This window comes from Mesorhizobium sp. WSM4828 (genome assembly GCF_055811175.1).
This window is the reverse complement of the sequence record NZ_JBVVQK010000005.1, coordinates 1-57422: the sequence shown is the minus strand read 5'-3', so window position 1 is coordinate 57422 and position 57422 is coordinate 1. Positions and strand designations below refer to the sequence as shown.

Below are 57422 nucleotides of genomic sequence, written 5' to 3'. Positions count from 1 at the left end.
CCATTTGCGACCGATGTCGCAAATAAAGTCTTTCCGTTGCCATCTAGCCAATTGACAGGAAACGTTTTTCCTGATGTCGCTATGCTGATCGCGACATCCTGTTCGCGCCATTGCAGCGTGAGGATCTACCCGTGAACGTCGTAAAGCACCCGATCCGGCGATCGTTCGTATTCTTCCTGGTCCCCGATTTCACCATGATCGCCTTCGCGACGGCGCTCGATCCGTTGCGTTCGGCCAACCGCATGCTCGGCTATGAAGCCTATCGCTGGCGGCTCGCCAGCATCGACGGCAAGCCGGTTCGGGCCTCGAACGGCGTCGAATGCGCCGTCAACACCTCGCTGGAGGAAGAGCGCAAGAAAATGTCCGGACCGGACCGGCCGAACATGGCCATCGTCTGCAGCGGCATCAATGTCGAGCGCTATCAGAACAAATCGGCCTTTGCCTGGCTGCGCGAGGAGTACAATCGCGGCGTTGCCGTCGGCGGCCTGTGCACCGGCGCGCATATCCTGGCCGCCGCCGGCCTGCTGTCCAACAAGCGCTGCGCCATCCATTGGGAGAACCTGCCGGGCTTTTCCGAGGCGTTCCCCAAGGCCAATGTCTTCGCCGATCTCTTCGAGATCGACCAGAACATCTACACCTGCGCCGGCGGCACCGCCGCGCTCGACATGATGCTGAAGCTGATCGGCGACGATTTCGACGAAAGCCTCGTCAACCGCGTCTGCGAGCAGGTGCTGACCGATCGCGTGCGCAGCCCGACCGACCGCCAGCGCCTGCCGCTGCGCGCCCGCCTTGGCGTACAGAATTCCAAGGTGCTGACCATTATCGAGCTGATGGAGGCCAATCTCTCCGAGCCGCTCTCGCTGATCGAGATCGCCGACCATGTCGACCTGTCGCGCCGGCAGATCGAGCGCCTGTTCCGCACCGAGATGGGGCGCTCCCCTGCCCGTTACTATCTGGAGATCCGCCTCGACCGCGCTCGGCACCTGCTGATCCAGTCGTCGTTGCCGGTGGTCGAAGTGGCGGTCGCCTGCGGCTTTGTTTCCGCCTCGCATTTCTCCAAATGCTATCGCGAACTCTATGCCCGCTCGCCGCAACAAGAACGCGTCGACCGCAAACAGCTTCTGGCGGCTTGATCCGGCACGTTTCGCGGGCGCAGCCGAAAATTGTCATGACATTGTCTGGCGAAATGTGGTATCCTTCCATCGAGAGGTACCAATGACGACCAGAACCATCAGATCGGAAAAACTGGACTTGCGCCTTAGCCCCCAGGCAAAGCGTACACTCGCAAGCGCCGCCGCGACTGAACGCCGTTCGCTCAGCGATTTCGTGCTTGAAAGCGCGCTTGCGCGAGCCGAAGAAACATTAGCCGACCGGCGCAGCTTCCATCTCGACGCCGAAAAATGGGTCGCGTTCATGGCAGCGCTCGACGCGCCAACGCGTGATCTCCCCCGCCTCAAGCGCCTATTGAATGAACCAAGCATCTTTTCCCGTCGCGATCCGGCGTGAGCGAATTCCAGATCGAGAAACTGGCCCGCAAGCATGTGGTGGATATGTTCGACTGCGGTGAAGAACCGCTCAATCGCTTTCTCGTCCGCTATGCATTCCAAAACCAGCAAGCCAATGCTTCGCAAACCTACATTGGTCTCTCTGGCGAAGACGTGATCGGCTTTTATACCCTGGTCGTTGGTGAAGTCGCATATGAGGGTGCGCCCGAGCGATTGACGAAAGGTCTCGCACGCCATCCGGTGCCTGTAATGCTGCTGGCGCGTCTTGCGGTCAGTCTGGACTGGCAAGGCAAAGGCGTCGGCGGCGGACTGTTGCGCGATGCCGTCCTGCGCAGTTTGCAGGCGGCCGATATTGCAGGTATCCGCGCGGTCGTCGTCCACGCCAAGAACGACGGCGCCCGCACGTTTTACGAGCGCTACGGATTCGCGCAATCGCCGACAGACCCGCTGCATCTTTACGTGCTTATCAAGGACTTACGAAGTCTCTGAGCCGTTCAGGCGCCTTGCTGACCCGACCATATCTGCGCCGTGCGCATCGCCTCGACGCGGATGTCTTCCGTCAACCGCGCCTTCAGTGCCGAAAACTCCGGGCTGGTCTTCAGCGTGTAGTGGCGCGGATGCGGCAGGTCGACGGCAACGTCCGATTTGATGCGGCCGGGCCGCGCCGTCATCATCACGACGCGCGACGCCATGAAGATAGCCTCCTCGATGTCGTGGGTGACGAATAGCACCGTCTTTTGCCGGCGCTCCCAGATGCCGAGGAGCAGTTCCTGCATCAGCCCGCGGGTCTGGTTGTCGAGTGCGCCGAATGGCTCGTCGAGCAGCAGGATCTCCGGATCGTTGGCCAGTGCTCTGGCGATCGCGGTGCGCTGCTGCATGCCGCCTGAAAGTTGCTTCGGCCAATGGTTCTCGAAGCCCTTCAGCCCGACGAGATCGACATAGGACGCGACGATGTCGCTGCGCTCGCGCTCTGCCATGCCCCGTTCGCGCAGGCCGAAGGCGATGTTCTCGGCGACCGTCAGCCACGGAAACAGCGTATAGGACTGGAAAACCATGCCGCGGTCTGGACCCGGCCGGTCCACCACCCTGCCGTCGAGCAGAACACGTCCCCCACTCGGCGCTTCGAGGCCGGCGACGATCCGGAGCAGCGTCGACTTTCCACAGCCGGATGGCCCCAGGATGGTGATGAAGTCGTTGGCGGCAACCGCCAGATCGATCGGCATCAGCGCCTTGACCGGCTGCCCGCCGCCGACACCGGCGAAGGTGCGCGAGACGCCTTCGATGAGAAGCTTGCTCACGCCAGGCTCCACGGAAACAGCCAGCGGTTGAGCGCCCTGAAGGCGAAATCGGACAGCAGCCCGATCAGGCCGATGACGATGATGCCGAAGATGATCTGCCCCGTCGCCAGCCGCGATTGGCTGTTGATGATCATATAGCCGATGCCCGACGACGAGCCGATCAGTTCGGCGACGATGACGTAAGTCCAGGCCCAGCCGAGCACCAGCCGCAGCGTCTCTGCAATCTCCGGCGCATTCGCCGGCATGATCACGCGCCGTACGATGCCGTTGTCGGACGAGCCAAGCGTGTAGGCCGCCTCGACCAGGTCGCGCCGTGTGCCGCCGACCTTGACCGCGATGATCAGGATGATCTGGAACACCGAGCCGACGAAGATCACCAGCAGTTTTTCGAGCTCGCCAACGCCCGCCCACAGGATGAGCAGCGGGATGAAGGCCGATGCCGGCAGATAGCGGGCGAAGGAGACGAACGGCTCCAGGAACGCCTCCACCGGCTTCCAGGCGCCCATCACGATGCCGAGCGGCACGGCAACGATGGCCGCCATCAGAAACCCGCCGAAGACCCGCCAGATGGTGATGAGGATGTCGAGCCAGAAGCGGTCCTCGACCAGCAGCCGCCAGCCGTCTCTCACCATCGACAGCGGATCGGCAAGGAAAATGCGATTGACGTGGCCGCCAAGCGTGATCCACGCCCAGAACGCCACGAACAGCACGAAGAACGAGATGCCGAGCACGGTTCGAATGCCCGGCGAGACCGGATGCAAGGGGCGCGGCATCTTCGACCGTCCTCTGAACTGAATGAAAAAGCGGCGGCGCACGCGCCGCCGCCGGGCGACAATCCTGCCGGTTAGTCGGCGACGGCGCTGGTGTCGGCCAATGTCGAGACGTCGGGCGCTTCCTTGATCAAGCCCATCTGCAGCAGAAGCTCGCCGGCGGTCTTGGAAAAGTCCTGGAATTCCTTGGTGAAGAACTGCTTGTTCTCGGCCTTGTCGGCCCATTTCAGGTATTTGGCCGACTCTTCGAACTCCTTGGCCGACTGCTTCACGTCGGCGCCCATCGTCTCATAGGATTTCGCGGGATCGCTCTTGATCAGGTCGAGTGCCTCGAAATAGCTGTCGGCGAGCGCCTTGGCCGCATCCGGATTGGCCTTGAGGAACTCCGGCGTGCAGCCGACCGTGTCGAGCACCATCGGATAGTCGAGAGTGGTCACAAGGATATGGCCCTGGTCGGACTTTTCGCGCACCGCCGAGATGAACGGCTCATAGGTCACCGCCGCATCGTTCTGTCCGGCTAGAAACGCCTGCGCCGCCGCGTCCGGCTCCAGGTTGACGACCGTCACGTCCTTGGTCGACATGCCGTTCTTGTTGAGCACCCAGGCCAGCATGAAATAGGGCGACGTGCCCGGCGCCGAGGACGCGACCGACTTACCCTTGAGATCGGCGACAGTCTTGATGTCGTTGCGGGCGACGATACCGTCGGCGCCGTAGGATTTGTCGAGCTGGAATATCTGCTTGGTCGTCACGCCGTTAGCGTTCCAGACCAGCCAGGTCTCGACCGTGGTGGCGGCGCATTGCAGGTCGCCGCTGGCGATGGCGAGCGGCCGGCTGGCTTGCGGCACCTTCTTCAAGGTGACGTCGAGCCCGTGCTTTTCGAAGATGCCGGCTTGCTTGGCGAGCGTCAGCGGCGCAAAGCCGGTCCATCCACTGATGCCGATGCTGACCGATGTGGCAGCCATCGCCGGCGCGCACAATCCAACGGCAAGCGTCAAGCTTGCTGCAAGAATTCCGATCCTATTCATGTCGGTTCCCCTTTTATGTGTTCGGATGGGGGAATTGTGTCACAGACGCCCACAGGCTTGTCAATGAAGCATATGCTGCACTGCGGTATGTCATCGCGGACAGGCGAGTTCGGCATTAGCGGCTGTTGTACATCCAGCTGCGGTCGCGCCACATTTTTTCGCCCACCAGACAGTCGGTGACGGGGCTGTCTTGTGCCAGCACCAATGGCGGATGGGCCGCCTCTTCCGCCGCTCGCTGCGGCGAGGCCGGACCGGCAAGCTCCAGCACCAGCTTACGGCGGATGGCCTCCGGAAACTGCGTCCAGTCATTGACCGGGATCATGAAGGAGCCCGGCCCGCCGATGACGCAGTCGCTGTAGTAACGGTCGAGATTGTTGACATCGTACGCGCTGCTGAACCCGCCCCTGGTCATCAGCGGCAGGCCGTTGACGGTGATGCCCTGCTTGATCACGGCATCGCGGGTGATATCGACAGGTGCGCCCTGGTTGTTGGGGCCGTCGCCCGAAATGTCGATCACCCGCTTGACGCCCTGGAAGCCGCTTTCGGCAAAGAGATCGCTGGCGAATTCCAGCGCGCCGGAGATAGAGGTGCGCCTGGCACTGGCCGGCGGATGCGCGGAAAGCTGCGCTGCCAGCCGCTCGGCGTCGGCACGATTGGCGATCACCGTCCACGGAACGACGACCTGCTGCCAGGTCGCGCCAGCCCATTCGACATAGGTGACGGCAATCTTGCCGTGAGCGCCTTCGCCGATTGCCTGCAGCACATCGTCATGCGTCAGCGCCGCCGCATAGCCGTGACGCTGGATTTCGAGCTCGTCGGGCGACATGGAAAGCGAAACGTCGACTGCCAGCACCAGTTCGATGTCGACGGGTTCGGCAGCTCGGGATATCGCCGTCGGCCATAGCACCGAGGCCAGCGCGGCGGCACCCGAGACGAGATGTCTTGCACAGGCAAAACCAGACATGCCGCACGGTAAGCGAAAATAGTCGATCGACAAAGAGAAAAGCCCCGCCGAGAGCGCGGCTGTTCCAGTCACGTTTTTGCGAGCGCGTCTCTAACGCTCAGCTGCGCGGATTGAGGTTCTCCGGGTCGTAGAGCGGCCTGTAACCGACGGCAGCCACTTCGACCGGGTATTTCTCGCCGAAATATTCGACGCTCAGCTTACGGCCCTCCTGACAATAAGCCCAGGGCAGGTAGGCGAGCGCGATATTCTTGCCGATGGTCGGACCGTAGGCCACCGAGGTCGTGAAGGACCGGCGGCCGAGCTCGTCGACCAGCGTCTCACCGGTTTGCGGGTCCATCACCGGCATCGTGCCGACCGGATAGCGGGGAACGCCGTCGGAATCGGTATTGTCGGTCATGATAAGCGTGCAAAGCATGGCCGGCTGATGCGCCCGGGCGCGATATTCCAGATGCTTTGCCTTGCCGCAGAAATCGGCCTCCTTGACCTTCGGGCGGGCAAGATCGGCTTCCAGCAGATTGTATTCGGTCAACAGATCCGCGTTCTGCAGGCGCAGGCTCTTCTCCATGCGGCGGCTGTTGGCATAGGTCTCGACGCCAAAGGCCATCACGCCGGTCGAGCGCAGCGCGTCCCAGACGGCCAGGCCGTCCTCGTAGCGCATGTGCAGCTCCCAGCCTTGCTCGCCGACATAGGAGATGCGGAAGGCGGTCACGTCCTTGCCGCCGATCCTGACGGGCTTGATCGCGGCAAAGGGAAAATTCTCCGGCGTCAGCCCGTCGGGGTTTTCCACGCACTTGCTCAATGTCGCTCGCGCGTTCGGACCCCAGATGCCGACGGTCACGTACTTCTCGGTCACGTCGGTGACGGTAACGTCGAAGCCTTTGTCTTCTGCCGTCCGGCGCATGTACTGGAAGTCGCGCGGTCCGGCATCGGCGCCGTCGATGACGCGGCAGCGGTCGGCCATGCGGATGACGGTCAGGTCGGCGCGCACCATGCCTTGCTCGTCGAGGAAATGGGTGTAAATGCCCTTGCCGATATTGCCGTCGCCGCCGATCTTTGCCGCGCACAGCCATTCCATCAGCGCGACATGATCGGGACCTTCGACGTCGTACATGGCGAAATGCGAGAGGTTGACGATGCCGCAATTCTCGCTCATCGCGAGATGCTCGGCGTTCGAGACGCGCCAGAAGTGGCGGTTGTCCCATTCGTTTTGGCGCACCGGCACCCGGTTGCCGTATTTCTCGAGCAGATGCTCGTTGGCGGCGTAGCCATGGGCGCGCTCCCAGCCGCCGAGCTCCATGAAATAGCCGCCGAGTTCCTTCTCGCGCTCCCAGAAGGGCGAACGGCGGACATTGCGGGCCTTGGAGAAGGGTTCGCGCGGATGGACAGCCGGGTTGTAGACCTTCATCGCGGTTTCGGTGCAGCGGTCCCAGATGAACTGCTCTTTCGTCTGGTGCGGATAGAAGCGCGAATAGTCGATGGCGTGGTGGTCGATCGCCGTGCGGCCGTCCGTCATCCAGTCGGCGATGAGCTTGCCCATGCCGGGGCCGTCCTTGACCCAGATCGCCACGGCATACCAGAGGCCCCTCACCTTCTGGCTTTCGCCCATCGAGGGGCCGCCGTCCGCCGTCACCTGCAGCAGGCCGTTGAAGGAATGGCTCTCATTGTAGCCCAGCTCGCCCAGGATCGGCGTCAGTTCCATGGCGCGCTCGAGCGGCGCCAGGATCTGCTCCATGTCGAGATCGCGTTGCGACGGCGAAAGCCGTGCCTCGTTTTTCTCGAGAATATCGCGCGGATGGCAAAGGCGGGGATTGGTCTCTTCGTAATAACCCCATTCGATCTGCCCGCCTTCGGCGGTCTTGGGGTCGCCGGTGTCGCGCATGTAAGCCGAGTTGCCCTGGTCGCGCAGCAGCGGCCAGCCGATCTCCTTGCCGGTGCCGGCGAACTCAGTGTACGGACCGAAGAAGGTAAGCGGATGGTCGATCGGCATGACCGGCAGGTCCTCGCCCGCCATTTCCGCAATCAGCCGTCCCCAGATGCCGGTGCAGACCACGACATAGTCGGCCTCGATGGTGCCGCGGTCGGTCACCACGCCCTTGATGCGGCCGTTTTCGATGACGAGCGACTTCGCCGAGGTATTGGCAAACGCCCTGAGTTTGCCGGAGGCTTCCGCCTGGTCGACCAGCTTGCCGGCGACCGTTTGCGAGCGCGGGATGACGAGGCCGGCGTCGGGATCCCACAGGCCGCCCTGTACCATCTGTTCTTCGATCAGCGGGAATTTTTCCTTGATCTCGGCCGGATCGATCAGGCGGGCGCGTGTGCCGAAGGCCTTCGCCGAGGCGATCTTGCGCTTGATCTCCGCCATGCGGTCGTCGTCGCCGACGCGGGCGACCTCGAGGCCGCCGATGCGCGCGTAATGCCCCATCTTTTCGTAGAAATCGATGGAATAGAGCGTCGTCCAGCACGACAGGAAATCATGGCTGGTCGTGTAGCAGAAGTCGGAAGCGTGCGCCGTCGAGCCGATATCCGTCGGAATGCCCGATTTGTCGATGCCGACAATATCGTCCCATCCGCGCTCGATCAGGTGATGGGCGACCGATGCGCCGACGATGCCGCCCAGCCCGACGATGACGACCTTCGCCTTTTCCGGAAACCCTGCCATTGCCCGCGACTCCAAGATGCTATTGCGAGCAGACTATAGGGCGGCGCGGCGGCGCGCTTGCAGCCTGTTTGCGACATCGCCAAAAAAGCCCGCGCCACCAGCTCGTCGAATGCAGTTAGAGCTACGCCTTCGCCCCGCTCGGTACGAAGACCCTGTTAGAGCCCGTTCTGCGCAGCTTCGAAGAAAAGTGCATCCCTTCATCGCCTATTACCGGAAGCAAACAAAGGCCGGGCATTTTGCCCGGCCTTCGAAAATCATGACGTCGACCTTACTTGATGCGGGCGACGCCGCCCGAGATCTCGATGGTTTCCGAACCGGTCAGCGCCTCGAGGTCGCCATTCGGCAAGGTAACGAAACAGCCGCTCGGGCAAAATTCCACGGTTTCGCCGGCGGCCAGCGCCAGCTCGGTCTTGCCGCCGCCTTCCGTCACGATCAGCGTGCGGGTCTCGGCGTCCTTATTGACCGCGCTGGCGGCATGGGCCGAACCGCCCACGGCCAGAAAAGCGATGGCGGCGACGAGAGACTTCCACATTTTGCAGTATCGGTGTTGCCACCGCCTCTGTTGCATTTCGCAAGGCATTCTCGCCGTTTGCAGGTGAGCTTATATGCAATGCAAGCTGAACGGCAACTGAATGCCGCATTCATGCCGCAATTGGTTTCCGAAGGCTTGAAGGCAAGCTCCAAACAGCTAGTCGGGGTCCGGCTTCCGTACCTTGCGTCCCGACTTGGCGAGACGTTTCGCCTCGACCGCCGCTAGGGCCTTTGCTTGTTCCCGCTCGGCGAATTCGACTTCGATCTTGTCGTCGTCGATCGGCCACGCCTCGTGCTTTTTGGTCTCGACGACGGCGCGAGGCGTCGACGGAATTTCGATATGCTGGTCGGCGAACACATCGAAGATGGTAAAGCGGATGTCGTTCTGGACGATATTGCCACTAAGAACATCCGCCAGGAATACGCGGATCTCGAATTCGAGTGCGGCCGGGCCGAAATTGGAAAACAGCACAAAGGGTTCCGGGTTCTTCAGCACCAGCGGATGGCTGCGTGCGATCTCCAACAGGACGCCATGCACGTGCTTGACGTCGCTGCCATAGGCAACGCCGACCTTGATGTCGATGCGGCCGAGCTTGTTGCGGTGCGTCCAGTTGCCGACCGCATTGTTGATCAGGTTTGAATTGGGCAGGATCACCGATTGCCGTTGGAACGTCTCGATCTCGGTGGCGCGCACGCTGATCTTTTTGACCGTGCCGCTGATGTCGCCGGCGACGATCCAGTCGCCGACCTTGAACGGCCGCTCGGCCAACAGGATCAGGCCCGACACGAAATTCGAGACGACATTCTGCAAGCCGAAACCGATGCCGAGGGACAGGGCGCCGGCGACCAGCGCCAGATTGGAGAGGTCGATACCGGCCGCCGAGATGCCGACCAGTGCCGCGACCGCGACGCCGGCATAACCGACCGCCAGCCGGATCGAATTGCGCACGCCGGTGTCGACCCGGCCGCGCGCCATTACCGAGCCGTCGAGCCAGCCCTGGAACCAGCGCGTCAGGAAATAGCCGATGATGAAGACGACGACGCCGGTGAGAATGCCGATGACCGAGATCGTCACCGAACCGATGGTGAGGCCGGTCGCCAGCTTGTAGGCCCAGGCCTGGATGTCGCCGGGCTGGAAGCCCCACATCAACAGGATCAGCGGCAGGAACACCAGCACGATCATGATGTTGATGGCGGCGCTGACGACAAGCCCGAGCTGGTCGAGGGCGGTCTCTTCGTAGCTTGAATTGGCCGCTAGCCAGCGCCCGATCGACGTTTTGGCGAAACCACCTTCCTCGCCGATCGCCCGCGCCGACAGGAAGCCGATATAGGCGGTGACCAGGATGGTGCCGGTGACCACGACCTGCAGCGAGACGAAAATTGCAAGGCCGATATAGCCGAGCAGTGCCGATGCGATGGTGAATAGGCCTAGCGCGACGGCGGTGTAGCGCAGCCACGCCGGCCACGGGCGCCAGCTTCCGTCGAGGGCCTTGAACGGCTTCAACAGGCCCATAAGGATCAGGATGATGCCGACGATGATGGTGGCGATGAAGCTTCTGGCGATGGTCAGCGACAGTGGCGAGCCCATCTTGTCGTTGACGACAGACAGGAAGTTGTTGCTGCCGATGACGACAGCCATGGCGGTCGTCAGCCGCACCAGCCAGCGCGCCGGGCCGGTTTCGACCGGGATCAGACGCCAGTTCGGCAGTCGGGGTTCGAGCGCTGCGTTGGTCAGGCGGTTGACGCAGAACACCACCGCGATAACGGCAACCAGCGAATTCAGGAAGATGCCGATGTCACCACGTAAAACGTTGTAATAATTGAAGAAGAAGATCGTCGAGACAAGGAAAGCGCCGACCGCCAGCGTCGGCAGCAATGTCGACCAGAACGCCACCGACAGGCGGCTGAGATAGGAGGGATCCTCGACGGAGGGATCCGCTTCGAAGACGCGGCCGAACAGGCGTCGGCCGCCGATAAAAAGCACTGCAGCGAATGCGAGCGCCATCAAAGTCGCGGCAAGAATGGCCTGGAACTTGAACTTGAAGGCGAAGCGCAGCCACGACGACACCGCCTTATAGAAGCCGGAAAACTCAGCGTTGGCGTCGGAAAAGACTTCAGGGCTAAGCGCATCGGACAGCACGTAGCGCTTAGTAAGTACATTGCGGAACAGCTCGCTGCGCATGTTGCCGATCTTCTCGATCAGCCCGCTGATGCGGATCGACAGGTTCTGCGCGCTGGCAATAACGGCGTTGATCTCGGCTTTTTCGGAAGCCAAGGCCTGGCGTTCACCGGTTACGATGTCTGGCTCGGCCGGCTGGCCCGCGGCCGGCGGAGGTCCCAGCATCTCAATCCGATCGTTGATGTCGCCGAGACGCGAGCGGAACGCTAGCGCGCTGGTGAGCGCCGCCCGCGACAGATCCTCCAATTGCAGACGGATTTCCACGAGGGTGGCATCGTCTTGGCCGTCCTGCTGTATCTTCTTCTCGAGATCGTCGGTTTTGGCCGTCAGACTCTGGATGACCTTCTGCTGGTCTGCGACCAGCCCGGCGGCGCCCTGCCCGAGTGCCTGCGCCATGGCAACGAACGACGGCGGCGCCGAGACGACAAGCGCAAGAATCAAGACCAGGCGGAGTAAACGAAAGAACATGATTTTTCTGGCGACTCGCGGGCGGCATCGGCAGTTTTGAAGCACGTCCTTGATAAAGAGGCTCATATCACGGGGCAAGTCACCCCAGGCGGCTCGTTTTTTCGAAGTCCCGCCAATCGAAGTCGGCCAATCCAATTCGAAGTCGGCCAATCGAAGTCGGGGAGTCGAAAAGCGATGGCGCAATCTTGGCTTTGCATCGGTGGCCTGCTCTATAGTCTGCCGCCAAGTCTGAAATGGATGACAATAAGAATGGCGGAATATTCGGCCTTTTCGCTTCTCAAGAACGCGCTGACCGGAAACAAGGACTGGAGGCCGGCCTGGCGCAAGCCCGACCCGAAGGCGTCCTACGACGTGATCGTCATCGGCGGCGGCGGCCATGGCCTGTCGACCGCTTACTATCTCGCCAAGGAGCACGGCATCACCAATGTCGCGGTGCTGGAGAAGGGCTGGCTCGGCTCCGGCAATGTCGGCCGCAACACCACGGCGGTCCGTTCCAACTATCTCCTGCCGGCCAACACGCGCTTTTACGAGCATTCGATGAAGCTGTGGGAGAACCTGGCCCATGACCTCAACTACAACGTCATGTTCTCGCAGCGCGGCTGCCTGAACCTCGCTCACACACCTGCCCAGCTCGACGACTATGCCCGGCGCGGCAACGCCATGCGCCATCTTGGCGTCGACGCCGAACTGATGACCCCCGCCGAAATCGCGCGCCTGGTGCCGGCACTGGACGTCTCGGCCACGGCGCGCTTCCCGATTGTCGGCGGCCTGATGCAGCGGCGCGCCGGCACCGCCCGCCACGACGCCGTCGCCTGGGGCTACGCGCGCGGCGCAGATCGCCGCGGCGTCGACATCATCGAAAGCTGCGAGGTCACCGGCTTCCTGCGCGACGGCGACCGCATCACCGGCGTCACGACGACGCGCGGCGAAATCCGCGCCAAGAAGGTAGCGGTCGCGGTTGCCGGCAGCACCGGGCGGGTCATGCGGCTTGCCGGCATCGAGACGATGCCAATCGAGAGCCACGTGCTGCAGGCCTTCGTCACGGAATCGCTAAAGCCGTTCATCGACACGGTCCTGACCTTCGGCATGGGCCATTTCTATATGTCGCAATCGGACAAGGGCGGCCTTGTCTATGGCGGCGATCTCGACGGCTACAACAGTTACGCCCAACGCGGCAGCCTGCCGATCGTCGATGAGGTGATGAGCGAGATGCTGGCGCTGTTCCCTGGGCTGGCCCGTGTCCGCATGCTGCGCTCATGGGGCGGCGTCTGCGACATGTCGATGGACGGCTCGCCAATCATCACCACCGGTCCGCTGCCAGGCATGTATCTCAACTGCGGCTGGTGCTATGGCGGCTTCAAGGCGACGCCGGCTTCCGGCTGGTGCTTTGCCTGGACCATCGCCAAGGACGAGCCGCACGACCTCAACGCGGCCTTCACGCTCCACCGCTTCTACCGTGGCATGGTGATCGACGACAAGGGCCAGGGCGCCACGCCCCGGCTGCATTAGGTTAGAGATCCATGCTCATCACCTGCCCTTATTGCGGCCCGCGCGACGTGATCGAATTCACCTATCAGGGCGACGGCAACCGCCAGCGCCCAGAGCCCGCCTCGCAGAACCTCGACGCCTGGAACGCCTATGTCTACGACCGGCTTAACCCGGCCGGCGACCACAATGAGATCTGGCAGCATTCCGGCGGCTGCCGCGCCCATCTCAGGGTCGTGCGCAACACGCTCACGCACGAGATCTCCAGCACCGCGTTCGCGCGCGGCGACCACAACTCGGTTGCGCGGCACCGGGCCGAGGACAAGCTATGAGCCCGCGCCGTACCGAGGCCGGCGGGCGCATCGACCGGCTGCGGACCATCCGTTTCACCTTCGACGGCGCGCCCTATACCGGCCACGCCGGCGACACGCTGGCTTCGGCGCTGCTGGCCAACGGCGTCTCCCTGTTCGGGCGTTCGTTCAAATATCACCGTCCGCGCGGCGTGCTGACCGCCGGTGTCGAGGAACCAAACGCGCTGGTCACCGTGTTGAGGGGCGAGGTTCGTGAGCCGAACATTCCCGCCACCATGGTCGAGATCTATGACGGGCTGGCAGCAATCAGCCAGAACCGCTTCCCCTCGCTTGCCTGGGACGTCAGTGCCGTGAACCAGCTCGGCGGCAAGCTTTTGTCGGCCGGCTTCTACTACAAGACCTTCATGGGACCGGTGATCGGTCCGCTGAAAGGCACGCGCTTCTGGATGTTCTGTGAGCATTTCATCCGCCGTGCCGCCGGCCTGGGCAAGGCAGGCACGGCTCCCGATACGGCCCGCTACGAACGCATGAACGCGTTTTGCGATGTGCTGGTGGTCGGCTCCGGCCCGGCCGGGCTGATGGCCGCAAGGGCGGCCGCCGATCAGGGTGCACGCGTCATGCTGGCCGAACTCGAGCCGCATTTCGGCGGCTCGGCCAATTGGTCGGGCGAGACGATCGACGGCATGCCGGCCGCCGACTGGGCAGCGCGCGCCGCTGGCCAGCTCGAAGGCCGTGACAACGTCCGCCTGCTGCCGCGCACCACGGTCTGGGGCTATTATGACGGCAACACGCTTGCCGCGATCGAACGCGTCACCGACCATAAGGAAACGCCCGGCAAGGGCGAACCGCGCCATCGCTACTGGACGATCCGCGCCAAATCGGTGGTGTTGGCCACCGGCTCCCTGGAGCGTCCGCTGGTCTTTCCGGGCAATGATCGGCCAGGCGTAATGCTGGCGCATGCTGCCGAGCGTTATGCCAATGAATATGGCGTGCTGCCAGGCGACAGGATCGGGCTGTTCACCAACAATGACAGCGCCTATCGCTCCGCGCTTGCGCTGAAAAAGGCCGGCGCCGTGGTCGTCGCCATCGTCGACGTGCGCCCTGAGCTTTCGAGCGAAATGCGCAAGCTGGCCGGCGAAGCGGAGGCCGAGATCCTTTCCGGCCACGCGGTGATCGCCACCGAGGGTGGCAAGGCGCTTTCCGGCTTCAAGGTGCAGCGCTTCGACATGGTCAACGGCGCGCTTTCGGGCGATGCGCGCAGCATCCACGCCGATTGCCTGCTGATGTCGGGCGGCTGGTCGCCGACCATCCATCTGGCCAGCCAGGCCGGCGCCAAAGCCGAATGGAACGAAGCATTGCAAGCGTTCCTGCCGCCCAAGCCGACGACACGGCAATGGATCGGCGCCGGTGCCTTCACCGGCAGTTTCTCCACCGCCGAGGCGATCGCCGAAGGCCGCGCCGCCTGTCTTTCCGCTGCGGGCGCAACCGCCACGCCGGCGGCCTTGCCTGCCGTGGAGGCAGCGCCTGGCGATCCCGATCCGGCGCCGGTGTTCGAGATCAAGGCCGAAGGAAAGAGCTTCGTCGACTTCCAGCATGACGTGACGGCGGATGACGTGCGGTTGGCGCATCGCGAAGGCTTCGTCTCGGTCGAGCATCTGAAGCGCTACACTACGCTCGGCATGGCGACCGACCAGGGCAAGAGCTCCAACATACCCGGCCTTGCCATCATGGCCGAGGCGCTTGGCAAGCCGATCCCGCAGGTCGGCACGACGCGCTTTCGCCCGCCCTTTTCGGCGGTGTCGATCGGCTCGCTTGCCGCCGAACGCTTCGGCGATCTGAAACCCGAACGGCTGACGCCGATGCATGACTGGCACGTCGCCAATGGCGCCACCATGTATTCGGCCGGCCTGTGGTACCGGCCGATGATCTATGGCCATCCCGGCGAGACGATCGAGCAGGCCTATGTCCGCGAAGCGAGAGCCACGCGCGAGAGCGCCGGCATTGTCGACGTCTCGACACTGGGCAAGATCGCCGTGCAAGGCCCGGACGCGGCGGAATTCCTCGACCGCGTCTACACCAACATGTTTTCGACGCTGGCCGTCGGCAAGGCGCGCTACGGGCTGATGCTGCGCGAGGACGGTCTCGCCTTCGACGACGGCACCACGTGGCGCCTCGACGAGCAGGATTTCCTGATGACCACCACCACGGCCAATGCCGGCAAGGTGATGCAGCATCTGGAATATTTCCTCGACGTGATCTGGCCGGAGCTCAAGGTCCACGTCACCTCGGTCACCGACCAATGGGCCGGTGCCGCCATCGGTGGGCCGAAGGCAAGGCAGATATTGGCTGCTTGCGTCAGCGGCACCGCCGTCGACAATGCCGCCCTGCCCTTCATGGGCATCGTCCACGGCGAAATCGCCGGCGTGCCGGTGATGATCTGCCGGCTGTCCTTCTCCGGCGAAATGGCCTTCGAGGTCTATTCCGGCGCCGGTTACGGCACCCATGTCTGGGAGGCGCTGATCGAAGCCGGCAAGCCGTTCAGGCTGGTGACCTACGGGCTGGAGGCGCTGGGCACCATGCGCATCGAGAAAGGCCACGTCACCGGCGCCGAGATCGACGGCCGCACCACGGCACGCGATCTGCATCTCGACTGGATGCTGTCGAAGAAGAAGCCGTTCATCGGTTCGGCGATGATGGACCGCGAGGGGCTGATCGCACCCGACCGCCTGGAACTCGTCGGTATTGTTGCGCTCGACAACCAGCCGCTCAACGGCGGCGCGCACATCGTCGAGGAGCTTGACGAAACCAATCCGCGCGGCTCGCTCGGCCACATCACCGCCTGCTGCTATTCGCCGGCGCTCGGCAAATATATCGCACTTGCCCTGGTCAGGGGCGGCAAAGCGCGGCGCGGCTCGCGTGCCTATGTTTCCGACCCGCTGCGCAACCGGTTCGGGCCGGTCGAGATCGTCTCCAACCATTTCTTCGATCCGGACGGGAGCCGCATGCATGGTTGAACGCCAATCACCGCTTGAGCCGGTGCTGCATCCGGGCTCGCATGGCAATTTCGAGCACGGCGTCGAAATCATCCTCTCCGAAACCGGGCCGGGGTCGATCCTGCAGCTCGCCGCCTGGCCCGGCGAGGAGAAGAAGTTGATGGCCGGCATCCATACGGTCACCGGTCTGGCTTTGCCCGACGGCGCCGGCGGCGGTGTCACGGACGGCGTCAGGTCGGTGTTCGGCTTTGCCCCGGGAAAGTTCACTGTGGTCGATGAAGCCAAGGGATTGGCGACGGCCTTTGCCGATGTCGTCAATGCGGCCATCGGTACGGTGACCGACCTTTCGCACGGCCGCACCGCGATCCGTATCGCCGGGCCGAAGGCCGAGTGGGTGTTGGCGAAATTCTTCGCTATCGACTTCGCGCTGCCGGCTTTCCCGATCGGCGCCGGCCGCTCGACCATGCATCACGACGTCTTCGCGCAGATCCAGCGCACCGGCGCCGATCAGTTCGACATCTATGTGTTCCGCTCGTTCGCACGCTCGTTCTGGAAGGCGCTCTGCCACGCCAGCGAGGAAGTCGGCTACGAAGTGCAGTAGGCCGAGGCGGCGCGTTACGTCAGCTGCTGAACGTCACCCACTCTTCCAGCGGCGCGCGGTCGGTGCGGAATGCGTTTTCGGGCTTGGACGTATCCTCATGGCCGAGCGCCATGCCGCAGACGACGATCTCCTCGTCGGGAATGTTGAGCACCGGCCTGATCTGCCGGTGATAGGGCGCGAAGGCAGCTTGCGGACAGGTGTGCAGGCCCCTGCCCCGCGCCGCGACCATGATATTTTGCAGGAACATGCCGTAGTCGATCCATGACCCCTTGTTCAGCCGCCGGTCGACGGTGAAAATCATTCCGACCGGCGCATCGAAGAAGACGAAGTTGCGGTCGTGCTGTGCACGCATCCTGTCGACCTCGCGCCGGCCGATGCCGAGCACGCCGTAGAGGCCGAAGCCGTTGGCCCGCCGTCGCGTCAGATAGGGTTCGAAGAACTGGTCGGGATAGTAGCGGTACTCGTCCCACTCGGCCTTTTCGGCGCGGATGCCCGAACTGAGGATAGCGTCGGTGATGCGCTGCTTGACCTCGCCCTTGGTCACATAGACCTTCCAGGGCTGCATGTTGGTGCCTGAGGGCGCGCGGGCGGCAACGGCGAGAATATCGCGGATGGTGTCGTCGTCGACCATATCGGGCAAGAAGGCGCGTACGGACCGCCGCGAGGTAATCGCGTCATCGACGATCGCCGCCGCAATCCGGGAGTTGTTTTCCAGCATGGGCTGTCCCTTTGCGCATAATCCTGGAACCCGACTATCCGGAAAGGATCATGCGCCGACTAGAAGTGATGGAGCATCCTTGCGAGTTTCTATGAGCGCTCGATGCCCTATCCGCCTCGACCGGACTCGCCGCTCGTGCGCCGAGCCTTTGCCCGAACCGTCAAAATGGCGCAAGTAAATCTTGTGGGCGCGTGAAAACCCTCTTGATTTTTTCATGAACCTGCCGTCACATGAAATTTACTGGGAATTTTTCACCGAAACAGGGATGGCTTTGCCCTCAACCGCCGCCAGATCGGAACAGGACAACGGCGAACGGCTGCTGGCCGGCGACATTCGCGCGTTGCGCAAGGCGCGCGGCCTGACGCTTGCCGAAATCGCACTGAAGCTCGGCCGTTCCGTCGGCTGGGTCAGCCAGGTCGAGCGCGGCCTGTCGATCCCGTCGCTCGGCGATCTCAGGGCCTTCGCCGAATTGTTCGGCGTGCCGGTCAGCCTGTTCTTCAGCCATGACGTGCCTGTCGAGACCGAACGCGGCGTGGTCGTGCGTGCCGGCAGCCGGCGCACGCTTGGCACAAGCGATTCCGGCCTGGTGGAGGAGCTTCTGTCGCCCGATCTCGGCGGTAGCTTCGAGATGCTGCGTTCGGTCTTCGCCCCGGGTGCCGAGCTGAAGGCCGAGGCGCGCCGGCCGACCGAGGAAGCCGGCTACGTCGCTTCCGGCAGCTTCGACATCGAAATTGCCGGCATCTGGCACCGGCTTGGAGAAGGCGACTCCTTCCGCTTCGACGGCAAGCCGTTCCGCTGGCGCAATCCTGGAGCCGAGCCGGCTGTCGTCATCTGGGTGGTTTCGCCGCCCGTCTATTGATCTGGAGAAGAACATGGCCGGTTTGCCGACCACGGCACGCGTTGTGATCATTGGAGGCGGTGCCGTCGGCGCCTCCTCGCTCTACCATCTCGCCAAGGCGGGCTGGACCGACTGCGTGCTTCTGGAGAAGAACGAGCTGACCTCCGGCTCGACCTGGCACGCCGCCGGCAATGTGCCGACTTTCTCCTCGTCATGGTCGCTGATGAACATGCAGCGCTATTCGACCGAGCTCTATCGCCGGCTGGCCGACGAGGTCGGCTATCCCATGAACTACCACGTCACCGGCTCGCTCAGGCTCGCCCATTCGACCGAGCGTATGCAGGAATTCCAGCGCGCCAAGGGCATGGGCCGCTACCAGGGCATGGATATCGACGTGGTCGGGCTCGACGAGATCAAGCGCCGTTACCCCTTCATCGAGACGCATGAGCTGAAAGGCGCGCTCTACGATCCGAGCGACGGCGATATCGACCCGGCGCAATTGACCCAGGCGCTGGCTAAAGGTGCCCGCGACATGGGCGCGAAAATCATCCGCTTCTGTCCGGTCACCGGCGTGCGCCGCGACAACGACGAGTGGGTGGTCGGGACGACGCAAGGCGAGATCCGCTGCGAGATCGTCGTTAACGCGGCTGGCTACCGTGCCGCCGAAGTCGGCAGGATGTTCGGCCGCGAGGTGCCGATGATGGTGATGAGCCATCAATATATCCTGTTCGAGGAAATCCCCGAACTGGCGGCGTGGTCGAAGGAACAAGGCAAGAAACTGCCGCTGCTGCGCGACGTCGATACGTCCTATTATCTGCGCCAGGAAAAGAACGGCATGAACCTCGGGCCCTATGAGCGCAATTGCCGCGCCCACTGGGTCGGCCACAACGACCCGATGCCCGACGATTTTTCCTTCCAGCTGTTTCCCGACGATCTCGACCGGCTGGAACATTACCTGGCCGATGCTGTCGCCCGCGTGCCGATCCTCGGCACCGCCGGCCTGTCCAAGGTCATCAACGGGCCGATCCCCTATGCGCCGGACGGCAACCCGCTGATCGGCCCGATGCCCGGCGTGCCCAACGCCTTCGAGGCCTGCGTCTTCACCTTCGGCATCGCCCAGGGCGGCGGCGCCGGCAAGGTGCTGGCCGAATGGGTGACCGAGGGCCAGACCGAATGGGACATGTGGTCGTGCGATCCGCGCCGTTTCACCGCCTTTGCCTCGGCGTCGGATTATTGCGTCGCCAAGGGCATGGAGATCTATGGCAACGAATATGCCATCCAGTTCCCGCGCCATGCCTGGCCGGCCGGGCGCGACCGCAAGCTGTCGCCGCTCCACGACCGCATCAAGGCACTCGGCGCCCGGTTCGACGCCTATAATGGCTGGGAACGCGCCACCTGGTATGCCAAGCCAGGCGACGACATCTCCGAACAATCCACGCTGACCTTCCGCCGTGACGGCCCCTGGCAGCATCGTGTGCGCGAAGAATGCCTCGCCGTCCGCGATGCCGCCGGCATTTTGGACCTGCCGGGGTTTTCCCGTTTCAATCTCGACGGTCCGGGTGCCGCCGAATGGCTCAGCCTCCAGGTGACAGGCCTGGTGCCGAAACCCGGCCGCATCGGCCTCGTCTATTTTGCCGACGACAAGGGCCGCATCGTCACCGAAATGTCGGTGGTCCGCCACGACGAGAACCTGATGACGCTGATCACCGCCGCTGTGGCGCAGTGGCATGATTTCGAATGGCTGAAGTCGCGCATCCCGAAGGACGCCATGTTCAAGCTGGTCGACAGGACGGAGGAGTACTCCACCCAGATCCTCGCCGGCCCCAACTCGCGAAACATCCTCGCCGAACTCTGCGCGGCCGACCTCACCCTGCCCTGGCTGACGCATCAGGAAACCAGTATCGCCGGACGTTGGGCAAAGCTGGTGCGCGTATCCTTCGCGGGCGAACTCGGCTGGGAAATCCACAGCAAGGTCGACGATACCGCAGCGATCTTCGACGCTGTCTGGGCGGCCGGGCAGAGGCATGGGCTAAAACCGTTCGGCATGTACGCGTTGGATTCGCTCCGGCTCGAAAAAGGCTACCGTACGTGGAAGGGCGACCTGTCGAGCGACTATTCGATCCTGCAGGGCGGGCTGGAGCGCTTCGTCAGATGGGACAAGCCCGACTTCCGCGGCAAGGCGGCACTGCAGAACGAAAAGCAGCAGGGCATCAAGAAGCGCTTCGTCACGCTGGTCGTCGAAAACCCCGGCGACTGCGACGCACCCTACATGTCGACGCTGTGGCATGACGGCCGGATCGTCGGCGAGACGACATCCGGCGGCTGGGGTCATCGCATCGACAAGTCGATCGCGCTCGGCATGCTGCGCGCCGACCTCACCGAGCCGGGAACCGCGGTCGAGGTCGAGATCTTCGGCGAACGTTTCAGGGCGGTCGTGCAGAAGGATGAGCCGTTATGGGATCCAAAGAACGAGAGGCTCAGAGCATGAAGAAAGTGATCCTCACCGATGGCGGCATGGGCCAGGAACTGGTCCGCCGCAGCAGTTCCGAGCCGACGCCGCTGTGGTCGGCCAGGGTGCTCATCGACGAACCGGATCTGGTGCGCGACCTGCATGCGGAATTCATCCGCGCCGGCGCCCGCGTCATCACCATCAACACCTATTCAGCCACGCCGGAGCGGCTGGCGCGCGAGGGCGCGGAGGACCTGTTCAAGCCGCTGCAGAAGCGCGGCATCGAACTGGCGAGGCAAGCACGCGACCAGGCCGGCGACGCGGCGATCGCCGGCTGCCTGTCGCCGCTGTTCGGCAGCTATGCGCCGGCGCTGACGATATCCTTCCAGGATACGCTCGACATCTATCGCCGCATCGTTGCCGAGCAGGCGGACGGCGTCGATCTGTTTCTGTGCGAAACCATGGCGTCGGCCGAAGAGGCACGCGCCGCCGTCACCGCGGCGTCGGAAAGCGGCAAGCCCGTATGGGTGTCGTGGACGCTTTCCGACCACGGCACGCCGCGCCTGCGCAGCGGCGAAGCCATTGCAGCGGCGGCGGGCGCTCTTGACCGCCTGCCGGTCGCAGCCCGGCTGGTCAACTGCTGCCGGCCCGAGGCGATCGCTGCAGCGCTGCCCGAACTGATCGCGCTCGGCGGTCCGGTCGGCGCTTATGCCAATGGCTTCACCTCGATCGAGGCGCTCAAGCATGGCGGTACCGTGGAAGTGCTGCACGCCCGCCACGACCTCGATCCGGATGCCTATGCCGGCCAGGCGGTCGGTTGGGTCGAGGCCGGCGCCAGCATCGTCGGCGGCTGCTGCGAGGTCGGACCGGGCCACATCGCCGCGCTGCGCGACCGGCTCGAACAGGCCGGTTATGAAATTTCGGGAGTAGCATAATGCCCAGGCCATCATCGCGCATTTCCGGCATCGTGCCTTCGGGCAAGGATGGCTGGGAGGTTCATTCCGCTGCCTGGGCGCGCAAGCAGGCCGGCGAGGACATCATCATGCTGTCGGTCGGCGACCACGATTTCGACACGCCGAGCGAGACGATCGAAGCCTGCGTGACGGCGGTTCGCGCCAGCAATCACCACTACACCCCGCTTGCCGGCGTTCCGCGCCTGCGCAAGGCGATGGCGGCGGCTTCGACGCTGTGCACCGGCGTTGCGACAAATCCCGACCAGGTCATCGCCACGCCGGGCGGGCAGGCCGCGCTCTACGCGGCCATTCAAGCGGTTCTCGACCAGGGCGACCATGCCATCGTCGTCGCCCCCTATTACGCCACCTACCCCAACACCTTCAGCGCGGCGGGCGCCGAGTTCAGCGTCGTCGAGACCCCCGCCGAGGATGGCTTTCAGCCGCGCGCCGCCGACATCCGCGCCGCACTTCGGCCGAACACCCGCGCCATCCTGATGAACACGCCCAACAACCCGACCGGTGCCGTCTATTCGCGCGAGCACCTGGAAGAGCTGGCGCAGATCTGCCGCGAGCATGACCTCTGGCTGCTGTCCGACGAGGTCTACTGGACGCTCGGCGGCGGCGAGCACATTTCGCCGCGCTCGCTGCCCGGCATGGCGGAACGTACGCTGGTCATCAATTCGATGTCGAAGAGCCACGGTATGACCGGCTGGCGCATGGGCTGGCTGACCGGGCCGGAACCGATGATCTCGCTGCTGACCGACCTCAATCTGGTGATGACCTACGGCCTTCCGGCCTTCATCAGCCTCGCCTGCGCCGAGGCGCTCGAAAACGGCTACGGCGTCAAGGAGATCGCCGAGCGCTATGCCGCGAGGCGCGCCGTCGTCCTCGATGCCATGCATGGTATGAACAATATCACCGTGCGCGGCTCCGAAGGCGGCATGTATGTGATGCTCGACATATCGGCGATCGAGCCGGACGACGAGAAATTCGCCTGGGCTTTCCTCGACCAGGAAAAGGTCGGCGTCATGCCCGGCTCGAGCTTCGGCGAAGCCGCCGCCGGCCACATCCGCTTCAGCCTCTGCCAGCCTGAAGAGGTGCTGATGGAAGCAGCCACGCGCCTGCGCCGCTTCGCTTCCAGCTATCGCCGCGAGGCGGCATGAACGCCCTGCCCCCGAAAGCCATCCCCACCAAAGCAAGAGCGGTCATCATCGGTGGCGGCGTCTCCGGCTGCTCGGTCGCCTATCATCTGGCCAAGCTCGGCTGGACCGATATCGTGCTGCTCGAGCGCAAGCAGCTGACGTCGGGCACGACATGGCACGCCGCCGGACTGATCGGCCAGTTGCGCGGCTCGCAGAACATGACGCGGCTGGCGAAATATTCGGCCGATCTCTACGTCAAGCTGGAAGCCGAGACCGATGTCGGCACCGGCATGCGCCAGGTCGGCTCGATCACCGTGGCGCTGACCGAGGAGCGCAAGCACGAGATCTATCGGCAGGCGTCTCTCGCCCGCGCCTTCGATGTCGACGTGCGCGAGATTTCGCCCAGCGAAGTCAAGCAGGTGTACCCGCATCTCAATGTTTCCGATGTTGTCGGCGCCGTGCATCTGCCGCTCGACGGCCAGTGCGACCCGGCCAACATTGCAATGGCGCTGGCCAAGGGCGCGCGCCAGCGCGGTGCGACGATCGTCGAGAATGTGAAGGTCACCAAGGTCCACACCAGGGCCGGCCGCGTCACCGGCGTGTCCTGGGCGCAGGGCGACGAGCAAGGCCTGATCGATACCGACATCGTCGTCAACTGCGCCGGCATGTGGTCACGCGAACTTGGTGCCCAGAACGGCGTCACCATTCCGGTGCACGCCTGCGAGCACTTTTATCTCGTGACGGAACCGATCCCCGGCCTTTCCCGCTTGCCGGTGCTGCGTGTGCCGGACGAGTGCGCCTACTACAAGGAAGATGCCGGCAAGATGATGCTCGGCGCTTTCGAGCCAGTGGCCAAGCCCTGGGGCATGAACGGCATAAGCGAGGATTTCTGCTTCGACCAATTGCCCGAGGATTTCGCACATTTCGAGCCGATCCTCGAAATGGGCGTCAACCGCATGCCGATGCTGGCAACCGCCGGCATCCACACCTTCTTCAACGGCCCCGAGAGTTTTACCCCGGACGACCGCTACTATCTCGGCGAGGCGCCGGAGCTTTCCGGCTACTGGATGGCGACCGGCTACAATTCGATCGGCATCGTCTCCTCCGGCGGCGCCGGCATGGCGCTGGCGCAATGGATCAATGACGGCGAGGCGCCTTTCGACCTCTGGGAAGTCGACATCCGCCGCGCCCAGCCGTTCCAGAAGAACCGCCGCTATCTCAAGGAGCGCGTCTCCGAAACGCTCGGCCTGCTCTATGCCGATCATTTTCCCTACCGGCAGATGGCAACCTCGCGAAACGTGCGCCGTTCGCCGCTGCACGAACATCTGACGGCGCGCGGCGCCGTGTTCGGCGAGGTCGCCGGCTGGGAGCGCGCCAACTGGTTCGCGCGGGAGGGCCAGGAGCGCGAATACCGCTATTCCTGGAAACGGCAGAACTGGTTCGACAACCAGCGCGAGGAGCATCTGGCGGTCCGAAACGGCGTCGGCCTGTTCGACATGACCTCGTTCGGCAAGATCCGCGTCGAGGGCCGCGACGCCTGCGCTTTCCTGCAAAGGCTCTGCGCCAACGACATGGACGTGGCGCCGGGCAAGATCGTCTACACCCAGATGCTCAACCGGCGCGGCGGCATCGAGAGCGACCTCACCGTCTCGCGGCTGTCTGAAACCGCCTTCTTCCTCGTCGTGCCCGGCGCCACGCTGCAGCGCGACCTGGCCTGGCTGAGAAGACATCTTGCCGACGAGTTCGTCGTCATCACCGATGTGACCGCTGCCGAAGCCGTGCTTTGCCTGATGGGCCCGGATTCGAGGAACCTGATCCAAAAGGTCAGCCCGAACGATTTCTCCAACGAGAATAACCCCTTCGGAACGTTTCAGGAGATCGAGATCGGCATGGGCCTGGCCCGCGCCCACCGCGTCACCTATGTCGGCGAGCTCGGCTGGGAGCTTTATGTCTCGACCGACCAGGCGGCCCATGTCTTCGAGGCGATCGCGGAAGCCGGCATTGACGCCGGGCTAAAACTATGCGGCCTACACACGCTGGATTCCTGCCGCATCGAAAAGGCATTCAGGCATTTCGGCCACGACATCACCGACGAGGACAATGTGCTGGAGGCTGGCCTTGGCTTCGCAGTGAAGACTGCCAAGGGCGATTTTCTTGGCCGCGATGCCGTGCTGAAGAAGAAAGAAACCGGCCTGTCACGCCGGCTGGTGCAGTTCCGGCTGAACGACCCCGAGCCGCTGCTCTTCCATAACGAGGCGATCCTGCGCGACGGCAAGATCGTCGGCCCGATCACCTCGGGCAATTACGGTCATCATCTCGGCGGCGCCATCGGGCTTGGTTACGTGCCTTGCAAGGGCGAGAGCGAGGCGGATGTGCTGTCGTCGTCCTACGAGATCGAGATCGCCGGCGAGCGCTTTGCTGCCGAGGCCTCGCTCAAGCCGATGTACGATCCGAAGTCGGAGCGGGTGCGAATGTAGCGCGCTTTTCCCTTCTCCCCTTGTGGAAGAAGGTGGCCGAGCGAAGCTCGGTCGGATGAGGGGTGTTGGAAGGATCGCTACCTCGAAGAATTACACTAGCGCTTCCGTCTCGCTAATTTAGCGCCTCCATCCCTGATCTTTCCACGCCGCGTTTCTTCCAGCACCCCTCATCCGGCTCGGCGCTACGCGCCGATCCACCTTCTCCCACAAGGGGAGAAGGGAAGTCTCCCAACTCAGCTCCTGCATCAGAACGCGTCCATCCTGGCCGCGACCTTCGCCACGAACCTCGTCCGCGTCTCGTCGGTCGACAGGTTCATCGAATAATGCGCGAGGTAGGAAACCGACCCGCCGGGCTTGATGGTGGCACGCAGCACCCGCGTGACCAGCTTGCGCGGCGGGTCACCCATCAGCATGGCGCGGAACCGGCTGCCGCCATAGGTGGTGACCGCGACCACCTTGCGGATGTTGTGCAGCGACGGCTGCACCTTGCCGTCGATCAGCTTGAAAGACACGCCGGGCAGGAAGACGCGATCGAAAAAGCCTTTCAGAATGGCCGGATAGCCGAAGTTCCACACCGGAAACGACAGCACCAGCGCCTCGGCCCGCAGCAGGCGCTCGACATAAGCCGATGCCGGATCGCCGTCACTGCGCGCGTCGTGATAGGAGAGCCGTTCGGGCCGCGTCAGCCTGGGATCGAAACCCTCGGCATAGAGATCGCAGTCGTCGACGACATGGCCGGCCGCCTTCAGCCGCTCGACGATGGTCCGGTGCAGGCCGGCATTGAAGCTCGTCTCGACCGGATGAGCGTAGAGGACGAGGATGTTCAACCCGCCGTCTCCAACCCCTTGAACAGGAACGACTTGCCGGAGCGATAATCATAGTCCGGGTTTTCCCAGGCGATCATCTTGCCCGGATTGAGCAGCCCTTGCGGGTCGGTCTCGCGCTTGAAGGCGAGCTGCACCTCGTCGGTGCGCTTCATGCCGCCTTCCTCCAGCGTGTAGCGGTGCGGGTTGAAGATCCAGCAGCCATTGTCCTCGTGGATGCGGATGATCTCGTCGAGCCGCTCCGCCGTGGTGAAGCGCACCAGCGGCAGTCCGGCGATGCCGATGGCGCCGTCGAAGCGGATGAATTCGAGGTGTGCCGGCACCTCGTCGCCGAAGCGGTCGACCATCGCCTTGACGTGGCCGAGGTGGTCCGGCGACGGGTAGCGGGTCTGCAGATAGGTGATCGTCGGATCGACCCGGATGGCGCGCAGCGTGGTGTGATTCCAGGTCAGCTCATAGGCCGGCGGCAGCCCCTTGAGGTCGGCCTCCTTGTCGGCGCGGAAGACGATCTCGCCCTTGCTGCGCGCCGTGAAGGCGAGGAAGGCATCCATCGCATGCGGTGCGATCATCAGGACGACGATGCTTTGGCCGCGCCGGAAAAACCGCTGGTGGCGCTTGAAATAATCGTAGGGGATCGGTGCTGCGATCGGCGTGATCAGTTTCGCCAGTATGCCGTCCTGGATGGCCAGATCGTTGCCGAAGCCAGCCGCATCCATGAAATCGTCGAAGCCGACGATGACGTCGATCCAGTCATAGCTGGCGGTCAGCGGCATCTCGACTTCGGTGATGATGCCGTTGGTGCCGTAGGCGTGCATGACCTTCAGCACATCCTCGCCGGTGAGCTCCATGACACGCGGCTCGGCCTCCATGGTCACGGTCCTCAGCCGGATGACGTTGCCGAGGTCGCGCAGTCCGCCCCAGCGGATCGAACCGATACCGCCGGAGCCGCCGGCGACGAAACCGCCGATCGATGCCGTGTTGTAGGTCGACGGCGACATGCGAAGCTCCTGGCCGGAATGCGCCCGCGTCGCTCTGTCGATGTCGGCGAGCACGGCGCCGGGGCCGGTGACGACACGGCCCGGCGCGATCGTCTTGACCGCCTTCATCTCGGCGAGATTGAGCACCACACCGCCCGACAAGGGCATCGCTTGGCCGTAGTTCCCGGTGCCGCTGCCGCGCGGCGTTACCGGCACGCCATGCCGGTGGCAGGCGGCGAGAATGCGCACGACCTCGTCTTCGGTTTTCGGCGTCACGATCAGGTCCCCGGTGACGTGCTCGAGCTGCTGCTTCAGCACCGGGCTGTACCAGTAGAAGTCGCGGCTCTTCTGCTGGACGATCGCCGGATGGTCGTCGACCTTGAGGCCGTCCAGGTCGCGCTTGAGCGCCGCAATGTCCATCATTCCACCATCAGATCATCGAGTTCGGCATAATCGGGCAGCTGGCGCTCGATCGCATGCCCGTCGCGCACCACGATGCGATCCGATTCGGGCCGCGACAGCAATTCCGTCCAGCTTCGCCCCCTGAAGACGACGAAATCGGCCGCCCCTCCGACGGCAAGCGTGCCGAAACCATCGAGCCGCATCACCTTGGCCGGCGTCGCGGTCACCGCTTGCGGCCAGTCGGCGACGGGATGGTCGAGATGCAGGATGCGCGTCGCGATGCGATAGACCTCCAGCATGTCGAGATCGCCATAGGCGTAGAACGGGTCGCGCGTATTGTCGGAGGCGACGGCGACGGCAATGCCGCGCGCCTTCATCTCGTGCAGCAGCGTCACCCCGCGCCAGCGCGGCGTTGTCTTGTCGCCGCGCCGGTCCTGCAAATAGAGATTGCACATCGGCAGCGACACCACCGCCAGGCCGGCCTTGGCGACCTTGTCCAGCGTGTCGAGCACGTCGAGGTCGGGCTGGCGCGCCAGCGCGCAGCAATGACCTACAAGGATGTTCCCGTCAAAACCGTTCCAAAGGGCTGCTTCGGCGATCTTCTTCAGCGAGATCGCCGCGACATCGTCGGTCTCGTCGGCATGGAAATCGAGATCGAGGCCGTGCTTGATCGCCTGCGCAAACACCTGGTCGAGCAGTTCTTCGAGATCCGGCACCATGTAGGTGACGACGCCGAGCACGCCCTTGGCGGCAGCCACCCGCTTGGCCAGCCTCTCGAACCATTTCTTGTCGCGCACGCCCTCGATGCCGAGCAGGCAGGCCGCCTGCAGCTCGATGCGGCCGCGCCATTTCTCCCGCATCGTCTCGAACACCGGCCAGGAGATCTCTTCCTGCGGCGCAACGCTGTCGAGATGCGTGCGCAGCGCCTTGGTGCCATGCGCATAGGCGGAGCGCAGTGAAAAATCCATGCGGCGCGCAACGTCGTCGGCGCTCCAGCGCGCCGCGCGGTCGGCGCCGGTTGCATTCAGCGCGGCCATGAAGGTGCCGTCCGGGTTGGGCTTTCGAGGCCAGATATGGCCCTTGTCGATATGGGTGTGGCAATCGACGAAGCACGGCAGCACGATGCGGCCGCCGAGGTCGATGGCGTCTGCCGGTGCATTGGATCGATGCGCCGTAATCCCGGAGATCTTGCCATCGGTGATGACGATATCGGCGAGCCCAAACCCGTCGCTATCGAAGGCTCCAGAAAAGCCCGGCGTAAGTGAGGCATGAAGCCGAACCTTGGCGAGATGGTAGGAACCAGAAGCCGGTATCAAACTGGCGCTGCCCACCATCACCGCTCCTGCCTCAGCGCGCTCTCGTGCCAGCGCCGCAAAATGAGATGCGATACCAGCGACAGCACCAGGAAGATCAGAATGCCGGTCAGCGAGATCAGGATCAGCGCCGCGAACAGCCTTGGTGCGTTGAGCCGGTAGCCGGCCTCGATGATGCGCGAGGCGAGGCCGGACGACTGGCCGGTGGCGCCGGCGACGAACTCGGCCACCACCGCGCCGATCAGCGACAGGCCGCCGGCGATCTTCAGCCCACCGAGGAAATAAGGCATCGCCGCCGGCAGCCGCAGATAGCGCAATTGCTGCCAGCGGGTCGCGCCGTTGAGCTTGAACATGTCGCGCAGATTGCGGTCGACGGAATTGAGGCCGAGCGTGGTGTTGGAGAGGATCGGGAAGAAGGCGACGATCCAGGCGCAAAGCAAAAGCTTCGTCGTCTGGTTGTCGACATAGATATTGATCAGCGGGAAGATCGCGACGATCGGCGTCACCTGCAGCACGATGGCGAACGGAAAGAACGACATCTCCACCCATTTCGACTGCGCGAACAGCACCGCCAGCCCGACACCGCCGACTACGGCGAGAAGCAGGCTCAAGAAGGTGATCCTGAGCGTCACCAGCAGTGAGGAGAACAGCAGCCCGGCATCGTCGTGCAGCGTCTGCAGCACCACGGCGGGACGCGGCAGGATGTATTTCGGGATGTCGTTCCAGACACAGATGCGGTCCCACAGCCAGATCGCCAGGATCATGATGGCCAGCGGCAGCAGCCATCTGCCGATGCGCTCGAAGCGCTCCTGGCGGACGCGGCGCGCCTCCTCCGGGTCGAGCGCCAGGACTGGTTCTTCAATGGCCGTCATGATGCGGTCCGGCAGTTGAGTTGATGGCGCCGATCAGCACGTCGGACGCCTGGCGGCAGAGCGCGGCATAGTCGCGCGAGGTGCGAAACGCCTCGTCGCGCGGATAGGGCGCATCGACGGCAAGCTCGGCAAACACCCGGCCCGGCCGCGCCGCCATGACGACGACGCGGTTGGAGAGGAATACGCTTTCGAAGACGCTGTGGGTGACGAAAACGACGGTAAAGCGCTCATCCTGCCATAGCTCCAGCAGGTCGTTGTTGAGCTTGAAGCGGGTGATCTCGTCGAGTGCCGCGAACGGCTCGTCCATCAACAGAATGCGCGGCTTGGTTACCATGGCGCGGGCGATCGAGACGCGCATCTTCATGCCGCCCGACAGTTCGCGCGGCACCGCATTCTCGAAGCCGGTCAGGTGAACCCGCGCCAGCATCTCCATCACCGCCGGCGTCGCCTTGGCCCGCGACACGCCCTTCAGCCGCAGCGGCAGCCAGACATTGTCGAAGACATCGGCCCAGGGCAGCAGCGTCGGCTCCTGGAAGACGAAGCCGATATTCGAACGGTCGCCGATAGTCGAACGATCGAGGCCGCCGCTGCCGCGCCAGTCGAGCACACCCGAGGTCGGCGTCGACAGGCCGGCGATCAGCCGCAGCGCCGTCGATTTGCCGCAGCCCGACGGCCCGAGCAGGCTGAGGAAATCGCCTTCCCGGATCGTCAGCTCGACATTGCTGAGCGCGGTGACGCCGTTGGAAAACACCTTGCCGACGCCACGCAGCGCCAACAGCGTCTGCCCCGATACGCTTCCTGGCTGTTGCGCCACTTTCTCCAGCTTCACGGCCTACTTCTTCAGGTCGAGCCCGACGCTCTTGTTGACGAAGGCCAGCGTGTAGGCCTTCTTGATGTCGACGCCCGCCGGCGCGACCTTGGCCTTCACCATCTTGTCGTAAAAACTCTGGATGCGCGCGTCGCTCATGGCGCCGATGCCGAGCTTTTCGCTGTCGCCGGAATCGACCACGCCGAACTTCTTCAGCTGCTCGATCGAGAAGGCGATCTGCTCATCCGTCATGTCCGGATTTTCCTTTTTGATCATCTCGTTGGCGGCCTTGTTGTCACCATAGAGATAATTGTACCAGCCCTTGGCCGAGCCATCGACGAAGCACTGGACCACCTCGGGACGCTTGTCGATCGTCTCCTGCATGGTCTCGACCGTCGTCGCATATGTGTCCCAGCCATAGTCGGCCAGCAGAAACTGGTTCGGCGTGAAACCGCCCTGCTTCTGGACGGCGAATGGCTCCGAGGTGACGTAACCCTGCTGGATCGACTTCTTGTTGGCGATGAACGGCGCCGGGTTGAAGGTGTAGGGGACGCGCTTGGCGGCATCGAAGCCGAGGTCGGTGACCATCCACTGGAAGAAGGTCTGCGCACCTTCGTCGCCGAGGATGTACTGGTCGGCGTTCTTCAGGTCTTCCCATTTATCCAGCCCTTGCCCGGGATGGGACATGATGACCTGCGGGTCCTTCTGGAAGTCCGCAGCCACGACGCGCATCGGTATGCCTTGCTGCACGGCATCGAAGGCCGACAGCAGATTGCCGCCCATGTAGAAATCGATCTTACCTGCGAGCAGCAGCGGCCGGCCGCTGACCTGTGGGCCGCCCTGCATGATCGTCACGTCGATGCCGCAGGCGGCATAGGTGCCATCCACCACGGCCTGGTAGTAACCGCCATGTTCCGGCTCGGCCAGCCAGTTGGTGCCGAAGGTGACTTTTTCGTTCGCTGCCGCGGCAAGCGTGCCTGCGCCAAGCAGCACGATCACGCCCGCCGAAATCTTGAGTCTTCCGTACATCCACACCACCCTTTGTTCGCTCCGGCGCATCACGCGCCGGGCTCGACACCATTGTTTCAAGAAGCAAGACACATGCCACCGGCGCGTTGCGTCGGGACCGCCCGCTTGTGCAGTGCCCGCCTGTGCAATGGAGGCGCGAAGGCCGGACGGGTCATGCTGTACGAAAGGCATCGTGCCTATTTTTTGATCGCCTGTCCACAATCGCCCTCGTGACATGCACCGCCATCTTGATGCCCGCATCGATCCCGCTTTAGGCTGCCGTCAACGGAGATTGCCATGTTCAAATTTCTCACGCCGAAGTCGATCAAGCCGCCCTTCGCCCGCTACAGCCATGGCGTCGAGCTGCCCCCCGGAAAGCGGCTGGTTCTGTGTTCGGGCCAGGTCGCGATCACAGCGGACGACCAGATCCCGGAAGAGGCCGGCGCACAGGCCGAGCTCTGCTTCCAGAACATAGCGGCGATCCTCGGCGAGGCCGGGCTCGGCCTGTCCGACATTGTCCGCATCAACGCCTACGTCACCGACCGCGCCTTCCTGCGTCCCTATATGGAGGTTCGCGACCGGCTGTTCGCCAGCCCTGCGCCCGCCTCGACGCTTATGATCGTGTCCGGTTTTGCCCGGCCGGAATTCAAGGTCGAGATCGAGGTCATCGCGGCGGGATGATCAACAGGGTCGGAATCGACAGGCAGATGATCTCCAGTTACACGACAAGGTTGGCGCTGCCCCTCATCAAGCGCGCATTCAGTCTCCTCGAGGTTCAAAATGGCCGGAACAAAAAAACGCGTATGGTGGGGCGACTACCGGACAACCGAATACGCGACCGTCGATCCGGAGGCGACGATCGCCATCCTCCCGGTGGCGGCGATTGAGCAACACGGCCCGCATCTGCCGGTCTCGACCGACACTTCGATCATGAACGGCATGCTGGAAACGGTGATCGCCCGCCTGCCGAGCGATCTCGACATCCGCATCCTGCCGGTGCAGGCGGTGGGCAAGTCGAACGAGCATTTGCATGCGCCCGGCACCCTCACTTTGCCGGCAACGACCCTGGTGGAGGCGTGGACCGAACTCGGCCTGTCGGTCGCGCGCGCCGGCATCCGAAAACTGGTCATCGTCAACTCGCATGGCGGCAATGAAGAGATCATGGGCATCGTCACCCGCGAATTGCGCGTGCGGGCAAAGATGCTGGCGGTAAAGACCAGCTGGCAGCGCTTTGGCCGGCCGGCCGGCATGTACACCGACCTCGAAGACCGTCACGGCATCCATGGCGGCGACGTCGAGACCTCGCTGATGCTGCATTTCCGGCCCGACCTCGTCGACATGGGCAAGGCCGACAATTTCGTGTCCAAGGTCGCGCGCGCCGAAAAGGAATTTTCGCTGCTGCGCCACACCGGAACGCACGCCTTCGCCTGGATCGCCAGCGACCTCAACCCGAATGGCGTGGTCGGCGACGCCAGCATTGCCACCGCCGAAAAAGGCCGGCTCACCGCCGAACATCAGGCCGACGGTTTCATCGGCCTGCTGAGGGACGTGCGCAAGGCAAAGCTGGCGGACTGGTTGGCGTAAGAGGCTATCCGCCAGCGCCGCGCTGCCCCTCATTGCCCTGCCGGGCATTTCTCCCCGTATAGTGACGGGGAGAAAGAAGCTGCACTGAAACCTTCGCCAATCGCCACCACTGCAGAAAAGGCGCGCCGAGGGTCGCGACAAGTCCCTTCTCCCCGTCTCTATACGGGGAGAAGGTGCCGGCAGGCGGATGAGGGGCAGCGCCGACGTAGGCAAATACCTTGCCGCCACCGCAGCGCAATTGCGGCTCGATTGTTTGCTGGCTTGATGGCTCCAATTACCGCCTAGGAATCACCCCTCGATCTTCAACGCAAAAGGCGTGCCCTCAAACGCTTCGGCACCGCGCCCGATCGCCTCGATGGCGCGGCTCATGCGGCCGTTGCGCTCGAGCAGTGAGTCGGCAATGGCGATCAGCCGCGGATTGGGCGTCGCCGTGGGCGACAGCGCGCGCAGCGTCTTGGCCAGTTCGGCCTCGTCGCGCGTCGGCGCCAGCGCTGCCGCGATGATATAGGCCGAGGCGGTCGAGCGGCTGATGCCGGCATAGCAATGCACCACCAGCGGCCGCGAGCGGTCCCATTGGCGGGCGAAATCGAGCAGGTTCAGGACATGCTCTTCGCCCGGCATCGTCATGCCCTCCTGCGCCACCGCAATGTCATGCATGACCAGATGCAGATGGTTTTCCCTGGTGATCGAGGCCGGCCGCACCACCTCCGTTCCGGCGGCAAGCAGCGAAAGCAGCCGCTCGGCCCCGGTTCTTGCCACCGTCTCCTCGATTTTTGCCAGCGAACAGACATGAATCATCGCGAAATCTCCTTGGCATCATCGTCGCGCCGCGAGGCCCAGCCGGCAAGGGCGGATTCGAGCCGCCGCCATTCTTCGTCGGCTCCCGGCAGGCCGACGCGCAGCACATCCGGACGGTCGGCGAAATGCCGAAGCAGGATGCCGCGCTGGCCGAGCATCGAAAACAGGCCGGCGGCGTCCGCCAGCCTGATATAGCGGAACAGCGAAGTGCCACCGGCGACAGGCACGCCGAACCGGCTGAACAGCGTATCGAGCCGTGCGGCATCCTCGGCCAGACGGCGCCGCATCCCGGCCTGCCAGCCGGTGTCGGCAAGCGCCCTTATGCCATATTCGAGCGCCGGCCCGGCAATCGCCCACGGCCCGAATTGCGCCTGCAGCCGCTCCACCGTCAGCGCGTCGGCCACCGCAAAACCAAGCCGCAGGCCGGCCAGGCCGAAGAACTTGCCGAACGAACGCAGCACGACAATGCCGCCCTGGTCGACGTCGCCGGCCAGGCTTTCGCTGCGCGGGCCGACATCCATGAACGCCTCGTCGACGACCAGCAGCCCGCCTCCGGCGCGCAATTTTGCGGCAAGTCGAAGCAAACTTTCGCGCTCGACGACGCGCCCGTCCGGGTTATTGGGATTGACAACGACGGCAAGGTCGGCCGCCGCCAAGGCTTCGAAATCATCGACTTCAGCCGCCGCATGGCCGGCGATCGCCGCTGCCCGCCAATGCTCGGCATAAGTTGGCCCGAGCACCAGCGCCGTGCCCGGGCTGACCAGCGAAGCGACGCGCGGCAACAGGATCTGCGTGCCGGGCGCAGCTGCGACATTCGCAGCCGACGGCGCGCCATAGGCGCTTGCCGCGACTTCGGCCAATTCATGGGTACGCGCGGCTTCCGGCAATCGCGACAGGGCGGTGGCGGGCAAATCGAAAAGCGGGTAGGAGTGCGGATTGATCCCGGTCGAGAGGTCGACGAAAGGCAGTGGCGCGTGCGGGAAAAGCGCCCTCGCCCGGCCAAGGCTTCCGCCGTGGTCCACTGCCGCCGTCACTCCATCAAGAGACTTCATGTCGATCCTGATCGCTTTCCTGTCGCTGGCCATCGAACTTGTACTCGGCTACCCGGCCCGGCTCTTCGATGCCATTGGCCATCCCGTCACCTGGTTCGGCAGGCTGATATCCTTTCTCGACCGCAGGCTCAACCGCGCCACTGATTCCGACGCCGACCGTCGCCGCTGGGGCGTCGTCGCGCTGCTGGTGATCGTGCTGGTGCCGGCCGCCGTCGCCCTCTGGCTCGAAACCTTGCTTTGGAGCATTCCCCTCGGCTTGTTGGTCACCGCAATCCTGGCGACGTCGCTGCTGTCGCAGAAGAGCCTGGCCGAGCATGTCGAAGCGGTAGCCGACGCACTCGACAGCGGCGGACTGGACATGGGCCGCATTGCCGTCTCGCGGATCGTCGGCCGCGACCCGGAAAAGCTCGACAGGGCCGCTGTCTGCCGCGCCGCGATCGAGAGCCTGGCCGAGAATTTCTCCGACGGCGTCGTCGCGCCGGCCTTCTGGCTCGGTATCGGCGGGCTCGCCGGCGGCGTCGCCTACAAGGCCGCCAACACCGCCGATTCGATGATCGGTCATCGCACCCCGCGCCACGGCGCCTTCGGCTGGGCGGCGGCGCGCTTCGACGATTGGATCAATCTGCCGGCGTCGCGACTGACGGCGCTGCTGATCGTGCTTGCGGCTTTCCTGGTCAAGGGCGCCGACGCCAAAGCCGCCTGGCACGCGATGCGGCGCGATGCGAAAAAGCACCGCTCGCCCAATGCCGGCTGGCCGGAAGCAGCGATGGCCGGTGCGCTCGGCCTGGCGCTCGCCGGCCCCCGTTCCTACGATGGCGTCATGGTCGAAGACGCATTGATGGGCGAAGGCGGCCGTCGCGACGACGTCGAGAGCACCGACATCCGGCGGGCGCTGAAACTCTACCGGGTCGCCGACTTGCTGCTGATTGCGCTGTTCGGGGTGGTCGCAGTGGTTGTCATACTGGCGTGACCTGCGCTCGAGATCGAGCGCAAACAGAAAACCCGCCATGCGGAGGGTCGTTGGAGCCAATTAGCACCATACCCAAACTATTAGCATAGCTGCCGGTACAAAGCAAGAACAAAATAGGGCTACGCCTCAAAATAATCGCTTCAGCTTTGCGCTTCTCATTCCCTGCCTTTGACGTTCGAAGTTGGCGAAATCCGAGGCGCCATCCAATCTCCCCCCTCGTGGGGGAGATGTCCGGCAGGACAGAGGGGGGGCGCGAAGGATCGCCAACCTCTTGACCGTTCACCTGCTAACTGCGGTCTGACGACGTAGTCGTCTCCGACTGATAGGCCGAGGGACAGTGCCCCCCTCTGCCCTGCCGGGCATCTCCCCCACAAGGGGGGAGATCGGCAGCTTCGCCGGCGCCGCCTGCTCCGAAACGCCCTTCCCCGATCGCCAAACCCTCAGAACTCGATCCCCTGCTGCGCCTTCACGCCGGCGGAGAAGTGGTGCTTGGTCACGCCCATCTCGGTGACCAGATCGGCCGCCTCGACCAATGCCGGCTTGGCGTTGCGGCCGGTGACGACGACATGCAGGCCTTCGCGACGCGCCTTCAGTGCCGCGACCACCTTTTCGAGGTCGAGATAGTCGTAACGCAGGGCGATGTTCAGCTCGTCGAGCACCACGAGGCTGATCGACGGGTCGGCCATCAACTCGAGCGCCTTCGCCCAGGCGGCCTCGGCCGCCGCGATGTCGCGTTTCAGGTCCTGCGTCTCCCAGGTAAAGCCTTCGCCCATCGCCTGCCAGACGACACGATCGCCAAAACTAGCAAACGCGTCTTTCTCGCCGGTGTGCCATTTGCCCTTGATGAACTGAACGACGCCGACGCGCTTGCCGTAGCCGAGCATTCTGAGCGCCAGACCGAAGGCGGCCGTGGTCTTGCCCTTGCCCGGTCCGGTGTTGACGATCAGCAGCCCCTTCTCGACCGTCTTGGCCGCGACCTCGGCATCCTGCACCGCCTTGCGCTTGGCCATCTTGGCGCGGTGGCGTTCCTCGTCCCCCTGTTCAATGGTCTTGGGATCGATAGCATCAGCCATGTCATTTCACCTTGAGCGGCAGCCCCGCCACCATCAAAAGCACGGTGTCCGCGACGGCCGCGACCTCCTGGTTCAACCGGCCGGCGGCGTCGCGAAACCGTCTTGCCAGCGCATTGTCCGGCACGATGCCCTGGCCGACCTCGTTGGACACCACGAACCACGGCCCGCGCGGCCGCGACAGCACATCGGCCAGCCTCCGGCATTCGGCCTCGACATCATGGTCGGCCAGCATATGGTTGGTCAGCCACAGCGTCAGGCAGTCGATCAGCACCGGCTGGCCGTCAGGCAGTACCTCGATCGCGCCGGCAAGGTCGAGCGGCGCCTCGATGGTCGTCCAGCCCTCGCCTCGCCGCGAGCGGTGCAGCGCGATGCGCTGGCGCATCTCTTCGTCATAGGCTTGCGCCGTGGCGATATAGCTCCAAGGCGTCGGACAGGCGCTCACCAGGCTCTCGGCATGCGCGCTCTTGCCGGAGCGCGCACCGCCGATGACCAGGGTCAGTGCCCCGGCAGCGCGGTCAGGCAAAGCTGTCGCGCAGACTGGTCGCCGTGCCGGTGAAGCGGCCGCGCACCACGCCGACGACCGCGCCGAGCACCAGCCAGAACACCAGATTGGTCAGCGTCACCGCCACCACGAACTGGTGGTGCAGGCCTTCCGGGATCGTCGTCTCGAAACTGTCGGGCTGCGGCGCGCCGACGATATGCGGCGCAACGATCAACGCCACGGCAAGAACCACCAGCGGCAGCGATCTGCGGAAGACGATAAGGCCGAGACCGGCCGCGGTCGCCACCACTGTTGCCCACCACCATATCTGGCGTTGGACAAGGTCGGCCGCCGGCATCGCCGGCAGTTCCGGCGGCAGGCCGAGGCCCGGCGCCAGCGTGAACACGGCAAAGCCGGCAAGCCCCCAGAACAGGCCCTGGCGCCAATTGCCGATGCCGCCGGCGAATTCCGAAACCGCAACCAGGACCAGTGCGAAGCCGATGCCGGTGACGATATTGGCAACGACGCTGAAGCCGAAGCGCTCGAAGCCGTCGGCCGGCGCCCAGCCTTCGTCCTCAGCCGGAGCCATTGCTTCAACCGGTGCCGGCGCGGCGCTGCTCATAGCCGTCGTGCCTGCGGCGTTTTCGGCCGGTGCCGCAGGTGCGGCGGCATGGTCATGGCCGCCGCCGGCCTGTTCGTAGACTTCCGCCTTCAGGATGAGCGGCACCGTGGCATAGGCCTGCATGCAGGCGAGAACGACGCCGGCCACAAGCCCGCCGATCGCCGCGATGAACACGACGTTGCGAAACAGTGTCATGATGTCAGCCCCTTGTTAGTGGCAGGGAAAGCCCATCGAATGGCGATAGTCGTGTGCGGCATTGTGGACCGCATCGATATGCGAGAAGCCGACAAAGCCCATGACGAAAATGCCGAGGAATGCAGCAAGCGCCAGCTGCATGAAACGCGACTGCGAGGAGACGGAAGCGCCGAGCGAGACGGAAGCGGTATTCATGTCTTGTCCTTTCGCCCTCCACCCGAGGGCATAGAAGTCAGTTTCCTGTCGCCGGCAGGTCTCCTGGCTCGCGGATCAGCGCCCTTCCCCACCTTCCCGAAGGCGAACCTTCAGTGGCATATGGAGAGGACTACCGCACACAGTTGCGGGGGCAGCCACGGCATTGGGCAAACAACTTGCCCGCACCGCATTCCCTCTTGGTTCCAAACGGAACCGACGACATCAGCGACTATAGGCAGAATCGCCGCGCCCGGCAAACTAAATTCCGCCGGATCGTGTGGCGAATGCGCCCGCCTCGCCAAGCTGGCCGGCCGGCGCCGCGATTGACAATTTTCGCGGCCGGGTGTCGGCTGGCGGACGGGGAGGAAGCCGGCATGCAACCCGGCCCGAATGAGCGCGGTCCCTACAACGGCCTGACGCGGGCCGAGCCGACGCTGCCGTCATCGGCCTATTGGGACATCGCGGCCTATCAGAACGATCTCGAGGCCATCTGGTATCGCAACTGGCTGCTCGTCTGCCGCGAAGCCGACCTTGCCCAGCCGCTGGCTTTCAGGACGTTTTGCATAGGCACGCAGGAGGTCGTCGTGCTGCGCGACGAGGCCGGCGAATTGCGCGCCTTCCACAACACCTGCCGGCATCGCGGCTCGCAGCTTTGCCAGCAGAGCGAGGGCCGGCTGAAGGCGCGGCTCATCACCTGCCCCTACCACGCCTGGTCCTATTCACTGCGCGGCGATCTGGTGCGCGTGCCGTCGAAATCGCTGCCGGACGGTTTCGACAAGGCCGATCATCCGCTCTACCGCGTCGCGCTGTCGGTGTGGCGCGGTTTTGTCTTCGTCAACCTCGCCGAAGACGCTGCCGGTTCGGCTGAAACATCCTTCGATCCGGCATCCGGGAACCTCGCCAACTGGCCGTTGGAAACGCTGCTGAGCGGCCATGTCCTGCGCAAGGTGATGAACTGCAACTGGAAGATCTTTTGGGAAAACTTCAACGAGTGCCTGCACTGCCCCGGCGTCCACAAGGACCTGTCGCGGCTGGTACCGATCTATGGCCGCGGCCTGATGGGCCGCCATGACGACCCCGAATGGGCGCGCCATGCCGACAATGACGCGCCGGAATTTGCCGGCGGCTTGCGGGCCGGGGCCGAAACCTGGTCGCGCGACGGGCGCGTCCACGGCTCGGTCTTTTCCGGCCTGACGCCGGCCGAACGTGCTGCCGGGCAGACCTATGCCACCAGCCTGCCGTCGATGTTCGTCGTCGGCCATGTCGACTATGTCAGGACCGTGCGGCTGGTGCCGCTTGGGCCGGAGCAGACGGAACTCACCGCCGAATGGCTTTTTTCGCCCGAAGCGCTCGCCGATCCGGCCGCCGATATCGACAACATCGTCGCCTTCGGCACCCAGGTGCTGGAGGAAGACGCTGATATCTGCGAGGTCAACCAGAAGGGCCTCCGCTCGATGCGCCATAAGGCCGGCGTGTTGATGCCCGAGGAATATGATTTGCACCGCTTCCACAATTGGGTGCGCGAGCGCCATGCGGCGCTTGAACATCAAAGCGATTTGGGCAGATAGCGCCAGGTGACGAAGCCGCAGATCGCCGCCAGCAGGCCGAGCGTCGCGAAAACCGCGCCCAGTCCGAAAAACGCCAGCACCACCGAGTAGACCAGCGGCGGCGTCAGCTCGGAAAAGTCGAGATAGGTGCGGTAGACCGCCGCCATCTGTGCCCGCTCATACGAGCGCACCGAGCGCATGAAGGCAGTCGAGCCCAGCGCATCGAGCGCGATGGTGAAGAAGGCACCGCAAAGCAGCAACCCGCCGGTGACGAGCGGTGCGGCCTCGCCGACGGCGCCGGCCGCCAGCAGCGTTGCCGACATCGCGAAATAGGCGAACGTCATGGTGCGCCGGCCGCCGAAACGCTTTCCTGCCCTGCCCCAGAAGATGGCCATGAACAAAAGCGCATTGCCGGCCGAAACCAAGAGGCCGCCGGCGAGCTTGCCCTCGCCGGTGATCACCATGAACAGCGGCCCATAGACGAAGAAAGTCGTCCAGAAGCAGGAGCGGCCGAAGGCGATCAGCCAGGCCAGCCTCAGCCTTGGCTGCGCGACGAAGCGGCCGATATTGGCCAGCGGATTGACCGGCCGCGTCTTGCCGGGGCGGATCGACGGGTTGTCGCCAAGCCGGTAAGTCCAGAACAGCGCCAGCAAGGCCATGGCGAAGACGGCCACCGCGCCATGCGCGGCATAGATGCCGAAACGCGTGTAGAGGAAAATGCCGAGGGTCGGCCCGGCGGTCCAGGCAAACATCGACCACGCCATGCGCAGCGACTCGGCCTGCATGAAATCGGTCTTGCGGATATGATCCATGATGTAGAGGTTGAGCGTGATCGCCAGCGCGCCGGCGCCGACGACGCGGCAGAGCATGCCGACCACCTGGCCGGCCAGCGTATGGGTGACGAAGAACAGCGAGCCGGCGGCCAGCAGGCAGGCGCCGGCGGTATAGACCCAGCGCCGGGCAAAGCGGGCGATCAGCATCGGCATGAACAGCGTCGCCGACAGGCCGAGCATCGCCACGATCGTGTAGAGGATCGAAACGATCTGCTCGTTGTGCAGGATCTCGTAGGCCTGGATCGGGATGACGCTGGATACGGTGGCGCGCGCGAAGGATTCGACCGCATAAAGCGAGGCGAAGGTGCGGGCATCCGCCGGCCGCAAGGCCGCGAGCCAGATCGGATGGCGCACATGGGTAGCCATTGCTTTTCCCGAAGCCGAATCGCCTGAAGCAGGGTTTGGAGCACAAATCTGCCGCGGCGATTCCTTGCCGGGTAACAGGAAACCGACGCCTTCACGGCAAAAAGCGAAGCCGGCCAAAGGCTTTCCGGCTCTGGCCTAAAGCAGCCGTGATGCTGACCGGCGCCAACGCGACGCAAGGCCCTGCTTCTTTTGACGGTGGCAACCGTGATAGTCGTCTTGCCGGGGCTGAACCAAGACAGCGAGACCATGAGCACTGACACGTCGACCGCAGCCGTTGAGGATCAACCGAAGTCGAAGCGCATCGCCGCCATCGACATTGCACGCGGCATCGCATTGCTTGCCATGGCGAGCTATCATTTCACCTGGGACCTCGAATTCTTCGGCTACACCGATCCCGGCCTCACCGCCTTCGGCTGGTGGAAAATCTATGCGCGCTGCATCGCCTCGAGCTTCCTGTTCCTGGTCGGCATCAGCCTCTATCTCGCCCATGGCAAAAAAATCCGCTGGACCGGCTTCTGGAAGCGCTTCGCCATGGTTGCCGGGGCAGCGCTCGCAATATCGCTGGTCACCCGCATCGCCACGCCCGACGGCTTCATCTTCTTCGGCATATTGCACGAGATCGCGCTCGCCAGCCTGCTCGGCCTGGCGTTCCTGCGGTTGCCGGCGCTGCTGACGCTTACCGTGGCGGCCCTCGTCATTGCCGCGCCTTTCTACCTGCGATCCGAGCTTTTCGATCATCCAGCTTTATGGTGGGTCGGCCTGTCGGCGACCAACCCGCGCTCCAATGACTACGTTCCGCTGCTGCCCTGGTTCGGCGCCGTACTTGCCGGCATCGCGGTTATCAAGCTCGCCTCCACCTCCGGCGTGCTGACGCGGCTATCGGCCCTGACGCCCGGCCGCTGGGCAAATCCGCTGGTCTTCATCGGCCGGCACAGCCTTGCCTTCTATCTGATCCATCAGCCGGTGCTGATCGGCTCGGTCTGGCTGTTTTCGCAATTCATGCCGGCGCAGGGCGAAACCAGGGAGGTGAGTTTTCTGAAATCCTGCCAGATATCCTGCGAGCAGGCACGCGACACCAAGTTCTGCTCCAGCTATTGTGTCTGCATGCTGGACACTCTCCAGGGCGAAGCCTCGCTTGACCGGCTCTACAGCAACGACCAGTCCCCGGAGTGGAAGGCGCATATTGGCGAGCTCGCCGGAACCTGCACCGCCCAAACCGAGGCGGCGGAACCGGGAACGCGCTAATCGAGGGAGGACAATAATGAGCGACAGTCACCCGAAACCCGTGCAGCAAAATCCTGGGCAGCCGAAGCTGGGGCACATCCCATGGCCGCCGCTGATCTATATCGCCGCCATCATCGTCAGCGTCGCGCTGGGGCTGTTCTATCCGCTGCCGTGGATCGGCGATCTTCTCGGCGACATCCTGTTCGCCGCCGGCCTTGTGGGGTTGGTGGCGGTTGCCGCGCTCTGGTTCACGGCAATCCGCACCATGATCCGCGCCAAGACGACGCTCAACCCGAACGGCGTGCCTGACCATCTGGTGACCACCGGACCCTTCGCCGTCAGCCGCAACCCGATCTACCTCGCCAACACATTGCTGCTGGTCAGCCTCGCCTTTGTCACTGGGATCGCCTGGTTCCTGCCGCTGGCGGTCATCGCGGCGTTCCTGACGCAGAAGCTGACGATCGAGAGCGAGGAGAAAGTGCTGACGGCCAAATTCGGCAAGAAGTACCGGGACTACGCCAAAAGGGTGCGGCGCTGGATTTGAGCCGGGGCTGACACCGCGCTTATGTGGTGACGCCGAGTTCCACCAGCCGCTCGACGCAGGATTCCTCGGCCTGGTCGAGCTCGGCCAGGGTCTCTTCGAGGTCGCGGCGTTTTTGGCGCAAATCCTCGCGCTTTTCCTCGATGCGCTTGATCATCAGCTTGAGCTGGCCGACCTCGCCGGGCGGCTCCCTGTACATCTGGATGATCTCGCGGATCTCGTTGATCGAGAAGCCGAGCCTTTTTCCCCGCATGATCTGGCGGATGAGATGCCGGTCCGACGGGCGGAACAGCCGGGTGCGGCCGCGCCTTACCGGCTGCACCAGCCCTTCGTCCTCGTAGAAGCGCAACGTCCGCGTCGACACGTCGAATTCGCGGGTCAGCTCCGTGATCGAATAATATTCCCGCATCGTCACTCCAATGCCCCGGCCACGCCGCAAGTTCCAACTGGCCGGCGCCCAAGGCGCCCAGGCGCGCACCAGAATCGGCGGACAAGGCACCTTCCAAAGCCTCGCACGACATTTACGTAAAAGTCAATTGAGGTGCCGTTCAGCTTACGCCGAACCACCATGTGGCGAGCCCGAGAAAGGCAAAGAAACCGACGACATCGGTGACCGTGGTGACGAAAACCGCCGAAGCCACGGCCGGGTCGATCTTGAAGCGGTCGAGCAGCAGCGGGATAAGGATGCCCGCCAGAGCTGCCACGAACATGTTGATGATCATTGCAGCCGCAATGATGCCGCCGAGATTGCGATCGTGGAACCAGGCAGCAGCCACGAGGCCGATCAGGATGGCAAAGATGATGCCGTTGATGAAGCCCACCCCGATTTCGCGGCGGATGATGCGGCCGGCATTGTAGATGTCGAGGTCCCGGGTCGCCAGCGCCCGCACCGTGACCGTCATGGTCTGCGAGCCGGCATTGCCGCCCATGCCGGCGACGATCGGCATCAGCACCGCCAGCGCCACGATATGCTCGATGGTGCGGTCGAACAGGCCGATCACCGAGGCAGCCAGGAAAGCTGTCAAAAGATTGACCAGCAGCCAGGGCACGCGCGAGCGCGAGGTCGAAAAGATGCTGTCCGAGAGTTCTTCGTCGCCGACGCCGCCCATGCGCAGCAGATCTTCCTCGGCCTCCTGCTGGATGACGTCGACGACGTCGTCGATGGTCAGCACGCCGACCAGCCGCTCGTTCTCGTCGACGACGGCGGCAGACAGAAGATCGTATTGTTCGAATTCGCGCGCCGCCTCCTCCTGGTCCATGGTGGCCGGGATGGCATGCCTGGTCTCATGCATGACCTCTTCGACCTTGACCGAGCGCTTGGTACGCAGGATCTGGTCGAGGTCGATGGCGCCGAGCAGCTTGAAGCTCGGATCGATGACGAAGATCTGGCTGAAACGGTCGGGAAGATTGTTGTCCTCGCGCATGTAGTCAATGGTCTGGCCGATCGTCCAGAAGGGCGGCACCGCGACGAACTCCGTCTGCATGCGGCGGCCGGCGGTCTCTTCGGGATAATCGAGCGAGCGCCGCAGCCTGATCCGCTCGGTGAACGGCAGCTGCGACAGGATCTCGTCCTGGTCCTCCTGGTCGAGGTCTTCGAGAATGTAGACCGCGTCGTCGGAATCGAGATCCTGCACACCTTGAGCGATCTGCGCATTGGGCAGATTGTCGACGATGTCGCGGCGGATCGCCTCGTCAACCTCGGTCAGCGCGGAAAAGTCGAAATCCTTGCCCAGCAATTCGACCAGCGCGCGCCGCTGTTCCGGGTGCAGGGCCTCGAGCAGGTGACCGAGTTCCGACTGGTGCAGATCGTCGACTTCACGCTTCAGCGTCAGTGTATCGCGATCGGCGATCGCGGCACCGATCTGGGCGAGGAACGACGACAGGATGACGCCGTCCTCGTCATAGATGTCGGCGCGGCGCTCCTCGGCCGCCCTGGCGCCGGTCATATGTTCGTCCTGGCCTTCCACCAGCGCCTCCAGCCATCGGATTTCCGGATAAGGTGCCTGTCAGGTCTAGACCATGATCCTGAAAAGTGGAAACCGGTTTTCCGAAAAGATCTTGGTCGAACACAAAGATGGAGCGGCGACATAATTCGCTTGAGAATCGGCCTCTCTGTGCGCAACGGACGGATCTCGGACCACCTTGCGAGCTGCCGGTTGCCCAAGGTTGATAAGTATCTCTATAATTATCGCTAATAAATGGAGGGTGTTTATGGGGAAATATCTGTTTACCAGCCTCACTCATGCGCAATATGAATTATGAATGGAGATGAGGCCTGCCGTGGCGCTCACATTTTCGCCGTGTCGCCAAGGCAGGTAACGCTCGTTCAATGACGCTGCGCAGGACGGTTGGGCTTCTGGTCTGACGCCGCCGGCAGAAGTGTCGATATCAGGGGATCTGGTCAATGACCGACAACAAGCCAGACGTTACCAAGGATTGGCAAGCGACGCAGGGCCAGAAATCCTCCGCCACGCGTCTTCGCCTCTTCGCCGCACTCTCGTGGATCGTCGCCATTGGCGGCGAGATCTACGGGATTATGCTGCTTCGCCAGAACAAGTTCGACCAGGCACACCTGCCGCTGATCATCGGCCTTCTGGTCGGCATCGCGATTTTCGCAATCGCCGGCAACTTGCTGTGGAAGGCGGCCAACAGGCATGATCCGGCCCGCGCATCCGACGCGGCCAGGTTCTTCTTCCAAAACCAGCTCGGCGCAATCACCACGCTGATTGCCTTCCTCCCACTGGTTTTCCTGATCCTCACCGACAAAAACATGGATCCGCGGACCAAGAAGATTGCCGGCGGCGTCGGCGCTGCGCTGGCTGTGCTCGCGACGGTTACGGGGATCAGTTTCAAACCCCCGTCGGTCGAACAGTACACTCAGGATATGAACACGTGCGCAGCCCAGATCAAGTCGGGGCAGCCGACCACCGCCTGTTCGCCCGATGTCGCCGCTCAGGCGCAGGCGATCGCGGCGGACACGGCCGCGGTGGCGGCGGCGACGCGGGACGCGAGCCACCCCGCCGGTCAGGATGTCGTTTACTGGATCGCGCCCGAAAACGGAGCCGCGAAGTCCGCCGAGCCGCATGTTTTCCACCTCTGCGCAGGCGTGAGTCCGCTGAAGGACAAGACCGTGAATAGTGGCTCCGTGACGGAGGCCTATGCACAGAACGCCATTCGCATCACGAAGCAGATCGATATGGAACAGAAGCAGTGCGGGTTCACCGCCGCAACCAGCCCCAACTGAACCCGCCTGCGCTCGATCGCGTCCAACTGTTGGTCTTGTCGAGAGGGACGGCGCGCAAGCGCAGGCTCAGTATTGACTCGCCGAAGCAACGCTAAATACCGGGATCGCCCGGCTGGCCATTATTGTCCAACTGCAAACTTATCCGCAGCGGTTAGTCCCCTGCCCGGCAAAAGCCATGATCGCGGTTATGTCAGGCGGGCATGACCGTTATGAAAATCGAAAATCATGAGGCCCAACCTGGCCTAAACAGGCGCGTGCTGCTCAGAGCTGCCGGTCTTGGCGCCCTTACCGGGCTCACCGCCTGCGCAACCGCAGTGCTGCCTACCGGCGAAGGCGCCGGTGTCTCTGCCTCCGCCGCCGGCACGCTGGCCGGCATCCGCGCTTCGGCGGGTCTCGGGCCGCTTGTCGCCGATGCGCAGCTCGAGCAGGCGGCGCTCCAGCAGGCCGGCTACATGGCGCGCGGCGGCCGCATGAACCACACAACCGGCTGGGGCAAGGACTTTGCCTCGCGCGTCAAAGACAATGACATTGCCGGCGCGGCCGCCGAAAACATCGCCGAAGGCCGCTTCGACCAGCAGAAGCTGTTCGATATCTGGGTGCATTCGCCAGGCCACCGCCGCAACATGCTCGACCCGCGCTTCACCCGCTTCGGCCTCGCCTATGTAAGCGACGGCCGCGACAGCACACTTCGCTACTGGTGCCTTGTGCTCGGCAGATAACTTCCGCCATGTGGTCGGCGGAAGCCTGTCGGGCGACCGATCCGTCAGTCTTTGCGGCCGCGGCCGAGCAATTCCTCTATGTCCTGCGCACAAACCGGTCTGCTGAAATGATAGCCCTGCATTTCGTCGCAATTGTTCCTGCGCAGGAAGGCCACCTGATCATCCGTCTCAACGCCTTCGGCAATGACCCTCAGGTTGAGATTTTGCCCCAATGAAATCACCGCGCTGGCCACAGCCTGGTCGTTCTCGTCGGCGGCGAGATCCTTGATGAAGGACTTGTCGATCTTCAGCCGCGCCACGGGGAAGGTCTTGAGTGCACTGAGGCTGGAATAGCCGGTGCCGAAATCATCGATCGAGATCTGGACGCCCAGGCTTTGCAGGGCGTTCATGGTCGCGACCGCGAGCTCGATATCCTGCATGATAAGGCTCTCGGTCACCTCCAGCTCGAGATATCTCGCCTCCAGGCCGCTGTCCTTCAGCGCGCTGACGATGCGATCGATCAGGTTGCGTTCCCTGAATTGCCGCGCCGACACATTCACGCAAACGGTCAAGGGCGGCAGTCCTGCGTCTTGCCAGGCTTTGTTCTGCCGGCACGCCTCATGTAGAACCCAGTCGCCGATCGGTACGATCAGACCAGTCTCCTCGGCGGTCGGGATGAACGTCGTCGGCATTACCGTGCCAAGCGTTGGATGGTTCCAGCGTATCAACGCCTCGACCGCAAAAACCCGACCTGACCGAAGGTCCACCTGCGGCTGGTAGAGCAGCGTGAATTCCGAACGCGCCAAGGCGTTTCGCAACTCTTCCTGAAGTACGAATTTTTCATGCGCCCTGGTGTTGAACTCCGGAGCGTAAAACTGGAAATTGTCGCGGCCGAACTCCTTGGCGCGATACATGGCCGCGTCGGCATTTGCCAGCAGCGTATCGGGATCCGTCCCATCCTTGGGATAGTTGGCAATGCCGATGCTGGCCGTCGCCCGTACAAGATGCGCTCCGAGCTGAACCGGCTCGGCGAGTGCAGCCCTGAGCTTTTGCAAGGTCTCGGAGACGAGATCGACGTTCGCCGGCTGGTCGAACAGCACGACGACGAATTCGTCGCCGCCAAGCCGCACGACGGTATCGGTCGCCCGGACGCAGTCGACCATGCGACTTGCGACGATCTTCAGAAGCTCGTCGCCGGCATTGTGGCCGAGCGTGTCGTTGACGAATTTGAAATTGTCCAGATCGATGAACACCACCGTCACCCAGCGATCGTATCGCTGGGCGTACAGGACCGCCTGCGAAAGCCGATCCTCCAGCAAGGCGCGATTGGGAAGCCCGGTCAACACGTCATGGTTGGCCATGAAGTGGATGCGGTCTTCGGCCTGTTTGCGTTCGATGGCGATCCCGGCGATGCGCGTCGTGAAATCGATGAGGCGGGTCTCGGCCTCGGTCGGTCCGCGCACCGTCATCGAATACATCGCAAAGACGCCAAGCACGGCGCCCTGATGCGACAGGATCGGGGTCGACCAGCATGAACGCAAACCGTGCGGCCGCGCGAGTTCGCGATAATCCTGCCAAAGCGGATCGTGCATGATGTCAGCGACAATCACCGGCTCGCGCCGATAGACAGCGGTTCCGCAAGACCCTGCCCGAGGGCCGATCGCGGCGCCGTCGACGGCGTCGGTGTAGTCTCTCGGCAGGCTCGGCGCGGCGGCGTGGCGCAAGTGGGTGCCATCCTTGTCGAGCAGCAAGACCGAACCGAATATCCCCGCCAGTTGGGACTCGACCAGACGCATGAGCCGCTCGAGCACGTCTTCGAGGGGAGCGCTCTTTGCAATCATCTCGAGGATATGCGCCTGCCCGTCGCGAAGGATTTCGGCCTGCTTGCGCGCAGTGATGTCGCGGGCAATGCCGACGAGGCCGAAAATGTTGTTTTGAACGTTGCGCAACGGCAGCTTCGTCGACAGGAACCATTTGCCGGTGCCTGACGCATCGACGACGAACTCCTCCTCGTCGATCATCGGTTGTCCATCACGCATCAGTTGCTGCTCGATGGAGCGAAATTTTTGCGCAAGATCCGGCGCGTGAAGGTCGAAGTCGCTCAGACCGATCATGTCGCTCGTGCTGTCCCGACCGCTGTCGGACGCAATGGCTCGGTTGGCGACGACGAAGCGGCTTTCGGTGTCCTTCACCCACATGTAGTCAGGCACCAGGTCGATCAGCGTCTGCAGCGAGATACGCTCGTCGACGACCAGGCGATTGGCGCTGAGCTCGCTGATGTCCTCGTGCGTGGCCACCCAGCCGCCGTCAGGCATCGGTTGATGGCAGACCTGAATTGTCCGGCCATCGGCGAGCTCGGCTGTCCAGTTTCCCGAAGCCGTGCCCGAATTGACCGCCCGCGCCAACGCCAGATAAGCGTCCGCATTCATTGCCGAGGTTCCGACAACGACGCGCCGCTCGACGATTTCGCGTAGCGCCGCACCCGGCTGCAATTGCTCCGGTGCAAGGCGATAGATTTCCGCATAGCGTCGGTTGCACAGGATCAGCCGTTCATCGGCATCAAAAAAGCAGATGCCTTGCGAGATGTTCTCGATCGCGGTCTGGAACCGCAGTGCCTGGTCCTGAAGCGCCGCAATCGTGGCGCGAAGCTCGCGCTCGAGGGCCTCATATGAGGCAGTCGCCAGTTTTGCCAGCGTCGTCAAATTGGCGGATTCAGGCGCTTCGGCGGTTTGCCTGGATGATTTCGTGGCCAAACACAATTCCTCCCGCTGATGCTTGAAGCAAGCAATGGAGGCTCGCTTTCAACCCAAAAGCGAGTGCATATTGGTCCGGATATACTAATGGCAGGTGAACCTTGCTCAACGCCGACGCGACCGGCACAGGCAACGGAACCCGTGAGCCGGTCGCGGTGCCGGAGCTGTGAGGCTTAGTCCATATGCGCGGCAGGCGCCCCACCGGCGGGCGGCGCAGCCTTTGGCTTGCGCAGCAGGAAAACAAACGGGACAGCAAGCAGTGTCATCATCATCAGCAGCTTGAAGTCATTGACGTAGGAGATCATCATCGCCTGGATATTGACCATGCGATCCATCAGCGACAGCGCCGTCGGATCGCCGCCCGCCGCTGCCGGCGATGCCGCCCAGAGGTTGGGATTGAACGGATTGACATAGGCCGAGAGCTCGGCGTGGTTGATCTGCGTGTTACGCACCAGCAGAACCGTCACCACCGACACACCGATCGACGAGCCAAGATTGCGCACCAGGCTGAACAACGCCGTGGCATCGGTGCGGAAGCGTGCGTCGAGCGTAGCGAAAGCCACGGTGGACAGCGGCACGAACACCATTCCCATCCCAAGGCCCTGGATGACGCCGGAGCTGAGGATAAGCCAGTTGTCCATCTGCGGCGAGAAGCTGGACATGGTGTAGAGCGACTGCGCGGTCAGCAGGAAGCCGATGACGACGAGAATCCTGGCATCGATCCTGTGCATGATCCGCCCGACGAACAGCATCGCAATCATCGTGCCGACACCGCGCGGGCCCAAGACGATGCCTATGGTGAGGGTCGGATAACCGAAGATGGTCGACAGCATGGGCGGCAGCAGCGACATGCTCGCCAGGATGAGCACGCCCATGACAAAGATGAACGCCAGCCCGGTGACGAAATTGCGATCGAGGAAAATCTTGGGGTCGATAAAGGGGTGCTCCGCCGTCAACGTGTGAATGGTGAACACCCAGAAACCGGTGATGGAAAGACCAAGCTCGATCCATATCTCGATCGAGGAAAACCAGTCGACCTCACCGCCGCGATCGAGCATCAGCTGCAGCGCGCCGACACCGAGCGAGAGCATGGTGAAGCCGAAGAAATCGAAGCTGCGCACCCGCCGGGCAACGCTGGGAAGATATGCGGCCATGCCGAGGAAGGCGATGATGCCGACCGGCAGATTGATGAAGAACACCCAGCGCCAGTTGAAATTCTCGGTCAGCCAGCCACCCAGCGTCGGGCCAAGGATCGGTCCCAGCATGATGCCGGCGCCCCAGATGGCCATGGCCTGGCCGTGGCGTTCCCTAGGGTTGATGTCGAGCAGGAAGGTCTGCGACAGCGGCACGATGGCCGCGCCGAATACGCCTTGCATGAGCCGGAACAAAACGATGGTCTCAAGGCTCCAGGCGATGCCGCACAGCATGGAGAAGACGGTAAAGCCGACCACGGCCGTCAGGAACAGCTCCTTGCGACCGAAGCGGTCGGCCAGCCAGCCGGTCACCGGCGTCATGATCGCGGCGGCAACGATGTAGGAGGTCAGCACCCAGTTGATGTTGTCGGGGGAGGCGCCGAGATCGCCGGTCATGGTCGGCAGCGCAACGTTGGCGATCGTCGTGTCGAGCGCCTGCATGATCGTCGCCAGCATGAGCGCAACTGTGATCAGGCCGCGGTGCGGCACTTCGCGAAAGGGTTCTGGGCTGCTCATGACGTAAAACTTCCAGCAGGTAACAAAAACGTGTACATTAGGTTTCCGGACGGCGAGGCCCCGCTGTAGAGAGACCCTCATCGCGGTGGGACGCGAGCATCGATGTGGGGGTTACATCGACTGAGCGTCTCGACAAAGCGGGCCTGCCGCCCGGAAACCTGAGGACCGAAGATCCTGCGCGGCGGTGTCTGCTCAGGCGGGCTACAGCGCAGCCCGTCTACGCATTCAACTTTTCCTGCGTCTCCCTCGGACCAATCCTGCATCCATCTCGCTGTTTGCTATGCGGCCGCTACCAGGCCTCTTTACTTGGCCTCGCCTGCCGTGGCGCTGTGGAAAATGCTCGGCAGCCCGCGGGAAACGCCGGTGTCCACCGTGACCGTCGCGCTCATGCCGGTGCGCAGCGCCGTCTTGGCGTCGGCATCGGTCAATTCCAGGCGGACCGGAATGCGCTGCGTGACCTTGACCCAGTTGCCGGTGGCGTTCTGCGCGGGCAGCAGCGAGAACTCGGCCCCGGTGCCGGCGCCGATCGCCTTGACGGTGGCTTCGAACGTCTTGCCCGGATAGGTATCGACCATGATTTCGGCCTTCTGGCCTGGCTTCATGTTGGTGAGCTGGGTTTCCTTGAAATTGGCGTCGACCCAGGTGTCGCCGGTCTCGACCAGCGAAAACAGCGGCGTGCCCGAACCGACATACTGGCCGACCTTGAACGAAGCGGCCTGGCTGATGATGCCGTCGGCAGGCGCCTTGACCGTGGTCTGGACCAGATCGTAGGCCGCCTTGTCGCGTGCGGCGAGCGCCGCCATTACAGTTGGATGCTTGTCGGTCTCGATGTCGGGATTGCCGCCAAGTGCCGCCTTGGCGCTGACGATCCCTTGCTGGGCCACGGCCAGCTGCTGCTTCGCCTTGTCGAGGTCGTTCTTGGCTTCGTCCAGCGACGACTTGGCGTTGATGCCCTTCTGGGCAAGGTCGGCGGCGCGGTCATATTGCGACTGCGCGTACTGGACCTGGCTTTCGTCGGACTTCTCCTGCGCCAGCGCCTGGCTGTAGGCCGCACGCAGCTGCTCGACATTGAGCCGCGCACCGGCCACCGCCGCGTCGGCCTGGGCCAATGCGATCCGGTAGGGCTCGGGATCGATGGCGAACAACACGTCGCCCTGCTTGACAGACTGGTTGTCGAAAATGTCGACCTGAACGATGCGGCCGGCCGTATCGGCGGCTATCGACACCTTGGCCTGCTGCAGATTGGCGTTCTCGGTCTCCTGATAGCGGCCGCCGGTCACCCAGACATAGCTGCCGCCGGCGATCAACGCAGCGGGCAGCACAAACATCAAAAGGAAGCGGCCGGCACGGCGCTTCTTCTTCGGCGCCACCGGCGCTGGAGCTACCTGCGGAGCCACCGTTACCGGAGCTGCCGCCGGCTTGGCGGGAGCTTCCATCTCCAGCTTGGCCGCATTCTCATCTAGTTTGGCTACCGCGTTCATGCTGCTGCGCCTTCCGTATTCTTCACTTTGTCCGAGGGCGGCGTCTCACCATCTGCAAGATTCTGCACCATTGTCTCCAGCGCCCTGACCAGGACGCGGCGATCTTCCGGCGAAACGCCAACGAGCGATTCCTCGTAAACCTCGCCGGCAAGGCTCTTGACGTGGGCGTAGGCCGCGTTCGCCTTGGCGGTCGGGAAAATCATGCGCACTCGCCTGTCGGTTGCGTCGGGACGGCGCTCGATCCAGCCGCCCTCCTCCATGCGATCGACAAGACGCGAGACGCTGATCGGCTCGATTTCGAGAAGCTCGGCAAGCCGCGCCTGCGCGACACCCGCCTCCTTGGCGACACGTACCAGAAGCCGCCATTGCGCCGAAGAAAGGCCGAAACCACTGGCGCGCGCCTCGAAGCGCTTGCGCATCAGGCGCTGCACGTCGTGGATCAAAAAGCCCAATCTGTCGATGCCGTCGGAAACCATGAGCGACATATATAATAAGCATGCTCATAATTCAAGGAGCCGGATTGTGCCAGAAGCCGGCAAGTGTGCATGGCAGTCAGTGCAGGGCGATCGTGGTTAGCAATTTATTACGCCGAGCGCTTGTGACGAGTATGCAGAAGATCGGCGTTCAGATGCTCAGGCTATCGATCTCATCCAGGCGGAAAAGGCTTCGATATGCACTTGTCGGGGGTGATTGGCTACGCAGGCAAGGTAAAAGCCATAGCCTGGCAGAGAGAGATCATGTGCCTTGACCAGCCTGCCGGCCTCGAGTTCGCCACCGACGACCACATCGCTGCAGATAGCGATGCCTTGGCCTGCCGCGACCGCGTCGATCGCGTGCAGCTCTTCGCGGAAGCTTAGGTCCCATGCCTGGTTGGCATTGGGGATGCTGGGATCGATCGAGCGTGCGATCGCCAGCCATCGCTGCCAAGTCGGCGCTTCCGGGTCGCGGTTCGTCCAATTGAAATGGATGAGCGGGTATTGCAGCAGATCGGCGGCGCGCTCGATCTGTCGGTCGCCTCCTGCGAACAGCTCCGGGCTGCATACCGGAAAGAATGCGTCCCGAAAAATTTCCTGCGCGGGAACATCCCGCGGCATCCTGCGCGCATAGCGGATCGCGACGTCGGCGTCACCGGCTCGCAGGTCCAGAACGGCGTCTGTCCCGATGATCTCCAGTGGAATGTTCGGATGCTGTTCGCGCCACTTCGACAGGCGCGGAACCAGCCATCGGCTGGCAAATGCATTTGGGCTCGTCACGCGCAACGGGCGTTGGCCAACACCGGCCGAGGCTGACGCTATGGCCGCAGCGAAAGCGTCGAAGCCGCTGCAAATTACCGGGAACAGCCGTTCGCCCACCCCTGTGAGCACGAGCGGTCGTGGGCGCCGCCGGAACAGCAGTTGCCCACAGACCTCCTCCAGCAATCGAATCTGGTGGCTGATGGCCGTTGGCGTCACTCCGAGTTCCGTCGCAGCCTTCCTGAAGCTCATCAGCCTGGCAGCGGCTTCGAAGGCGCGAAGCGACCCGAGCGGCGGAAGTTTCTCATGCAGGCAGTTTAGATGAATTTAGCTCATCCAGCGACTGAGATATTCGATTTTGCAGCGAATGGCGCCGCATGAGATCATTAAGATCCGACACATGCCGGTGAGCGAAAGCGGCCTGTCCAACCGTGCCGGATCACGAAGGGTATCCCTCGATGAGCATGTTCAAGCTTATAGACGGTTCCGAGCCGGCGTTGCAGGCGCCAGATATCGCCCGGCTCAGGCAGGCGATTCGCGGCGATCTGATCCTTCCGGACGACCCTGGCTATGACCAGGCGCGCAGAGTTTGGAATGGGATGGTCGATAAGAGGCCGGCGGCTGTCTTCTATTGCGCCGAATCCAGCGATGTCGTCACGGCCGTCAACTTCGCCCGATCGCAAGGCTTCCTCGCCGCCGTCCGCGGCGGTGGTCATAACGTCGCCGGCAGTTCGGTATGCGACGGCGGCGTGGTGATCGATGTGTCACGCATGAAGCGGATCGAAGTCGACCCGATCCGCCGTGTTGCTCGCGCAGAAGCCGGCTTGAACCTGGGCGAGTTCGACGCAGCCACGCAGGTCCATGGTCTTGCGACGACCATGGGTGTCAACGCAGGTACCGGCATAGCCGGACTGACACTCGGCGGCGGGTTCGGCAAGCTTGGCCGCAAACATGGGCTGAGCTGCGACAACCTTGTCGCTGTCGAAATCGTGACGGCGGACGGCCGGTTGCTCACGGCAAGCGCGGCCGAAAATGCAGATTTGTTCTGGGGCATTCGGGGCGGCGGCGGCAATTTCGGAATAGTCACGACTTTCGAATACAAGCTCCATCCGGTGGGTCCGCTCCTCATCGCGGGATCGATGCTATACCGGTACGAAGAGGCACGCGAAGCGATGCGGTTCTACCGTGCGTTCTCGAGCGGCGCCCCGGATGAGCTGAGCCTGGATGCAGCACTTGTGACGGCGCCCTCGGGCGAACGCTTCTTCAGCATTTCGGCGTGCTACATCGGCCCACTCGACGAGGGCCAGCAAATCATTCAACCTCTGAGAGAGTATGGCACGCCGGTTGAGCGCCGGATTGCTCCTGCCCCCTATCTTCAAATCCAATCGGCCGCGGACAGCCTCTTTCCGCGCGGTCGGCGCTACTACTGGAAGGCGCAGTTCATGCGCGAAATCACAGATCAGGCGATCGATACCATGCTTGCGGCTTACATGACTGCACCCAGCGAATCGCTTCTGGTCCTGCAGCAGGTTGGCGGCGCCATCTCGCGAGTACCGATGGACGGAACGCCCTACGCCAACCGGGATGCACTTTACGATTGCTTCCCGATATCGATCTGGGACAATCCGTCTGACGACGAAACGCACATCCGATGGGCGCGTGACCTGTGGGATGCAATGAGACCGTTCTCGACCGGCGGCGTCTATGCCAATAATCTAGGCGAAGAGGGCACTGATCGGGTTCTGGCAGCTTACGGCGAGAATTATCCGAGGTTGACCGCACTAAAAAACAAGTATGATCCTACCAATTTCTTTCGCTTGAACCAAAACATCAAGCCTACGACCTGAGCGACCGCCGCAGGCCGATGCCCGAAATTCTGCAGCGCTGCTACAACTCCAAATCCCAGTTCTGGCCGACCAGATCCTTGCCGAAGGAATGGTGGCGCTCCTCGTTGGTCAATTTAAAGCCCGCAGCCTCATAGATGTGGCGGGCGGCGACGAGCACGTCGTTGGTCCACAGCGTCAGTGTGCTGTAACCCTTGGCGCGGCAAAAGCCGACACATTCCTCGACCAGCCGCTTGCCGATGCCGAGCCCGCGCGCCGACGGCTCGACATAGAGCAGGCGCAACTTCGCCACCTCGTCCGACTGGCGCACGACGAAGACCGAGCCGACCACCTCTCCTTCCCGCTCGGCGATCCAGCTGCGTTCCCATTTCGGATCGAAGGATTTGACGAAGGCACCGAGGATTTCGGCGACCAGCGCTTCATAGGTTTCGTCCCAGCCATATTCCTGCGCGTAGAGCAGGCCCTGGCGATGGATGATCCAGCCGATGTCGCCGACCTGCAGAGGCCGCAGCGTGTAGGGAATCTTGGGTTCGGCTGTCCCGTCCAGCAGGCGCTGCACCGTCTGCATGGCCTTGACCAGCCTGTCCTGTTCGGCAACCGAAAGCCGGTCGAGCAAGGCCGCAACTTGGTCGTGCGAACCCTGGTTCAGCGGTGCGAAGGCCTGCCGCCCGGCCTTGGTCAGCGCGATCGACGAGCGCCGCGCATCCGCCTCGATCGTGGCGCGCTCGACCAGATTACGCTCCTCGAACTTCTTCAGCAGCCGGCTGAGATAACCGGCATCGAGGCCGAGGTCGCGCGCAAGGTCGGTGGCGGTCAGGCCATCGCGATGCGCCAGCTCATAGAGCACCCGCGCCTCGGTCAGCGAGAAGGTGCTTTTCAGCAGCCCTTCGTCGAGCAGCCCGATCTGGCGGGTATAGAAGCGGTTGAAGGCCCGCACCGCGTCGATCCGCTCCTTGCCTGGGTGACGATGAATGGTCATGGCATCCTCCTCCCGGCAAGATCAGCGATTTAGTTGACTTAGTCAAGGATCCTGTTTGAAGCAATTGTCCTGATTATGCCCAGCGGCCGCCTTGACTCACGCGAGCTGCCAGCCTATTTCAGCGCCACGTTAGCACTCCCCCAAGATGAGTGCTAACCACATGTCCGGCGCCGCCGGACGGAGGAACTGTTCTCACCATTCTCATCGAGGAATAAAAAATGGCAAAGTCGAAGTTCCGCCCGCTTCATGACCGCGTGGTCGTTCGTCGGGTCGAATCCGAATCCAAGACCGCGGGCGGGATCATCATCCCCGATACGGCTAAGGAAAAGCCGCAGGAAGGCGAGATCATCGCCGTCGGTTCCGGCGCCCGCGACGAAGCCGGCAAGCTCGTCCCGCTGGACGTCAAGGCCGGCGACCGCATCCTGTTCGGC

Annotated in this window: 51 protein-coding genes and 1 riboswitch; of the genes, 22 read left to right on the top strand and 29 right to left on the bottom strand. The window is 63.4% G+C overall.

Annotated elements, in window-relative coordinates:
• Positions 1-194 precede the first annotated feature (194 nt).
• From AC0L2X_RS07965 to AC0L2X_RS07955, 3 genes are all read left to right on the top strand, one after another.
• Complete coding sequence (locus AC0L2X_RS07965; protein WP_302895626.1) at positions 195-1133, top strand: GlxA family transcriptional regulator; 939 nt, start codon at positions 195-197, stop codon at positions 1131-1133.
• A gap of 82 nt (positions 1134-1215) precedes the next feature.
• Entirely contained in the window at positions 1216-1506 is a 291-nt protein-coding gene (locus AC0L2X_RS07960; protein ID WP_352565456.1) for a type II toxin-antitoxin system TacA family antitoxin, read from the top strand.
• Complete coding sequence (locus AC0L2X_RS07955) at positions 1503-1994, top strand: GNAT family N-acetyltransferase (protein WP_473556765.1); 492 nt, start codon at positions 1503-1505, stop codon at positions 1992-1994. The genes AC0L2X_RS07960 and AC0L2X_RS07955 overlap by 4 nt, the downstream gene beginning before the upstream one ends.
• Positions 1995-1999: 5 nt before the next feature.
• Here AC0L2X_RS07955 and AC0L2X_RS07950 read toward each other — a convergent pair whose 3' ends face one another.
• The 7 genes from AC0L2X_RS07950 to AC0L2X_RS07920 form a co-directional block, all read right to left on the bottom strand.
• Entirely contained in the window at positions 2000-2803 is an 804-nt protein-coding gene (locus AC0L2X_RS07950) for an ABC transporter ATP-binding protein (RefSeq protein WP_473556767.1), read from the bottom strand.
• Positions 2800-3576 (bottom strand): ABC transporter permease, encoded by a 777-nt coding sequence (locus AC0L2X_RS07945; RefSeq protein ID WP_473556769.1) that lies wholly within the window; start codon positions 3574-3576, stop codon positions 2800-2802. The genes AC0L2X_RS07950 and AC0L2X_RS07945 overlap by 4 nt, the downstream gene beginning before the upstream one ends.
• Before the next feature lie 71 nt (positions 3577-3647).
• Positions 3648-4598, bottom strand: coding sequence for an ABC transporter substrate-binding protein (locus AC0L2X_RS07940; RefSeq protein ID WP_473556770.1), 951 nt, complete (start codon positions 4596-4598; stop codon positions 3648-3650).
• Positions 4599-4713: 115 nt separating this feature from the next.
• Positions 4714-5562 carry a DUF1194 domain-containing protein gene (locus tag AC0L2X_RS07935; RefSeq protein ID WP_352865265.1) on the bottom strand — a complete coding sequence of 283 codons (849 nt, stop codon included), beginning with the start codon at positions 5560-5562 and terminating at the stop codon, positions 4714-4716.
• Positions 5563-5659: 97 nt separating this feature from the next.
• Positions 5660-8221: a GcvT family protein gene (locus AC0L2X_RS07930; protein WP_473556772.1), complete on the bottom strand. Its 2562-nt coding sequence runs from the start codon at positions 8219-8221 to the stop codon at positions 5660-5662.
• A gap of 268 nt (positions 8222-8489) precedes the next feature.
• Positions 8490-8753 carry a hypothetical protein gene (locus AC0L2X_RS07925; protein ID WP_023676533.1) on the bottom strand — a complete coding sequence of 88 codons (264 nt, stop codon included), beginning with the start codon at positions 8751-8753 and terminating at the stop codon, positions 8490-8492.
• A gap of 156 nt (positions 8754-8909) precedes the next feature.
• Positions 8910-11399, bottom strand: a complete 2490-nt coding sequence (locus AC0L2X_RS07920) for a mechanosensitive ion channel family protein (protein ID WP_473556775.1) — start codon at positions 11397-11399, stop codon at positions 8910-8912.
• 249 nt (positions 11400-11648) lie between these two features.
• Here AC0L2X_RS07920 and AC0L2X_RS07915 point away from each other — a divergent pair, with 249 nt between their 5' ends.
• From AC0L2X_RS07915 to AC0L2X_RS07900, 4 genes are read left to right on the top strand one after another with little or no spacing between them, the layout of a single operon-like run.
• Positions 11649-12908 (top strand): sarcosine oxidase subunit beta, encoded by a 1260-nt coding sequence (locus AC0L2X_RS07915; protein ID WP_473599559.1) that lies wholly within the window; start codon positions 11649-11651, stop codon positions 12906-12908.
• Between the two features lie 11 nt (positions 12909-12919).
• Complete coding sequence (locus AC0L2X_RS07910) at positions 12920-13216, top strand: sarcosine oxidase subunit delta (protein ID WP_473556778.1); 297 nt, start codon at positions 12920-12922, stop codon at positions 13214-13216.
• Positions 13213-16209 (top strand): sarcosine oxidase subunit alpha, encoded by a 2997-nt coding sequence (locus tag AC0L2X_RS07905; protein WP_473556780.1) that lies wholly within the window; start codon positions 13213-13215, stop codon positions 16207-16209. Before AC0L2X_RS07910 ends, AC0L2X_RS07905 begins: the two co-directional genes overlap by 4 nt.
• The gene (locus AC0L2X_RS07900; protein ID WP_473556782.1) at positions 16202-16789 is read left to right on the top strand and encodes a sarcosine oxidase subunit gamma; all 588 of its coding nucleotides are present in this window, start codon (positions 16202-16204) and stop codon (positions 16787-16789) included. The genes AC0L2X_RS07905 and AC0L2X_RS07900 overlap by 8 nt, the downstream gene beginning before the upstream one ends.
• A gap of 19 nt (positions 16790-16808) precedes the next feature.
• On the opposite strand, the gene AC0L2X_RS07895 is transcribed toward AC0L2X_RS07900, so the two are convergent.
• Positions 16809-17507 carry a nitroreductase gene (locus AC0L2X_RS07895; protein ID WP_473556784.1) on the bottom strand — a complete coding sequence of 233 codons (699 nt, stop codon included), beginning with the start codon at positions 17505-17507 and terminating at the stop codon, positions 16809-16811.
• Between the two features lie 265 nt (positions 17508-17772).
• On the opposite strand from AC0L2X_RS07895, the gene AC0L2X_RS07890 reads away from it, so the two are divergent.
• Genes AC0L2X_RS07890 through AC0L2X_RS07870 form a run of 5 tightly spaced genes read left to right on the top strand, consistent with a single transcriptional unit; the run spans position 17773 to position 25366 of the window.
• Positions 17773-18366 carry a helix-turn-helix domain-containing protein gene (locus tag AC0L2X_RS07890; protein WP_473556787.1) on the top strand — a complete coding sequence of 198 codons (594 nt, stop codon included), beginning with the start codon at positions 17773-17775 and terminating at the stop codon, positions 18364-18366.
• Between the two features lie 13 nt (positions 18367-18379).
• Positions 18380-20833 (top strand): GcvT family protein, encoded by a 2454-nt coding sequence (locus AC0L2X_RS07885; protein WP_473556789.1) that lies wholly within the window; start codon positions 18380-18382, stop codon positions 20831-20833.
• Entirely contained in the window at positions 20830-21729 is a 900-nt protein-coding gene (locus tag AC0L2X_RS07880) for a homocysteine S-methyltransferase family protein (RefSeq protein WP_473556791.1), read from the top strand. Before AC0L2X_RS07885 ends, AC0L2X_RS07880 begins: the two co-directional genes overlap by 4 nt.
• Positions 21729-22910, top strand: a complete 1182-nt coding sequence (locus AC0L2X_RS07875) for a pyridoxal phosphate-dependent aminotransferase (RefSeq protein ID WP_473556793.1) — start codon at positions 21729-21731, stop codon at positions 22908-22910. The genes AC0L2X_RS07880 and AC0L2X_RS07875 overlap by 1 nt, the downstream gene beginning before the upstream one ends.
• Positions 22907-25366, top strand: coding sequence for a GcvT family protein (locus AC0L2X_RS07870; RefSeq protein ID WP_473556795.1), 2460 nt, complete (start codon positions 22907-22909; stop codon positions 25364-25366). Before AC0L2X_RS07875 ends, AC0L2X_RS07870 begins: the two co-directional genes overlap by 4 nt.
• 245 nt (positions 25367-25611) lie before the next feature.
• Here the strand turns inward: AC0L2X_RS07870 and AC0L2X_RS07865 are convergent, their stop codons facing one another.
• The 6 genes from AC0L2X_RS07865 to AC0L2X_RS07840 are packed head-to-tail and all read right to left on the bottom strand — an operon-like array spanning position 25612 to position 31591.
• Complete coding sequence (locus AC0L2X_RS07865; protein WP_473561969.1) at positions 25612-26193, bottom strand: NAD(P)H-dependent oxidoreductase; 582 nt, start codon at positions 26191-26193, stop codon at positions 25612-25614.
• Positions 26190-27587, bottom strand: a complete 1398-nt coding sequence (locus AC0L2X_RS07860) for an FAD-binding oxidoreductase (protein WP_473561975.1) — start codon at positions 27585-27587, stop codon at positions 26190-26192. Before AC0L2X_RS07860 ends, AC0L2X_RS07865 begins: the two co-directional genes overlap by 4 nt.
• The gene (locus AC0L2X_RS07855; RefSeq protein ID WP_473561973.1) at positions 27587-28885 is read right to left on the bottom strand and encodes a cytosine deaminase; all 1299 of its coding nucleotides are present in this window, start codon (positions 28883-28885) and stop codon (positions 27587-27589) included. The genes AC0L2X_RS07860 and AC0L2X_RS07855 overlap by 1 nt, the downstream gene beginning before the upstream one ends.
• 17 nt (positions 28886-28902) lie before the next feature.
• Entirely contained in the window at positions 28903-29754 is an 852-nt protein-coding gene (locus AC0L2X_RS07850) for an ABC transporter permease (RefSeq protein ID WP_473561967.1), read from the bottom strand.
• Positions 29741-30583, bottom strand: a complete 843-nt coding sequence (locus tag AC0L2X_RS07845) for an ABC transporter ATP-binding protein (RefSeq protein WP_473561966.1) — start codon at positions 30581-30583, stop codon at positions 29741-29743. The genes AC0L2X_RS07850 and AC0L2X_RS07845 overlap by 14 nt, the downstream gene beginning before the upstream one ends.
• Positions 30584-30586: 3 nt before the next feature.
• Positions 30587-31591, bottom strand: coding sequence for an ABC transporter substrate-binding protein (locus tag AC0L2X_RS07840; protein ID WP_473561964.1), 1005 nt, complete (start codon positions 31589-31591; stop codon positions 30587-30589).
• Between the two features lie 276 nt (positions 31592-31867).
• On the opposite strand from AC0L2X_RS07840, the gene AC0L2X_RS07835 reads away from it, so the two are divergent.
• Together AC0L2X_RS07835 and AC0L2X_RS07830 are read left to right on the top strand one after the other, a co-directional pair.
• Positions 31868-32251 (top strand): RidA family protein, encoded by a 384-nt coding sequence (locus tag AC0L2X_RS07835; RefSeq protein WP_352640494.1) that lies wholly within the window; start codon positions 31868-31870, stop codon positions 32249-32251.
• A 99-nt stretch (positions 32252-32350) separates the two neighbouring features.
• A complete protein-coding gene (locus tag AC0L2X_RS07830; RefSeq protein WP_473561962.1) occupies positions 32351-33154 on the top strand; it encodes a creatininase family protein in 804 nt (267 codons plus the stop codon).
• Positions 33155-33442: 288 nt separating this feature from the next.
• Here AC0L2X_RS07830 and AC0L2X_RS07825 read toward each other — a convergent pair whose 3' ends face one another.
• The gene (locus tag AC0L2X_RS07825) at positions 33443-33952 is read right to left on the bottom strand and encodes a tyrosine phosphatase family protein (protein WP_473561960.1); all 510 of its coding nucleotides are present in this window, start codon (positions 33950-33952) and stop codon (positions 33443-33445) included.
• Positions 33949-35004: a threonine-phosphate decarboxylase CobD gene (gene cobD / locus AC0L2X_RS07820; RefSeq protein WP_473561958.1), complete on the bottom strand. Its 1056-nt coding sequence runs from the start codon at positions 35002-35004 to the stop codon at positions 33949-33951. Before cobD ends, AC0L2X_RS07825 begins: the two co-directional genes overlap by 4 nt.
• Here cobD and cbiB point away from each other — a divergent pair.
• Complete coding sequence (gene cbiB / locus AC0L2X_RS07815; RefSeq protein WP_473561956.1) at positions 35003-35974, top strand: adenosylcobinamide-phosphate synthase CbiB; 972 nt, start codon at positions 35003-35005, stop codon at positions 35972-35974. The genes cobD and cbiB overlap by 2 nt on opposite strands.
• A gap of 440 nt (positions 35975-36414) precedes the next feature.
• Here cbiB and cobO read toward each other — a convergent pair whose 3' ends face one another.
• The 4 genes from cobO to AC0L2X_RS07795 are packed head-to-tail and all read right to left on the bottom strand — an operon-like array spanning position 36415 to position 38540.
• Entirely contained in the window at positions 36415-37047 is a 633-nt protein-coding gene (gene cobO / locus AC0L2X_RS07810) for a cob(I)yrinic acid a,c-diamide adenosyltransferase (RefSeq protein ID WP_473561955.1), read from the bottom strand.
• A gap of 1 nt (position 37048) precedes the next feature.
• Positions 37049-37570: a bifunctional adenosylcobinamide kinase/adenosylcobinamide-phosphate guanylyltransferase gene (gene cobU, locus AC0L2X_RS07805; protein ID WP_473561953.1), complete on the bottom strand. Its 522-nt coding sequence runs from the start codon at positions 37568-37570 to the stop codon at positions 37049-37051.
• Positions 37563-38345 (bottom strand): CbtA family protein, encoded by a 783-nt coding sequence (locus tag AC0L2X_RS07800; RefSeq protein WP_473561951.1) that lies wholly within the window; start codon positions 38343-38345, stop codon positions 37563-37565. Before AC0L2X_RS07800 ends, cobU begins: the two co-directional genes overlap by 8 nt.
• Positions 38346-38360: 15 nt before the next feature.
• Entirely contained in the window at positions 38361-38540 is a 180-nt protein-coding gene (locus AC0L2X_RS07795; protein ID WP_023720718.1) for a CbtB domain-containing protein, read from the bottom strand.
• A gap of 36 nt (positions 38541-38576) precedes the next feature.
• Positions 38577-38773, bottom strand: a riboswitch (cobalamin riboswitch).
• Positions 38774-38914: 141 nt separating this feature from the next.
• Between AC0L2X_RS07795 and AC0L2X_RS07790 the strand changes: the two genes are divergently transcribed.
• A complete protein-coding gene (locus AC0L2X_RS07790) occupies positions 38915-40108 on the top strand; it encodes an aromatic ring-hydroxylating oxygenase subunit alpha (protein WP_473561949.1) in 1194 nt (397 codons plus the stop codon).
• Here AC0L2X_RS07790 and AC0L2X_RS07785 read toward each other — a convergent pair.
• Positions 40087-41286, bottom strand: a complete 1200-nt coding sequence (locus AC0L2X_RS07785; RefSeq protein WP_473561948.1) for an MFS transporter — start codon at positions 41284-41286, stop codon at positions 40087-40089. The two genes, AC0L2X_RS07790 and AC0L2X_RS07785, sit on opposite strands and share 22 nt — an antisense overlap.
• A gap of 246 nt (positions 41287-41532) precedes the next feature.
• Between AC0L2X_RS07785 and AC0L2X_RS07780 the strand changes: the two genes are divergently transcribed.
• Both AC0L2X_RS07780 and AC0L2X_RS07775 read left to right on the top strand, forming a co-directional pair.
• Positions 41533-42531: a heparan-alpha-glucosaminide N-acetyltransferase gene (locus AC0L2X_RS07780; protein ID WP_473561946.1), complete on the top strand. Its 999-nt coding sequence runs from the start codon at positions 41533-41535 to the stop codon at positions 42529-42531.
• A 16-nt stretch (positions 42532-42547) separates the two neighbouring features.
• A complete protein-coding gene (locus AC0L2X_RS07775) occupies positions 42548-43054 on the top strand; it encodes a methyltransferase family protein (RefSeq protein ID WP_352454650.1) in 507 nt (168 codons plus the stop codon).
• Between the two features lie 19 nt (positions 43055-43073).
• On the opposite strand, the gene AC0L2X_RS07770 is transcribed toward AC0L2X_RS07775, so the two are convergent.
• Positions 43074-43460, bottom strand: coding sequence for a MerR family transcriptional regulator (locus AC0L2X_RS07770; RefSeq protein WP_023676566.1), 387 nt, complete (start codon positions 43458-43460; stop codon positions 43074-43076).
• A 139-nt stretch (positions 43461-43599) separates the two neighbouring features.
• Entirely contained in the window at positions 43600-45018 is a 1419-nt protein-coding gene (mgtE, locus tag AC0L2X_RS07765; protein WP_473561944.1) for a magnesium transporter, read from the bottom strand.
• A gap of 437 nt (positions 45019-45455) precedes the next feature.
• Between mgtE and AC0L2X_RS07760 the strand changes: the two genes are divergently transcribed.
• Together AC0L2X_RS07760 and AC0L2X_RS07755 are read left to right on the top strand one after the other, a co-directional pair.
• Positions 45456-46295, top strand: a complete 840-nt coding sequence (locus AC0L2X_RS07760; protein WP_473561942.1) for a hypothetical protein — start codon at positions 45456-45458, stop codon at positions 46293-46295.
• A gap of 200 nt (positions 46296-46495) precedes the next feature.
• The gene (locus AC0L2X_RS07755) at positions 46496-47014 is read left to right on the top strand and encodes a CAP domain-containing protein (RefSeq protein ID WP_473561940.1); all 519 of its coding nucleotides are present in this window, start codon (positions 46496-46498) and stop codon (positions 47012-47014) included.
• 44 nt (positions 47015-47058) lie between these two features.
• On the opposite strand, the gene AC0L2X_RS07750 is transcribed toward AC0L2X_RS07755, so the two are convergent.
• From AC0L2X_RS07750 to AC0L2X_RS07730, 5 genes are all read right to left on the bottom strand, one after another.
• The gene (locus tag AC0L2X_RS07750) at positions 47059-49746 is read right to left on the bottom strand and encodes an EAL domain-containing protein (protein WP_473561938.1); all 2688 of its coding nucleotides are present in this window, start codon (positions 49744-49746) and stop codon (positions 47059-47061) included.
• A gap of 173 nt (positions 49747-49919) precedes the next feature.
• Positions 49920-51455: a DHA2 family efflux MFS transporter permease subunit gene (locus AC0L2X_RS07745; protein ID WP_292653931.1), complete on the bottom strand. Its 1536-nt coding sequence runs from the start codon at positions 51453-51455 to the stop codon at positions 49920-49922.
• A gap of 302 nt (positions 51456-51757) precedes the next feature.
• A complete protein-coding gene (locus AC0L2X_RS07740; protein ID WP_473561936.1) occupies positions 51758-52936 on the bottom strand; it encodes an HlyD family secretion protein in 1179 nt (392 codons plus the stop codon).
• Entirely contained in the window at positions 52933-53412 is a 480-nt protein-coding gene (locus AC0L2X_RS07735) for a MarR family winged helix-turn-helix transcriptional regulator (protein WP_352493422.1), read from the bottom strand. Before AC0L2X_RS07735 ends, AC0L2X_RS07740 begins: the two co-directional genes overlap by 4 nt.
• Positions 53413-53568: 156 nt before the next feature.
• Positions 53569-54480: a LysR substrate-binding domain-containing protein gene (locus AC0L2X_RS07730; protein WP_473561971.1), complete on the bottom strand. Its 912-nt coding sequence runs from the start codon at positions 54478-54480 to the stop codon at positions 53569-53571.
• Positions 54481-54626: 146 nt separating this feature from the next.
• Here AC0L2X_RS07730 and AC0L2X_RS07725 point away from each other — a divergent pair, with 146 nt between their 5' ends.
• Positions 54627-56015: an FAD-binding oxidoreductase gene (locus AC0L2X_RS07725; protein ID WP_473561934.1), complete on the top strand. Its 1389-nt coding sequence runs from the start codon at positions 54627-54629 to the stop codon at positions 56013-56015.
• 40 nt (positions 56016-56055) lie between these two features.
• Here AC0L2X_RS07725 and AC0L2X_RS07720 read toward each other — a convergent pair whose 3' ends face one another.
• Positions 56056-56991, bottom strand: coding sequence for a bifunctional helix-turn-helix transcriptional regulator/GNAT family N-acetyltransferase (locus AC0L2X_RS07720; RefSeq protein WP_352567565.1), 936 nt, complete (start codon positions 56989-56991; stop codon positions 56056-56058).
• Between the two features lie 218 nt (positions 56992-57209).
• Between AC0L2X_RS07720 and AC0L2X_RS07715 the strand changes: the two genes are divergently transcribed.
• The coding region (locus AC0L2X_RS07715; protein WP_133254887.1) for a co-chaperone GroES at positions 57210-57422 on the top strand (213 nt) is incomplete at its 3' end.

Coding starts and splice junctions, on each gene's coding strand:
- AC0L2X_RS07965 (WP_302895626.1), top strand. CDS start 195: ATGATCGCCTTCGCGACGGCGCTCGATCCGTTGCGTTCGGCCAACCGC.
- AC0L2X_RS07960 (WP_352565456.1), top strand. CDS start 1,216: ATGACGACCAGAACCATCAGATCGGAAAAACTGGACTTGCGCCTTAGC.
- AC0L2X_RS07945 (WP_473556769.1), bottom strand. CDS start 3,576: ATGCCGCGCCCCTTGCATCCGGTCTCGCCGGGCATTCGAACCGTGCTC.
- AC0L2X_RS07940 (WP_473556770.1), bottom strand. CDS start 4,598: ATGAATAGGATCGGAATTCTTGCAGCAAGCTTGACGCTTGCCGTTGGA.
- AC0L2X_RS07935 (WP_352865265.1), bottom strand. CDS start 5,562: ATGTCTGGTTTTGCCTGTGCAAGACATCTCGTCTCGGGTGCCGCCGCG.
- AC0L2X_RS07930 (WP_473556772.1), bottom strand. CDS start 8,221: ATGGCAGGGTTTCCGGAAAAGGCGAAGGTCGTCATCGTCGGGCTGGGC.
- AC0L2X_RS07925 (WP_023676533.1), bottom strand. CDS start 8,753: ATGTGGAAGTCTCTCGTCGCCGCCATCGCTTTTCTGGCCGTGGGCGGT.
- AC0L2X_RS07920 (WP_473556775.1), bottom strand. CDS start 11,399: ATGTTCTTTCGTTTACTCCGCCTGGTCTTGATTCTTGCGCTTGTCGTC.
- AC0L2X_RS07915 (WP_473599559.1), top strand. CDS start 11,649: ATGGCGGAATATTCGGCCTTTTCGCTTCTCAAGAACGCGCTGACCGGA.
- AC0L2X_RS07910 (WP_473556778.1), top strand. CDS start 12,920: ATGCTCATCACCTGCCCTTATTGCGGCCCGCGCGACGTGATCGAATTC.
- AC0L2X_RS07905 (WP_473556780.1), top strand. CDS start 13,213: ATGAGCCCGCGCCGTACCGAGGCCGGCGGGCGCATCGACCGGCTGCGG.
- AC0L2X_RS07900 (WP_473556782.1), top strand. CDS start 16,202: ATGGTTGAACGCCAATCACCGCTTGAGCCGGTGCTGCATCCGGGCTCG.
- AC0L2X_RS07895 (WP_473556784.1), bottom strand. CDS start 17,507: ATGCTGGAAAACAACTCCCGGATTGCGGCGGCGATCGTCGATGACGCG.
- AC0L2X_RS07890 (WP_473556787.1), top strand. CDS start 17,773: ATGGCTTTGCCCTCAACCGCCGCCAGATCGGAACAGGACAACGGCGAA.
- AC0L2X_RS07885 (WP_473556789.1), top strand. CDS start 18,380: ATGGCCGGTTTGCCGACCACGGCACGCGTTGTGATCATTGGAGGCGGT.
- AC0L2X_RS07880 (WP_473556791.1), top strand. CDS start 20,830: ATGAAGAAAGTGATCCTCACCGATGGCGGCATGGGCCAGGAACTGGTC.
- AC0L2X_RS07875 (WP_473556793.1), top strand. CDS start 21,729: ATGCCCAGGCCATCATCGCGCATTTCCGGCATCGTGCCTTCGGGCAAG.
- AC0L2X_RS07870 (WP_473556795.1), top strand. CDS start 22,907: ATGAACGCCCTGCCCCCGAAAGCCATCCCCACCAAAGCAAGAGCGGTC.
- AC0L2X_RS07860 (WP_473561975.1), bottom strand. CDS start 27,587: ATGGACATTGCGGCGCTCAAGCGCGACCTGGACGGCCTCAAGGTCGAC.
- AC0L2X_RS07850 (WP_473561967.1), bottom strand. CDS start 29,754: ATGACGGCCATTGAAGAACCAGTCCTGGCGCTCGACCCGGAGGAGGCG.
- AC0L2X_RS07840 (WP_473561964.1), bottom strand. CDS start 31,591: ATGTACGGAAGACTCAAGATTTCGGCGGGCGTGATCGTGCTGCTTGGC.
- AC0L2X_RS07835 (WP_352640494.1), top strand. CDS start 31,868: ATGTTCAAATTTCTCACGCCGAAGTCGATCAAGCCGCCCTTCGCCCGC.
- AC0L2X_RS07830 (WP_473561962.1), top strand. CDS start 32,351: ATGGCCGGAACAAAAAAACGCGTATGGTGGGGCGACTACCGGACAACC.
- AC0L2X_RS07825 (WP_473561960.1), bottom strand. CDS start 33,952: ATGATTCATGTCTGTTCGCTGGCAAAAATCGAGGAGACGGTGGCAAGA.
- cbiB (WP_473561956.1), top strand. CDS start 35,003: ATGTCGATCCTGATCGCTTTCCTGTCGCTGGCCATCGAACTTGTACTC.
- cobD (WP_473561958.1), bottom strand. CDS start 35,004: ATGAAGTCTCTTGATGGAGTGACGGCGGCAGTGGACCACGGCGGAAGC.
- cobO (WP_473561955.1), bottom strand. CDS start 37,047: ATGGCTGATGCTATCGATCCCAAGACCATTGAACAGGGGGACGAGGAA.
- AC0L2X_RS07800 (WP_473561951.1), bottom strand. CDS start 38,345: ATGACACTGTTTCGCAACGTCGTGTTCATCGCGGCGATCGGCGGGCTT.
- AC0L2X_RS07795 (WP_023720718.1), bottom strand. CDS start 38,540: ATGAATACCGCTTCCGTCTCGCTCGGCGCTTCCGTCTCCTCGCAGTCG.
- AC0L2X_RS07790 (WP_473561949.1), top strand. CDS start 38,915: ATGCAACCCGGCCCGAATGAGCGCGGTCCCTACAACGGCCTGACGCGG.
- AC0L2X_RS07785 (WP_473561948.1), bottom strand. CDS start 41,286: ATGGCTACCCATGTGCGCCATCCGATCTGGCTCGCGGCCTTGCGGCCG.
- AC0L2X_RS07780 (WP_473561946.1), top strand. CDS start 41,533: ATGAGCACTGACACGTCGACCGCAGCCGTTGAGGATCAACCGAAGTCG.
- AC0L2X_RS07775 (WP_352454650.1), top strand. CDS start 42,548: ATGAGCGACAGTCACCCGAAACCCGTGCAGCAAAATCCTGGGCAGCCG.
- AC0L2X_RS07770 (WP_023676566.1), bottom strand. CDS start 43,460: ATGCGGGAATATTATTCGATCACGGAGCTGACCCGCGAATTCGACGTG.
- AC0L2X_RS07760 (WP_473561942.1), top strand. CDS start 45,456: ATGACCGACAACAAGCCAGACGTTACCAAGGATTGGCAAGCGACGCAG.
- AC0L2X_RS07755 (WP_473561940.1), top strand. CDS start 46,496: ATGACCGTTATGAAAATCGAAAATCATGAGGCCCAACCTGGCCTAAAC.
- AC0L2X_RS07745 (WP_292653931.1), bottom strand. CDS start 51,455: ATGAGCAGCCCAGAACCCTTTCGCGAAGTGCCGCACCGCGGCCTGATC.
- AC0L2X_RS07740 (WP_473561936.1), bottom strand. CDS start 52,936: ATGAACGCGGTAGCCAAACTAGATGAGAATGCGGCCAAGCTGGAGATG.
- AC0L2X_RS07735 (WP_352493422.1), bottom strand. CDS start 53,412: ATGGTTTCCGACGGCATCGACAGATTGGGCTTTTTGATCCACGACGTG.
- AC0L2X_RS07725 (WP_473561934.1), top strand. CDS start 54,627: ATGAGCATGTTCAAGCTTATAGACGGTTCCGAGCCGGCGTTGCAGGCG.
- AC0L2X_RS07720 (WP_352567565.1), bottom strand. CDS start 56,991: ATGACCATTCATCGTCACCCAGGCAAGGAGCGGATCGACGCGGTGCGG.